At 58.9% G+C, this 56935-nt stretch carries 54 protein-coding genes and 1 pseudogene (2 of these 55 cut by a window edge); 24 read left to right on the forward strand and 31 right to left on the reverse strand.

Annotated features, from left to right (window positions below; translation table 11 throughout):
- Positions 1–172 (forward strand): annotated as a pseudogene (locus IFT84_RS07295) (methyl-accepting chemotaxis protein); its annotated part reaches 980 nt to the left of the window's first position; the annotation flags it as partial.
- A gap of 199 nt (positions 173–371) precedes the next feature.
- Here the strand turns inward: IFT84_RS07295 and IFT84_RS07300 are convergent.
- From IFT84_RS07300 to glgX, 6 genes are all read right to left on the reverse strand, one after another.
- Positions 372–818, reverse strand: a complete 447-nt coding sequence (locus IFT84_RS07300; protein WP_192117993.1) for a pseudoazurin — start codon at positions 816–818, stop codon at positions 372–374.
- A complete protein-coding gene (locus IFT84_RS07305) occupies positions 815–1609 on the reverse strand; it encodes an ABC transporter ATP-binding protein (protein WP_192117994.1) in 795 nt (264 codons plus the stop codon). The genes IFT84_RS07300 and IFT84_RS07305 overlap by 4 nt, the downstream gene beginning before the upstream one ends.
- The gene (locus tag IFT84_RS07310; RefSeq protein ID WP_192117995.1) at positions 1606–2655 is read right to left on the reverse strand and encodes a FecCD family ABC transporter permease; all 1050 of its coding nucleotides are present in this window, start codon (positions 2653–2655) and stop codon (positions 1606–1608) included. Before IFT84_RS07310 ends, IFT84_RS07305 begins: the two co-directional genes overlap by 4 nt.
- 205 nt (positions 2656–2860) lie before the next feature.
- Positions 2861–3958 (reverse strand): ABC transporter substrate-binding protein, encoded by a 1098-nt coding sequence (locus tag IFT84_RS07315; RefSeq protein WP_192117996.1) that lies wholly within the window; start codon positions 3956–3958, stop codon positions 2861–2863.
- Between the two features lie 196 nt (positions 3959–4154).
- Positions 4155–5936, reverse strand: a complete 1782-nt coding sequence (locus IFT84_RS07320) for a DEAD/DEAH box helicase (protein WP_192117997.1) — start codon at positions 5934–5936, stop codon at positions 4155–4157.
- A gap of 203 nt (positions 5937–6139) precedes the next feature.
- Positions 6140–8224, reverse strand: coding sequence for a glycogen debranching protein GlgX (gene glgX / locus IFT84_RS07325; protein WP_446737576.1), 2085 nt, complete (start codon positions 8222–8224; stop codon positions 6140–6142).
- 165 nt (positions 8225–8389) lie between these two features.
- Between glgX and IFT84_RS07330 the strand changes: the two genes are divergently transcribed.
- Positions 8390–8713, forward strand: a complete 324-nt coding sequence (locus IFT84_RS07330) for a DUF2934 domain-containing protein (RefSeq protein ID WP_192117999.1) — start codon at positions 8390–8392, stop codon at positions 8711–8713.
- An 11-nt stretch (positions 8714–8724) separates the two neighbouring features.
- Here the strand turns inward: IFT84_RS07330 and malQ are convergent, their stop codons facing one another.
- Positions 8725–10413 (reverse strand): 4-alpha-glucanotransferase, encoded by a 1689-nt coding sequence (gene malQ, locus IFT84_RS07335; protein WP_192118000.1) that lies wholly within the window; start codon positions 10411–10413, stop codon positions 8725–8727.
- Positions 10414–10587: 174 nt separating this feature from the next.
- Here malQ and IFT84_RS07340 point away from each other — a divergent pair, with 174 nt between their 5' ends.
- Together IFT84_RS07340 and IFT84_RS07345 are read left to right on the forward strand one after the other, a co-directional pair.
- Positions 10588–11643, forward strand: a complete 1056-nt coding sequence (locus IFT84_RS07340) for a Tim44 domain-containing protein (protein WP_192118001.1) — start codon at positions 10588–10590, stop codon at positions 11641–11643.
- Between the two features lie 188 nt (positions 11644–11831).
- Positions 11832–13052: an MFS transporter gene (locus IFT84_RS07345; protein ID WP_192118002.1), complete on the forward strand. Its 1221-nt coding sequence runs from the start codon at positions 11832–11834 to the stop codon at positions 13050–13052.
- A 102-nt stretch (positions 13053–13154) separates the two neighbouring features.
- Here IFT84_RS07345 and IFT84_RS07350 read toward each other — a convergent pair whose 3' ends face one another.
- Positions 13155–13469: a DUF6074 family protein gene (locus IFT84_RS07350; RefSeq protein ID WP_192118003.1), complete on the reverse strand. Its 315-nt coding sequence runs from the start codon at positions 13467–13469 to the stop codon at positions 13155–13157.
- A gap of 78 nt (positions 13470–13547) precedes the next feature.
- Positions 13548–14207: a DUF2161 domain-containing phosphodiesterase gene (locus IFT84_RS07355; protein ID WP_192118004.1), complete on the reverse strand. Its 660-nt coding sequence runs from the start codon at positions 14205–14207 to the stop codon at positions 13548–13550.
- A 135-nt stretch (positions 14208–14342) separates the two neighbouring features.
- Between IFT84_RS07355 and IFT84_RS07360 the strand changes: the two genes are divergently transcribed.
- Positions 14343–15320, forward strand: coding sequence for a substrate-binding domain-containing protein (locus tag IFT84_RS07360; RefSeq protein ID WP_192118005.1), 978 nt, complete (start codon positions 14343–14345; stop codon positions 15318–15320).
- A 5-nt stretch (positions 15321–15325) separates the two neighbouring features.
- On the opposite strand, the gene IFT84_RS07365 is transcribed toward IFT84_RS07360, so the two are convergent.
- The 7 genes from IFT84_RS07365 to IFT84_RS07395 all read right to left on the reverse strand — a co-directional run bounded on the left by IFT84_RS07365 (position 15326) and on the right by IFT84_RS07395 (position 21477).
- A complete protein-coding gene (locus tag IFT84_RS07365) occupies positions 15326–16591 on the reverse strand; it encodes an ABC transporter substrate-binding protein (RefSeq protein ID WP_192118006.1) in 1266 nt (421 codons plus the stop codon).
- A 42-nt stretch (positions 16592–16633) separates the two neighbouring features.
- Positions 16634–17467, reverse strand: a complete 834-nt coding sequence (locus IFT84_RS07370) for a carbohydrate ABC transporter permease (protein WP_192118007.1) — start codon at positions 17465–17467, stop codon at positions 16634–16636.
- Positions 17464–18390, reverse strand: coding sequence for a carbohydrate ABC transporter permease (locus tag IFT84_RS07375; RefSeq protein ID WP_192118008.1), 927 nt, complete (start codon positions 18388–18390; stop codon positions 17464–17466). The genes IFT84_RS07370 and IFT84_RS07375 overlap by 4 nt, the downstream gene beginning before the upstream one ends.
- Positions 18383–19549 carry an ATP-binding cassette domain-containing protein gene (locus tag IFT84_RS07380; protein ID WP_192118351.1) on the reverse strand — a complete coding sequence of 389 codons (1167 nt, stop codon included), beginning with the start codon at positions 19547–19549 and terminating at the stop codon, positions 18383–18385. The genes IFT84_RS07375 and IFT84_RS07380 overlap by 8 nt, the downstream gene beginning before the upstream one ends.
- On the reverse strand, positions 19546–20382 hold the full coding sequence (locus IFT84_RS07385; RefSeq protein ID WP_192118009.1) for a metallophosphoesterase: 837 nt from the start codon (positions 20380–20382) through the stop codon (positions 19546–19548). The genes IFT84_RS07380 and IFT84_RS07385 overlap by 4 nt, the downstream gene beginning before the upstream one ends.
- Positions 20383–20508: 126 nt before the next feature.
- Complete coding sequence (locus IFT84_RS07390; RefSeq protein WP_192118010.1) at positions 20509–20985, reverse strand: DUF3833 family protein; 477 nt, start codon at positions 20983–20985, stop codon at positions 20509–20511.
- A 9-nt stretch (positions 20986–20994) separates the two neighbouring features.
- Entirely contained in the window at positions 20995–21477 is a 483-nt protein-coding gene (locus IFT84_RS07395) for a pyridoxamine 5'-phosphate oxidase family protein (RefSeq protein WP_192118011.1), read from the reverse strand.
- A gap of 138 nt (positions 21478–21615) precedes the next feature.
- Between IFT84_RS07395 and IFT84_RS07400 the strand changes: the two genes are divergently transcribed.
- Positions 21616–22464 (forward strand): oxidoreductase, encoded by an 849-nt coding sequence (locus IFT84_RS07400; RefSeq protein ID WP_192118012.1) that lies wholly within the window; start codon positions 21616–21618, stop codon positions 22462–22464.
- 37 nt (positions 22465–22501) lie between these two features.
- Here IFT84_RS07400 and IFT84_RS07405 read toward each other — a convergent pair whose 3' ends face one another.
- On the reverse strand, positions 22502–23065 hold the full coding sequence (locus tag IFT84_RS07405) for an acyloxyacyl hydrolase (protein WP_192118013.1): 564 nt from the start codon (positions 23063–23065) through the stop codon (positions 22502–22504).
- Between the two features lie 162 nt (positions 23066–23227).
- On the opposite strand from IFT84_RS07405, the gene IFT84_RS07410 reads away from it, so the two are divergent.
- The 3 genes from IFT84_RS07410 to IFT84_RS07420 all read left to right on the forward strand — a co-directional run bounded on the left by IFT84_RS07410 (position 23228) and on the right by IFT84_RS07420 (position 26296).
- Positions 23228–23815 (forward strand): histidine phosphatase family protein, encoded by a 588-nt coding sequence (locus tag IFT84_RS07410; protein ID WP_192118014.1) that lies wholly within the window; start codon positions 23228–23230, stop codon positions 23813–23815.
- A gap of 18 nt (positions 23816–23833) precedes the next feature.
- Positions 23834–24844, forward strand: coding sequence for a phosphogluconate dehydrogenase (NAD(+)-dependent, decarboxylating) (gnd, locus tag IFT84_RS07415; RefSeq protein WP_192118015.1), 1011 nt, complete (start codon positions 23834–23836; stop codon positions 24842–24844).
- A gap of 138 nt (positions 24845–24982) precedes the next feature.
- On the forward strand, positions 24983–26296 hold the full coding sequence (locus tag IFT84_RS07420) for an MFS transporter (protein WP_192118016.1): 1314 nt from the start codon (positions 24983–24985) through the stop codon (positions 26294–26296).
- A 1-nt stretch (position 26297) separates the two neighbouring features.
- Here IFT84_RS07420 and IFT84_RS07425 read toward each other — a convergent pair whose 3' ends face one another.
- Both IFT84_RS07425 and IFT84_RS07430 read right to left on the reverse strand, forming a co-directional pair.
- Positions 26298–26456 (reverse strand): hypothetical protein, encoded by a 159-nt coding sequence (locus tag IFT84_RS07425; RefSeq protein ID WP_192118017.1) that lies wholly within the window; start codon positions 26454–26456, stop codon positions 26298–26300.
- Positions 26457–26551: 95 nt separating this feature from the next.
- On the reverse strand, positions 26552–27121 hold the full coding sequence (locus IFT84_RS07430) for a hypothetical protein (protein WP_192118018.1): 570 nt from the start codon (positions 27119–27121) through the stop codon (positions 26552–26554).
- Between the two features lie 47 nt (positions 27122–27168).
- Between IFT84_RS07430 and IFT84_RS07435 the strand changes: the two genes are divergently transcribed.
- Positions 27169–28122 (forward strand): hypothetical protein, encoded by a 954-nt coding sequence (locus IFT84_RS07435; protein ID WP_192118019.1) that lies wholly within the window; start codon positions 27169–27171, stop codon positions 28120–28122.
- On the opposite strand, the gene IFT84_RS07440 is transcribed toward IFT84_RS07435, so the two are convergent.
- The gene (locus tag IFT84_RS07440) at positions 28100–29284 is read right to left on the reverse strand and encodes a glycosyltransferase family 4 protein (protein ID WP_192118020.1); all 1185 of its coding nucleotides are present in this window, start codon (positions 29282–29284) and stop codon (positions 28100–28102) included. The two genes, IFT84_RS07435 and IFT84_RS07440, sit on opposite strands and share 23 nt — an antisense overlap.
- 2 nt (positions 29285–29286) lie before the next feature.
- Positions 29287–30333, reverse strand: a complete 1047-nt coding sequence (locus IFT84_RS07445) for a glycosyltransferase family 4 protein (RefSeq protein WP_192118021.1) — start codon at positions 30331–30333, stop codon at positions 29287–29289.
- A gap of 53 nt (positions 30334–30386) precedes the next feature.
- Here IFT84_RS07445 and IFT84_RS07450 point away from each other — a divergent pair, with 53 nt between their 5' ends.
- The 5 genes from IFT84_RS07450 (at position 30387) to IFT84_RS07470 (ending at position 37460) form a co-directional block, all read left to right on the forward strand.
- On the forward strand, positions 30387–32465 hold the full coding sequence (locus IFT84_RS07450) for an HAD-IIB family hydrolase (protein WP_192118022.1): 2079 nt from the start codon (positions 30387–30389) through the stop codon (positions 32463–32465).
- Positions 32447–33310 carry a glycosyltransferase family 2 protein gene (locus tag IFT84_RS07455; RefSeq protein ID WP_192118023.1) on the forward strand — a complete coding sequence of 288 codons (864 nt, stop codon included), beginning with the start codon at positions 32447–32449 and terminating at the stop codon, positions 33308–33310. Before IFT84_RS07450 ends, IFT84_RS07455 begins: the two co-directional genes overlap by 19 nt.
- A 15-nt stretch (positions 33311–33325) precedes the next feature.
- Positions 33326–34459, forward strand: coding sequence for a glycosyltransferase (locus tag IFT84_RS07460; protein ID WP_192118024.1), 1134 nt, complete (start codon positions 33326–33328; stop codon positions 34457–34459).
- A 3-nt stretch (positions 34460–34462) separates the two neighbouring features.
- Complete coding sequence (locus tag IFT84_RS07465; protein WP_192118025.1) at positions 34463–35110, forward strand: hypothetical protein; 648 nt, start codon at positions 34463–34465, stop codon at positions 35108–35110.
- Positions 35111–35381: 271 nt separating this feature from the next.
- Positions 35382–37460 (forward strand): TonB-dependent siderophore receptor, encoded by a 2079-nt coding sequence (locus tag IFT84_RS07470; protein WP_244651128.1) that lies wholly within the window; start codon positions 35382–35384, stop codon positions 37458–37460.
- Positions 37461–37494: 34 nt separating this feature from the next.
- Here IFT84_RS07470 and IFT84_RS07475 read toward each other — a convergent pair whose 3' ends face one another.
- Positions 37495–38484 carry an AraC family transcriptional regulator gene (locus IFT84_RS07475; RefSeq protein WP_192118027.1) on the reverse strand — a complete coding sequence of 330 codons (990 nt, stop codon included), beginning with the start codon at positions 38482–38484 and terminating at the stop codon, positions 37495–37497.
- Between the two features lie 119 nt (positions 38485–38603).
- Here IFT84_RS07475 and IFT84_RS07480 point away from each other — a divergent pair, with 119 nt between their 5' ends.
- The gene (locus IFT84_RS07480; protein ID WP_446737577.1) at positions 38604–39794 is read left to right on the forward strand and encodes an MFS transporter; all 1191 of its coding nucleotides are present in this window, start codon (positions 38604–38606) and stop codon (positions 39792–39794) included.
- Between the two features lie 118 nt (positions 39795–39912).
- Here IFT84_RS07480 and IFT84_RS07485 read toward each other — a convergent pair whose 3' ends face one another.
- The 3 genes from IFT84_RS07485 to IFT84_RS07495 are packed head-to-tail and all read right to left on the reverse strand — an operon-like array spanning position 39913 to position 43059.
- The gene (locus tag IFT84_RS07485) at positions 39913–41052 is read right to left on the reverse strand and encodes a fumarylacetoacetate hydrolase family protein (protein ID WP_192118028.1); all 1140 of its coding nucleotides are present in this window, start codon (positions 41050–41052) and stop codon (positions 39913–39915) included.
- A gap of 40 nt (positions 41053–41092) precedes the next feature.
- Positions 41093–41863, reverse strand: a complete 771-nt coding sequence (locus IFT84_RS07490; protein WP_192118029.1) for an enoyl-CoA hydratase/isomerase family protein — start codon at positions 41861–41863, stop codon at positions 41093–41095.
- A gap of 2 nt (positions 41864–41865) precedes the next feature.
- Complete coding sequence (locus IFT84_RS07495; protein WP_192118030.1) at positions 41866–43059, reverse strand: CaiB/BaiF CoA transferase family protein; 1194 nt, start codon at positions 43057–43059, stop codon at positions 41866–41868.
- A gap of 158 nt (positions 43060–43217) precedes the next feature.
- On the opposite strand from IFT84_RS07495, the gene IFT84_RS07500 reads away from it, so the two are divergent.
- The 6 genes from IFT84_RS07500 to IFT84_RS07525 all read left to right on the forward strand — a co-directional run bounded on the left by IFT84_RS07500 (position 43218) and on the right by IFT84_RS07525 (position 49128).
- Complete coding sequence (locus IFT84_RS07500; RefSeq protein WP_192118031.1) at positions 43218–44414, forward strand: substrate-binding domain-containing protein; 1197 nt, start codon at positions 43218–43220, stop codon at positions 44412–44414.
- An 80-nt stretch (positions 44415–44494) separates the two neighbouring features.
- Positions 44495–45310: an ATP-binding cassette domain-containing protein gene (locus IFT84_RS07505; RefSeq protein ID WP_192118032.1), complete on the forward strand. Its 816-nt coding sequence runs from the start codon at positions 44495–44497 to the stop codon at positions 45308–45310.
- Complete coding sequence (locus IFT84_RS07510; protein ID WP_192118033.1) at positions 45300–46061, forward strand: ATP-binding cassette domain-containing protein; 762 nt, start codon at positions 45300–45302, stop codon at positions 46059–46061. The genes IFT84_RS07505 and IFT84_RS07510 overlap by 11 nt, the downstream gene beginning before the upstream one ends.
- Positions 46058–47050 (forward strand): ABC transporter permease, encoded by a 993-nt coding sequence (locus IFT84_RS07515; RefSeq protein WP_192118034.1) that lies wholly within the window; start codon positions 46058–46060, stop codon positions 47048–47050. Before IFT84_RS07510 ends, IFT84_RS07515 begins: the two co-directional genes overlap by 4 nt.
- Positions 47047–48003, forward strand: coding sequence for an ABC transporter permease (locus IFT84_RS07520; protein ID WP_192118035.1), 957 nt, complete (start codon positions 47047–47049; stop codon positions 48001–48003). Before IFT84_RS07515 ends, IFT84_RS07520 begins: the two co-directional genes overlap by 4 nt.
- 9 nt (positions 48004–48012) lie before the next feature.
- Positions 48013–49128: a M24 family metallopeptidase gene (locus IFT84_RS07525; RefSeq protein ID WP_192118036.1), complete on the forward strand. Its 1116-nt coding sequence runs from the start codon at positions 48013–48015 to the stop codon at positions 49126–49128.
- 65 nt (positions 49129–49193) lie between these two features.
- Here the strand turns inward: IFT84_RS07525 and IFT84_RS07530 are convergent, their stop codons facing one another.
- The 6 genes from IFT84_RS07530 to IFT84_RS07555 form a co-directional block, all read right to left on the reverse strand.
- Positions 49194–50243, reverse strand: a complete 1050-nt coding sequence (locus IFT84_RS07530) for a LacI family DNA-binding transcriptional regulator (RefSeq protein ID WP_342212842.1) — start codon at positions 50241–50243, stop codon at positions 49194–49196.
- Complete coding sequence (locus IFT84_RS07535) at positions 50240–51331, reverse strand: lactonase family protein (RefSeq protein WP_192118037.1); 1092 nt, start codon at positions 51329–51331, stop codon at positions 50240–50242. The genes IFT84_RS07530 and IFT84_RS07535 overlap by 4 nt, the downstream gene beginning before the upstream one ends.
- An 85-nt stretch (positions 51332–51416) precedes the next feature.
- Complete coding sequence (locus IFT84_RS07540) at positions 51417–52169, reverse strand: SDR family NAD(P)-dependent oxidoreductase (protein WP_192118038.1); 753 nt, start codon at positions 52167–52169, stop codon at positions 51417–51419.
- Positions 52170–52172: 3 nt separating this feature from the next.
- A complete protein-coding gene (locus IFT84_RS07545; RefSeq protein WP_192118039.1) occupies positions 52173–53366 on the reverse strand; it encodes an aldose 1-epimerase family protein in 1194 nt (397 codons plus the stop codon).
- A 9-nt stretch (positions 53367–53375) separates the two neighbouring features.
- Positions 53376–54290 carry a sugar phosphate isomerase/epimerase family protein gene (locus tag IFT84_RS07550; RefSeq protein ID WP_192118040.1) on the reverse strand — a complete coding sequence of 305 codons (915 nt, stop codon included), beginning with the start codon at positions 54288–54290 and terminating at the stop codon, positions 53376–53378.
- Complete coding sequence (locus IFT84_RS07555) at positions 54287–55405, reverse strand: Gfo/Idh/MocA family protein (RefSeq protein ID WP_192118041.1); 1119 nt, start codon at positions 55403–55405, stop codon at positions 54287–54289. Before IFT84_RS07555 ends, IFT84_RS07550 begins: the two co-directional genes overlap by 4 nt.
- 213 nt (positions 55406–55618) lie before the next feature.
- Between IFT84_RS07555 and IFT84_RS07560 the strand changes: the two genes are divergently transcribed.
- Both IFT84_RS07560 and nspC read left to right on the forward strand, forming a co-directional pair.
- Positions 55619–56635, forward strand: a complete 1017-nt coding sequence (locus IFT84_RS07560; protein ID WP_192118042.1) for a substrate-binding domain-containing protein — start codon at positions 55619–55621, stop codon at positions 56633–56635.
- Between the two features lie 118 nt (positions 56636–56753).
- Positions 56754–56935 carry the 5' end (the start) of a carboxynorspermidine decarboxylase gene (nspC, locus tag IFT84_RS07565; protein ID WP_192118043.1) on the forward strand. 916 nt of this gene lie beyond the right edge of the window, so the window shows 182 of its 1098 coding nt (coding positions 1–182); its start codon is at positions 56754–56756; its stop codon lies off the right edge, out of view.

Genomic DNA, 56935 nt, shown 5'->3' on the forward strand with positions numbered 1-56935 from the left:
GATTTCTGGCTCGGCATCCGAGCAGGCGGTTGGCCTCAAAGAAATCAATTCGGCCGTGAACCAGATGGATCAGGTCACGCAGCAAAATGCGGCGATGGTGGAAGAGACCACTGCGGCCGGACAGACGCTTGCGGACGAGGCCGCCCGTCTGAGCCAGTTGGTCAGCCGCTTCCGTTTGGCTAAAAACAGGCAGATTGCGGCAACATCTGTTCCACAACGCCATCGACTTGTGGCCGGAAATACTCAGAGCCGCCATGCTGCAATACAAGACACGTCGTGGAGTGAGTTCTGATGAGAATGCCACCCTCACCAAATGGCGGGGGTGGCGTAAGATGGACGAAAGGTCGTTGTATCAGTGGATAATATTGACGCTATTTCGCGATCTTCCCTAGATAGGCGTCCAGTCTTTCACCCTTCATCACCAGCTTCGGCTTCAACTTGGCCGCCTTGGCGGTTACCGCTTCCATATTGGTGGCATTGCCAGCCTGAATGACCCCGATCATCGACATCATCAAGTGTGGCGGGCAATAGTACATATACACGCCTTCCTTATCGATTGTTACAGTGAACGGCTCGTCCAGCTTGCTCTTCCAGGGGGTCACGCCTTCCGGTGTTACATAGGATTGCACGTAATGGCTGGTGTTCTTTGGCTGGAATGTGACGGTGTCCCCCACCTCCACCTTGACGAAGGCAGGTTCGAACACCATTCCGCCGTCTGCACCGTAGTTCAGCATATTAATGGTATGATCGGCAGCCAGTGCCGGAGCAGCCAAGGCGAAGGTTGCGCAAATGATGGTTGCGAGGCGGACATGTTTCATGATGCTTCCCTATGAAAACTGATGGTGCGTGGACGAACGGGTTGGATGACCGGGTGACCGGCGCTGTCGTGGAGAATTTCAACAGGAACGCCGTAGGTTTTGGACACCAGTTCCGGCGTCAGGACGTCTGCAGGTGCGCCAAACGCCTGACACCGACCACCTCCCAACACCAGCAGCCGGTCGGCGTACTGGGCGGCGAGATTGAGATCGTGCAGGACAACGACAGAGGTCCAGTTGTTGCGTCGGGTTTCCTGCACCAGCAATTCCAGCAAGCTCATCTGGTGCTTCATATCCAGTGCGCTGCAGGGCTCGTCCAGAAGCATGGCTTTGGGTTCACGCATCAACACCTGCGCAAACAGCGCCATTTGCCGCTGTCCACCGCTCAGCGAGGCGATATAGCGGTCTGCCAGATGGAGAATGCCCGTTTCCTGAAGCTTTTCGAGTGCAAGTGTCAAAATTTCATCATCGATATGAAGCTGCAGCTTTCCAAGACGGCCAAGGACCACCACTTCCAGAACCGTCAATGCGACATCTGCATTGTTATCCTGAGACATGTAGGAAAAGTGATCACGCCAGTGCGACGGTGGACGCTCGGCCATGACCAAATCACCCAGCCGTATACGGCCGGACGAAATCGGTAACTCGCCGAACAAAGCACGCAGCAGCGTTGTTTTGCCCGTGCCGTTTGGCCCCAGAATTGCGTGGACGTGGCCGGGCTGCAAATGCGCGGAGAGATCGCTGACGATGACCTGACCGCCCCTGCGAATTTCAACCGAGTCAAGATGGATCATAGGGACCTCTTGCGCGCAAAAATGAGCCACAATAAAAATGGCACGCCGACAATGGCCGTGATGATGCCAACCGGGAACAGCGCGCCGGGAACAATCGACTTCGACAAAACTGAAGCCGCTGACAACATGACGGCGCCCGCCAGAAGCGACATGGGCAGATAGAAGCGCTGGTCCTCGCCGACGACCATGCGGGCAATGTGTGGAGCGACAAGACCGATAAAACCAATGACGCCGACAAAGCTTGTCGCGGTGGCCGTCATGATCGCCACGACGGCCAGAACCTCGATGCGCAAACGACTGACATTGACGCCGAGGCTTGCGGCACGGGCTTCGCCCATGCGCAACGCTGCCAGCTTCCAGGAATAACCGAGCAGGATCAGGCAACTAACGAATGTGACACCAGCGGTAATGGCGAGCGTGGGCCAGGTGGTTTTGGTCAGACTGCCAAACAGCCAGAACAGAATTTGTTGCGCAAGCTCCGGCGAGGATAAAAACTGGAGCAACGACAACAACGATTGAAACAGAAAGAGCAGCGCGATGCCGCCTAGAATAATGGTTTCGCCGCTTACCCGGCGCATGGCCGACAGCGCAAACAGGAATGCTGCTGCCAGCATGGAAAAAATGAAGGCACCGAGGGGGACCGAAATCATCGGCTCCAGCCCAAACCCGCCGAAGTAGAGGCTGAGCGCGGCACCGAAACCGGCGGCAGCCGCCATACCAAGCGTGTAGGGGCTAGCCATCGGGTTGTTCAGCAGCGTCTGCATCTGCGCACCACCCGCGCCCAGTGCGGCACCAACCACCAGAGCCATCAGCGCCATCGGTAGACGCAACGACATGACGATGGCATCCGTCATTGCATCACTGTCGCCGATGCGAAATATCGAAGACACCACCGCAGCAGGGCTGAGCATGGACGGCCCGGTTGCAACATCCAGTACGAAAGACACAAGCGCGATTAAGAGGAACAGAAAGATGGCATGCCAGCGCCGCCTCTCGCGTATGCGGTGGGCGGCAATCGCGGTGCCGATTGCGGAGGGTGTCAGCATTGGGTCTCTGTACCGTTGCGCGTTCTGGAGCAGTTGTGTTTACACATTGTCCAGCCGTAACAGCGATACCGCATTTACGGCTGGACAGTGCTCTGGGCATCAGCTTTAGAGGCGCAACCTCGAGCGAAGTATTGAAAGTGAGCGCCAGCAAACCGTGCGAAATCGACCTCGCCCCGCACGCCTAACATGCGGGGCGGCTAATCGATCAGGGATTAAGCCCGATCATGAAAGTGCCCTTTGGTGTAACCGGAAGGTACTTTTTGTAGTAGTCAATGTAGTTCGCATTCGGATCAACATCGCTGAACTGCTCAGGATACAGTTGCTTGGCCATGAACTGCACGAGTGCGAAATCCGAAAGTGTGCGCGATGCGCCCTGATAGACCGCATAGACCTTGTTGTTCTTGACTGCTGGCAGTTCGCTCCAGCCGTCGCGGGCCAGAAACCCCTTCAGACGATCACTGGCTTCACCTTCTTCAATACCCTGACCCATCAGGATCGACGATGGGATTTTGCGGCGCTCATTGCCGGAAAGGAAGATGGCTTCAGGTTTTGAGGTCAGCACCTGCTCAGGGTTGATGGGCCCAAACCACTCGACAAAGGGTGCCGCGATATTATCGCCACCGGCTGCGGTCGCCATCGCGCCCCACATGTTCTTGCCATAGGTAAAGGAGTATTCACCCGGGCCCTTGTTGCCAAACTCGGTGTAGACGCGGGGCTTGGCAGCGTTGGCCTTGGCAACCCGCGCGGCGACGTCATCGAGCGAGCCCTTGTAGAAATCAGCGATTTCCTTGGCGCGGGCTTCTTCACCAACGATCTCACCAAGAACGAGCGTCGAGGCTACGTGGCGCTCCACCGTCTGCGCATTGTAATCGACAACGACCACGGGAATGCCAGCTTCTTCAATGCGATCGGCATCAAGGCCAAGCGCCTTGTACTGCCAGTCAGCCAGAATAACGACATCAGGCTTGAGGCTCAGTACCTTTTCAACCGAGAAGTTCTGGACTTCAACTTCACCAACGTCTGGAATGTCTTTCAGCGACGGGCGGTGCTTGATGTGCATGTCCCAGTTTGCAGGAATCCAGCCTTCCCAGGCTTCGCGCGAGATGCCAACAACCTTGTCGAACGCTTTTTCGCCGCCAATGGCCATGTAGTCTTCAAAATAGAAGCCAAGCAGCACGCGCTTGGCAGGCAGATCAACCTTGACCTCACGACCGATGACGTCGGTGATGGTCTTGACCTCTGCGAGCGCTGCCGATGACATCAAGCTGACACCGAGACCGAAGGCAATCGCTGCCCGTTTCATCCAATTTCCAGAACGCACTTTGTATCTCCATAAGAATACTCTTATGGAGCCTTTACATATCTTGACATACGACTGCAAGTTTAAAGTTGAATATAAGGAACGATTTGGTTCGTTGCACGCAGATAAGAACACAAAAAAGCCGCCCGTAGGCGGCTTAGGGGTATCATATGCTCTCAAACGCACGAACGCGAGAAAACTAGTTGGGCCGCCGACTTCGTGGCTTACCATCGCCTTTGGCAAAAGCGGGCTTGCCCGGCTTCTTGGCCCATGGCTTGGCATCGCCAGCTTCCGCGCGCTTGGGACGCTCACCCCGGTCGTTGGACTTCGGCGCGCTGTAAGACTTTTTCGGTCCGGCCTTTGCGTAGTTGCGCGCAGACAGGTCCGGCGGGCTGGAAAGCTGCATAATCTTGATGCCGTTATCGAGCATCCGGTTCGGACCAACAGCCTTTACGAACGCGTCGGCGCTCCCGGCGGCCAGTTCCACATAGGTCTCGTCCTGCTGCATCTTGATCTGGCCAATGTCGCGCTTGGTGATCTTGCCCACGCGGCACAGCATGGGGATCAGCCAGCGCGGCTCGGCATTTTCGGCGCGGCCAACAGACACGGTGAACCACACGCTTTCGCCAAACTCTTCGCGTGGGCTGCGACGCTCTTCCGTGACGGGTCCGGTATCGAGCAGGTCTTCCGGAGCAGAACGACCAACACGGTACAGGCGCACGAATGCGGCAGCAACCTGCTCGGCACTGTGGCGCGACAAAAGCTGCTGAACGAAATCCTTTTCCTCATCCTGAATCGCATCGTTCAGGTTCGGGTCTGCCAGCAGGCGCTCGTCGTCACGGGCGGTCACGTCGTCTGCCGATGGCGGACGGGCCCATTCGGCGCGAATGTCGGCGGACTGCAACAGACGCTCGGCCTTGCGGCGGGCGCTGCCGGGAACGATCAGCGCGCTGACACCCTTGCGACCGGCGCGGCCTGTACGGCCACTGCGATGCAGCAGTGTTTCAGGGTTGGTTGGCAGGTCTGCGTGAATGACGAGTTCCAGACCCGGCAAGTCAATGCCGCGAGCGGCAACGTCGGTGGCAATGCAGACGCGAGCGCGGCCGTCGCGCATAGCCTGAAGCGCATGGGTGCGCTCGTTCTGGCTGAGCTCGCCAGACAGCGCGACAACCGAAAAGCCGCGATTGTTAAACCGGGCCATCAAATGGTTGACGGTGGCGCGGGTGTTGCAAAACACCAGCGCATTCTTGGCTTCATAATAGCGCAGAACGTTGATAATTGCGTTTTCCCGGTCCTGCGGGGTAACGGTAAGAGCACGATATTCGATATCGACGTGCTGCACCTGCTCGGTGGAGGCGCTGATGCGGACGGCATCGCGCTGATAGCTTTTCGCAAGCGTCGCGATAGGGCGTGAAACCGTCGCCGAAAACATCAGGGTGCGGCGCTCGGCAGGTGCTGATTCGAGGATAAATTCCAGATCCTCGCGGAAGCCAAGGTCCAGCATTTCATCGGCTTCGTCCAGAACTGCTGCTTTCAGCTTGGACATATCCAGCGATTTGCGGGTGATATGGTCACGCAGGCGACCGGGCGTACCGACCACAATGTGCGCGCCGCGCTCCAGCGTGCGACGCTCGGTGCGCATATCCATGCCGCCAACGCAGGAAGCAACGGTGGCACCGGTCAACTCGTAGAGCCATTCCAGTTCGCGCTTGACCTGCAATGCCAGTTCACGGGTGGGGGCAACCACCAGCGCCAGTGGCGCACCAGGTGCTCCAAATTTTTCAGCGCCATCCAGCAGTTGCGGTGCCAGCGCCAAACCGAAGGCCACGGTCTTGCCGGAGCCGGTCTGCGCTGAAACGAGCGCGTCCGCATCTCCCAGTTCGTGGCCCAAAACCGCCTTTTGTACGGGGGTCAGGGTGCTGTAGCCGCGCTTGGTGAGCGCCTGGGCAATCGCCGGAACGATGCCTTCAAACTCTGTCATATCTCGTCTTTCGGAATGTCGGTGTCTCGCGCCCAATACCGGATTTTCGTTTCGGAACAGGCACAGTCGCCACGGCCCACACATTGCGGGCCAGTTCTATACCCTTTCATACCGTCGTTTGCTGAAATTGTACAGGGCGGTTTGCCGCTCATCCCCATCTGCTAAAAAGAAACCCTCCGGCGCCGCCGGAAGGTTCGTCGTGTTTAAGCCGGATGGAGAACCGCAAGGCTGCGTGGGCCCATCGTATAACTGTCCTTCAAGGCCTCACCCTCACCATCCACATAAGTGGGATCTGAGGTCGTAAGGTTCAGACGCCAGCCGGATGTGCTTTCCGGTAGTTTGAAATCGATATCGCCGTCATACGGATTGAACAGCACGAGGGCCTCCGACCAGACATCCTCGACATCAGCCAGATCGGCGCGGGAGAGATGAACGCCGATGGTGGTGCCGCCCTCTTCCCAATGCTCCTGCTGCTGGTTGCCGCCGCCGGGATTGATCCAATTGATCTCCATTCCATCACGGAAACTTTCACGCCGGAACAGCGGCTGCGCTGCACGAAGTGCCGTCAGGCGGCTGGCGAAAGCGCTGAGCGATTCATCCGCCTCAGACAGTTCCTCCCAACGAACCCAACTGATTTCATTATCCTGGCAATAACCGTTGTTGTTGCCGTCCTGCGTGCGACCGAATTCGTCACCGGCCAGCAGCATGGGCGTGCCGTGGGACAGAAACAGCGTGGCCAGCATATTGCGTTTCTGGCGCTCGCGCACCTCTAGGATACCGGCATCATCCGTCTTGCCTTCGGCACCGTAGTTGAAGCTGCGGTTATGGTCGTGGCCATCCTTGTTATCCTCGCCATTGGCCTCGTTGTGCTTTTCATTGTAGGACACGAGGTCGTTGAGCGTGAAGCCATCGTGCGCCGCCAGAAAGTTGACGCTGGACCACGGGCGACGCCCACGAATATCATAGATATCGCCGGAGCCGAGAATACGCGCTGCAAAACCCGGTGCGGTGTGCTCCGTATTCAGCCAGTATTCACGGACATTGTCACGGTAGCGGTCGTTCCACTCGGCCCAGCCGGGTGGGAAGCCGCCAAGCTGGTAGCCGCCGGGGCCAATATCCCATGGCTCACCAATCAGCTTGACCTTGGCCAGAACCGGATCCTGCGTCATCACATCGAAGAAGCCACCGCGTTGATCGAACCCCTCCGGCTCACGGCCCAGAATGGTGCCGAGATCGAAGCGGAAGCCATCCACATGCATGTGCTCCACCCAATAGCGCAGCGAGTCCGTCACCATTTGCAACACGCGCGGATGGGATGTGTTGACGGTGTTTCCCGTGCCAGTATCGTTGATGTAATAGCGGTGGTTATCCGGCAGCGTGCGGTAGTAGGAGAAATTGTCGATGCCCTTGAACGACAGCGTTGGGCCAAGCTCGTTACCCTCGGCGGTGTGGTTGTACACCACGTCGAGAATAACCTCGATACCCGCATCGTGGAAGGTGCGCACCATATCCCGAAAACCGACGAGACCGCGAGGGCCGTAATAGCGGGACGCAGGCGCGAAGAAGCTAAGCGTGTTGTAGCCCCAGAAGTTCTTCAAGCCACGGTCCAGCAAATGCTGATCATCAGGGAACTCATGCACCGGCAAAAGTTCCACCGACGTAATGCCAAGTGCCTTGATGTAGTCAACAATGGCCTTGTGCTCCAAGCCCTCAAACGTGCCGCGCAGTTCCGGCGGCAAAGCTGGATGAAGCTGGGTAAAACCCTTCACATGGGTTTCGTACAAGGTAGTATTGGACCATGGGATATTCGGGCGGCGGTCATCGTGCCAGTCATAGGCACGCGGGTCGACCACGCGGCACTTGACCATTTCGGCCGCATTGTCGCGCGTGTCGAATGTCAGGTCTTTGTCTTCGGAATAGATATCGTAGGCAAAATGCGCGTCCGACCATTTCAAAGCGCCGGAAAGTTCGCGGGCATAGGGGTCGATCAGCAATTTGTTGGCGTTGAACCGATGGCCAGCGCCCGGATCGTACGCGCCATGGACGCGAAAGCCGTAGAGGGCACCGGGCTTCAAACCAGGCACGTAACCATGCCAGACTTCGTTGGTATATTCCGGCAGCGTCAGCCGGGCAACTTCGTGTTCGCCGCTGTCATCGAACAGGCAGAGTTCCACCCGTTCTGCATGGGCGGAAAACAGCGCGAAATTAACGCCACGTCCATCCCAATTTGCCCCCAACTCTTCAAAATTACCAGATTCGATAGAATACAGACTGTCAGTCATGCCCATGCGTGTGCTGCCCCTATAAACAATGTCTAATAAGCTTTTCGCCGGTCATTTGTTCCATGCTAACCTTTCACTTTGTTGACAACCATCTGGTCAGGAACAAAACCTGTGCTACTTTGTTGGTCGTATGACCTCAAGCTTGTAGAGGCATACTCAAGGAGGAAGTTCATGTCCGACGAAAAAGAATCCCGCATCAGAGACCGCGCCTACGATAAGTGGGTTAGCGAAGGCCGCCCGGATGGCCATCATGATCGCCATTGGCAGGAAGCAGCGACGGAACTGGCGGGCGAATTGCCCGATAGCGAAACTTCACTTTCCTCGTCCGAGGACAGCCCCATTCTCCAGTCCCAGAACGGAGTTGATGACGCTGGTGGGCCGGCAGAACCCGGCACCCTCTCGCCAGAAAAGATTACAGCCGAAAGTCTGGCTGCGGAGGCCGGTACGGCCCCAACAAATATCGCCAGTGCACGCGGCAAGCGTTCGCGGAGTTAAACCTGTAACCGTCATCCCCGCCGTGCGGCGGGGGTGGCGGTTTTGCCTCTTGGCCGTTCCGTAGCCAGTGCAGACGTGATGCTGCCAAACAACGGTAAATCCGCAATCTCCTCTACCGTATAGGCCAGTTTGGGCCGCCAGTTGGGATAGCCTTCCGCAAAGCCCGGAACGTTGGTTGCCTTGTGCTCACCCGTTAGGTCCGCAAGTCTGGCAGCAGCCAGCATGGACGGGGTTCTGGCAATGAAGCGATGCGCGGCGATCAACACCGCATCCGGCAGCGGGCCGTGACGGCGCTTTTGCAGCACGGCATCCACGTCCTTCTGGCTGAGCAGATCTTCCGCAAGCAGCGCTGCCAGCAAGGCCTTTCGCTCCCGCACGCGCAGGCGTTTTTGCCGTGCCGTATCGCGCTCGGACATGCCCAGCCTGTTGCGAAGGACGATATCGTTGCCGTCCCACCAGCCTTTCAGGGTTGGCAGATCGTGCGTGGCAAGACATGCGAGTGCGACAGGTGGATAGTCATTGCTGGGCAGGAATGCAGCCCTTTTGCGCTCAAAATACAGCAGGCGATAGGAGAGTATATTGTGCTCTTCCATCTGCTCGCGAAACCCGTCCGGCACATCGCCAAGGTCTTCGCCGATGACCACGCAACCGTGGTCATGCGATGCGCGCGCCAGTGCACGGATCATCACATCCGTGGGGTAGGACATGTACTCACCGCTTCGCTTCTCCGCATTACCCTGAAGAAAATACAACCGCCACAGCATCAACGCATGGTCAATGCGCAGCACCTCACCATAGCGCATGGCCGCGGTTACAGCGGCGGTGAAGGCTTCACCATCGGTATCCATAAGCACATCCGGGGCCAGTGGCGTTAACCCCCAGGACTGGCCGTGCTCGGTGAAATTATCCGGCGGTGTACCAATTGTCGCATGGCTGACAAATGCTTCGCGCGCGCTCCAGGTCGCTGACCCGTCGGGAACCTCTCCGACAGCGAGATCAATGTACAATCCCAACCGCAGGCCGCTTTGCCGGGCGTCATTGCGCGTTTGCGTTAGTTGCATGTCACAAAGATATTGCAGCCAAAGATGAAACTGAATGTCATCGGCATGATGTTGCGCAAAGGTCTGGACCGCTTTGCCATCAGGGTTTCCGTAGGCTTTGGGCCAACCCGACCATCCCTTATCCCTGCCTTCGGCTACCATTTGAAACGACAGAGCTTCAAAAAGCGCATGGCGGGCTGCCACCGGATTGGCGTTTTTGAAACCGCCAAACGCCGCATCCGGCGCCATCTTCCAGCTTTCGTACAAACGCCTGAGAGCGCGCAGTTTAAGCGCAGCAACGCCTTCGTAATCCACCAGTTCGCCAGCACGAAGCTTTTCGGCCTCGGCGAGTTCGCCAGCGTCCGGGGTATAAGATGGCAGTTCGTCAATGGCGAGATACAACGGGTTCAGGCATTGCCGGTTGGAGGGTGAATAGGGGCTGCAATGGGCCGCATCCACCAAAAACAGGGCGTGCACAGGATTGATGCCGACAAAATCCCCGCCTGCCTTAGCAACAATGGCGCATATGGCCCGCAAATCAGCAAAATCGCCGATGCCCCAGTTGCGTGACGAGCGCAGCTCATAGATTTGCAGGGACACGCCCCATGCGGGCGATTGCGTCAGCCATTCCGGTATCAGGCAAAGGGCGGTTTCGGGCATGCGGCGGGCACTCCAATCGTGTTTTGCCAAATGTGCAAGCGGGAAGTTTGTTGCACACGACCCGGCGAGAAGCAAAAGATTGGTGATGGCGACGCAAGAAAGTCCTTGGGCCATTGGTATTTCATTCAACCTCTCCCTATATTAGGCTCAAACCGATGAATTCAGGAGACACACATGTTTGGTGCCACCTCACGCTTGACCCAGATAACCGCAGTTCTTGCCATGGGACTGGCTTTCTCTTTGGCAACGATTGACACGGCTGATGCGCGCCGGGGCGGTGGCGGCTTCGGCAGCCGTGGCACACGCACCTATTCCGCGCCAGCGCCCACACGCACTGCGCCTGCTGCCCCCGCTCCCATTGATCGCTCCATGACGCCGCGCACACAGACCAATCAGGCAAACCAGCCAACAGCGGCACAGCCACAGGTTGGCCAGCAGCGCCCCGGTGGCCTGTTTGGCGGCTTTGGCGGTTCCATGCTCGGCGGTCTGGTCGCCGGTGGCCTGCTTGGCATGTTGCTGGGCCAAGGCTTTGGCGGCGGCGCAGGCTTTCTTGCCATGCTGGTACAGATCGCGCTGTTTGCCGGTATCGCTTTCCTCGCCATGCGCTTTTTTGCAAGCCGTCGCCAGACGCCAGCCGCTGCTGGTGGGCCTGTCTCGCGCAGCGCTTACGAGGATCGCCCTGCGGGCGGCTCGTCCTTCCGCATTCCCGATATTGGTGGCGGAGCCAAACAGCAGGCAGATCGCCCTAATTCGGCGCAGCCGGGATTTGGCGCGCAAGCACAGAGCCAGTCACAGGCAGCCCCCCAGCGCCAGCCCGTTATTGGTGATGTAAAGATCGAGCAGGCGGATTTTGAGCAGTTCGAACGCATGTTGGCTGACGTTCAGGCCGCCTACGGCCGTGAAGATTACGCGGCGCTGCGCAAGCTGACGACGCCGGAAGCCATGTCATATTTGTCACAGGAACTGGGCGAGATCGCTACAAAGGGACAGCGCAACCGCGTGTCCGATGTCGTTCTTCATCAAGGCGACCTGTCGGAAAGCTGGAGCGAAGATGGCGTTGAGTACGCAACCGTTGCCATGGCTTACTCCAGCATCGACGTGATGGTGGATCGCGCGACCGGCGACGTGATCGAAGGCGATGCCAGCAAGCCGACTGAAACGACGGAAGTCTGGACCTTCGTACGTGAGCCGGGTGAAGACTGGAAACTGTCTGCCATCCAGTCTGCCTAAGTTTATAAACACAGCCGCCCGTTTGCGAAAACGGGCGGCTTTCGTTCAAGCCCCTGCTACAACAGCAAATCAGTTTCACAATTCGCTTTTCCCGCCATCCGCCGCCTGATAGCTACTGCCTCGCGACGTGCTCAATTGCAGTTTCGTCGCTGGTATCTGCCACAGCGGCAGTGAGCAGGACAATCAGCATGGATCAGCCATTACCCGTTCGCGAGAGCGTTCTCCGCCATCCGGGCTATCTCAACTTTGCCGCATCGCGCGTGTTTTCGTCACTGGGTTTCCAATCCATCGCCATCGCCATGGGCTGGATGGTATATGACCAGACCAAAAGCGCCTTTGCGCTGGGTCTTGTGGGCCTGTTCCAGTTTTTGCCCATGGTGTTTCTTACCTTCATCGTTGGCGATGTGGCAGACCGGTTTGATCGCAGACGCATTGGCCTTGCTTGCCAACTGGTTGAAGCAGTGACGGTTTTGGTGCTGGGGATCGCCGTCTGGTACAATGTGCTCCACCCGGTCGGCATCTTCTGCGCGGTTGCTGTTCTGGGTGCAGCGCAGGCGTTTGAGCGACCGACAATGGCCTCTCTTCTGCCCAATATCGTGCCACCCAGCTTGCTGCAGCAGGCCATCGCCACCTCCACCTCCATGATGCAGACGGCACTGATCGTCGGTCCCTCGCTCGGCGGCCTGCTCTACGGTATAGGCCCGGTCGTGCCCTTCATGGTTTCCACGGTGCTGTTTGCCATTGCAAGCATCAACGTCATTTCCATCCGCATGGAACGTAAGGTTGCCTCCCGTGAGCCGGTGACACTGGCATCCGTGTTTGCCGGTGTGTCCTTCATCCGCAGCCCCGTAATGCTCGGCACGATCTCGCTGGATCTGTTCGCCGTGCTTCTGGGCGGTGCCACCGCGTTGTTGCCGATTTTCGCAAGCGATATTCTGCAGGCCGGCCCATGGGGCCTTGGTCTTCTGCGGGCCGCACCCGCTGTCGGCGCGCTTGGCATGTCCATCGTGCTGGCCCGCTGGCCCATTCAGGACAATGTCGGGCGCAAGATGTTTCTATCCGTTGGCGTATTTGGACTGGCAACAATCGTGTTTGCCATTTCCACCAGCATCGCGCTTTCTGTGTTGGCGTTGCTGATCGTCGGCGCGTCCGATGCGGTGAGTGTGGTGATCCGCAGCTCTCTGGTGCAACTGCTGACGCCCGACGCCATGCGGGGCCGCGTGAATGCGGTAAACTCGCTGTTTATCGGCACGTCCAACCAGTTGGGGGAATTTGAGTCCGGCATGCTCGCCGGTTTCGTCGGCCCCGTAACGACGGGCGTCATCGGCGGCCTTGGAACGATTACGGTCGTGCTGTTGTGGATGCGGCTGTTTCCCGACCTGACGAAGGTCAAGACCCTGTCCGGTTAGAGCATAATCCGACCGGTGCGAAGGGGAGTTGTTTCACGTCCGGACAATGCGACAAACAAGGAGATCGAGCGCCGATCTGATTCAATCAGATCAAATAGCGCTCTAATCCGTCGTTTCACGCATCTGCATCGGATAATCTCGAGCATCAGCTTCCCAGTGACGACGCATCAGTTCCGCCTGCACCTCGTTCTGGAAATTGAACACCTGCTCGCGCATGTCATCCTCTGAACAGCCGAGCGCCAGAAGTTCATCGGCCAGTGAGCGGCACTGCGCGCGCCAGAACACAAGCGCTGCCTCACCATGCGTGGTGTCCAGGATTTCAGCACTCTGGCGCACGGTTGCCGCGCGGTTTTTCAGCGGAAATGGCACAATCCGGCAATCCCGGCTCTCTGCCTGTTTTGCTGTGTCCGTTGCCATCGATTCGCTCTCCTATACTGCTTGTCCTCCAGTCATAGGGAGCCTATGGTTAACGCTTGGTATCGAGAGACGCTAAAATTATGCGCTGCACGTTTTCAAATAGGCCTGCACTGCAGCAAGTCCAACGTCTGTCAGCGCGTAAACACCTCGTTCCACTCGTTGGAACCAGCCATAGACGTTGTTGTGCAAAATTTTTGCCGCATCCGGTGCCACCTCCCGCAAGTCTCGTGGGCGCTTATGCCCGCTGTAAAGCGCTTGCGCACAAACAAGCGCCTGCTGGCGATAGGCTGTCATAATCGGCGCGCGCGTGCTGCCACCCAGCGCCGGGTCTCCCTTTCGGCGGCGATGTTCATCCACGAGGCGCGAGCGTTTGCGCAGGTTCTTGCGTGGCGCGGGACCGGCGGGGCTGACCAGAATATCCACTTGCCCACTGTCCGCGACGGTCAACATGCCGAACCCCAGCTTGCGGCAAAGATCGCGAAAGCGCCGGTCACTCTCCCGGCCCTTGCCCCTGGCAGACAGCCGCGCCGCAATCCAGATTTCGTCACCCGCTGCTGCGCGGTCCACCGCTTGCAGCACGAGTTCCAGATTGAACGTCAGTTTCAGCTCGCAGATCACCACCAGCGGCGGCTCACCATCGCTGAGTGCGACCAGATCACATCCGCCAATCTCGCCCTTGACCTGATAACCGCCCGCTTCCAGAAACGTCTTTATCGGCAGGTACAGTGCTGTTTCCAAGCGTTATCCTCTATTCTCCCTGCCCATTACGTGGATTGGCAGGCAACAGCCAGAGCCGACAGCATCAAACTGTCATGAAACTCCCATGCTTTGTTCGTATAGCCGGTCTTTTACTTACGTGCGTAAAGGAAGACGATGACGACATTGCAGGATGTTGCCGCTCGTGCGGGCTGCTCTGCGGCAACGGTGTGCCGCGTGCTGAACGAGCAGGGACAGGTGAGCGCCGCCATGGTGCGCAAGGTGCGCAAAGCTGTGACCGAGCTTGGCTATGAAATGACGCCGGAGCGTGGTGGCGTGCGCCGCAGGCCCGCCATCGGCGTGCTGATTCCGTCCATCAACAATCCCGTATTTGCAGCCTCGCTGGCGAATATTCAAAACCGAATGCTGGTGGCGGGATACGGGGTGCTGATCGCGCAATCCAACTACGATCCTTCCCGCGAGGCCGATGCCGTCGCCATGCTGACCGCAGAACGCCCTCGTGGTTTGATCCTGACCGTTTGCAACCCCAAATCCAGCCCGGCGCTAAGGGGAGACCTACCGCCTACCGTTATGCTGCACAATGCACCGACAGACCGCTATTCCTCCACCGTGCGGCTGGACAATGTGGCAGCGGGGCGCATGCTCACGTCCCACATTCTGGAGCATGGTCACCGGCGCATTCTGTTCGTGACCGGGGAGTTTCGCGCGTCCGACCGCGCGCGCCAACGGTTCGAGGGATATCGCGCCGCCATGCAGGACCATGGGCTTGAGGCGCTGGACCCGCTGGAAATCTCCTTCATCGACGACTACGATCAGCTCGATCTGTCTATGCTGATCGAGCGGCATAAACCCACAGCCATGATTGCTTCAAATGATCTGATTGCACTGGGCGTCATGGGTGCCGTGCGTCGGCAAGGGCTTTCGGTTCCCGGCGATGTCTCCGTTGCCGGGTTCGACGGTATCTCCATCGGCACGCTGGTCAATCCGGTGCTGACGACTGTCACCATACCCAATGCCAGCATGGGCTCGGCGGCGGCGTCCATGCTGCTGGATATCACTATGAACGGGGCGGCAGGGCGTGATCTTTTCGTCGATTACGCCCTGCGCCCCGGTGGTACTGTCAGGCAGATATAGGCCGTTTACTTGCGCGGCAGCAGCTTCTGCACTTCGTCAGCAGCATCGTTCAGCGCTTCGACCGGATCGGCCTTCTGCTCGACGATCCGCGACAGGTTTTCAACGATGGTGTTGGTGACCTTCACGCCGTTGGTGCCGGGGAACGCGTACCATGGCTGCATCAGCGGCATCTGGTTCAGGCCAGCGTTGAATAGCGGGTTTTCCTTGTAGAAGTTGCCGAGATAGTCGGGCGACTTTGCGGCCAGCTCGTTGTTGGGCACGTAGCCCGTGCCGGGAACCACAACGGATGCGCCGTAGGGGCCAGCAGCAAACTTGGCGAACTTCCAGGCGGCGTCCTGCTTGGCAGGATCACGGGTCAACATGACGACGGCGTTACCACCGGTCGGCAGCTTGCCATTGGCAGGGTCGATCAACGGAATGGGGGCCGTGCGCATGTCGAACTTGTCGCCGACATTCTTGATGGTGTTGCGCAGCGCGCCGGTTGTCTGGAATGCAAAACCAACCTTGCCAGCCACGAATGCCTGTTCACCGGCAGCCTTTGTAAAGACCGGAAGGCCGCCTTCCTTGACCATGCGATCCAGCAGCGTCACAGCCTTCTGGCCTGCTTCACCGTTGAACGCCACCTTCTTTTCATCCGGTGTCAGCATGGTGCCACCAGCGCCGAACAGAAGGGCGGAGAACATCCAGTCGTCCGCCTGCCAGCGGAAATCGATACCATCAGCGCCGGTGTTGAGCGCCTTGATCTTACCGCCTAGGTCGATGACCTCATCCCAGGTCTTCGGCGCTACATCCGGGTTGCCACCGGCCGCGCGGACGAGATCGGCATTGTAATACATGATGGGGTTGGACGTTGCAAAAGCCAGACCGACCTGCTTGCCGTTAACCTGCGCCAGTTTCAGGATCGTATCGGAAAAGCCGAGCTTGTCCATGTCGCCTTCCTTGGCGATGAACGGGCCGAGATCGACCGGGATATCGCGCTCATCCACCATGCGAAGACGGTTGAGGCCGATAAAGGTGATATCGGGCATTTCCGCCGTGCCGGCCTGGCGCATGATGGTCTGAATGCCCTGCTCGTAGTTTTCCGACGGGCTGGCGAAGGTGATCTTGATATCGGGATTTTCCTCCATGAACTTCTTGGAGATCGTGTCCATCACGTCCTTGAAGAAGCCGGGCATGGGGTAGTGGACGGTCAGCATCGTTTCGGCAAAGGCCGGAGCGGCGATGGACGCAGATAAAGCAGCGGCGGCGAGCGCCTTGGTGATACGCTTCATAGCTCTATTCTCTCTGTTTTCAGGCGGGTTAAGAACGACCGGTCAGCCTTTGAGACCGGTCATGGCAATGCCCTCGACGAAGCGTTTCTGCGCCATGAGAAAGGCCAGCACGAGGGGAAGGGTAATGATGAGGGTCGCCGCCATCAGCGCGCCATAGTCATCTCCGGCTTCGGCAGCGCGGAAAAACAACAGGCCTAGCGGCGGCGTGGCATAATCGGAATTCGTCACCACGATCAGCGGCCAGAACAGGTCGTTCCAGTGCGCCACCACCGAGAAGATGGCAAAAGCTGTAACAGCAGGCCATGCATTGGGCAGAATGACGCGGGCAACAACGCCAAGCTCCGACATGCCATCCAGCCGGGCGGCATGGATGAGATCATCCGGCAGCGCGCGGAAAAATTGCAGGAACAGGAAGATGGCAAACACCGAGATGGAGAACGGAGCGACGAGAGCGGCATAGCTGTTGAGCATCGACAGCGTGTCAAACGCAACATACAGCGGCAGCGCGGTGGCATGGATTGGCACCAGCAGGCCCAGCATGACGAGTGCCATCATGAAGCGCGAGCCGCGAAATTGCAGCTTGGCCATGGCATAGGCACAGGGTACGGCTACCATAACCTGAATAATCAGGATGATGCCGCAGACCACCACGCCGTTCCATAATAGCGTGGGGATATCGACTCGCGACATGGCCTTCTGGATATTCTCGACATAATACCACTGCTGTGGAACGAGCGACAACGAGGACGCGAAGATATCCGCCTGCGCCTTGCCCGCTGCCGAAATCATGAAAATATACGGGGCCAGAAAGACGAGCGCCCCGAAGGACAGAAGCGACAGGCGGACGATGCGGCCTAAGTTCAGTGTCTGGGTCATGCGTAATGCACCTTCCGGTCAAGAACGCGGTACTGGATCATCATCAGCACAATAAGGATGGCGAGAAACACGACCGTCATGGCCGAGGCATAACCGATGCGCAGGTAGACGAAGCCTTCCTGATAGATGGTGAACAGCAGCACTTCGGACGCTTTGTTCGGCCCACCTTCGGTGAGCGTCTTGACGGTTTCGAAGACCTTGACCGAACTGATGACGCTGATGGTGGCGACAAACAAAGTGGTGGGTCCAAGCATCGGCCATGTGACGAGGCGGAACCGCTCAAACGCCGATTTTGCGCCATCCACTTCCGCAGCGGCATACAAATCACGCGGAATGGCGGTCAGGCCAGCCAGAAACAGCACCATATTAAAGCCGACCGTCTGCCAGACGCCGATGATAGACAGGCCGTAGAGGACGGTGGAAGACGAACCGAGCCAGTTTGGCCCTTCGATGCCGACCAGCGCCAGCATGGCATTCAGCGGGCCAATGGTCGGGTGAAACAGATACTGCCACGCCGTTGCCATGGCGACCAGAAGCGAGGCGACAGGCAGAAAGTACACAGTGCGGAAAAAGGCTTTGCCGCGCGTTTCACTCTCGATCAACAGCGCCACGCCGAGACCGAGCGCGATGGAGACCGGAGTGACAATCAGCGTATACACCGTGGTGTTCCACAGGGATTGGCGGAACGTGCGGTCCCCGAACAATTCCACGTAGTTTTCCAGACCCACGAACTGGAAGCCATCATAGCCAAGCTCGTAATCGGTGAACCCGAGAATGATGACGGCGAGTGTCGGCACGATGATAAACAGCATCATCAGTGCGATGGCTGGCGATGCCAGCCACCAGGCGGTGCGGGCCTCGCTGCGGCGCGCGGCCTCGCCATTGCTGATGGCGCCGGGGTTAGCAAGTGCGATATCAGCCATGAAGCGTCGCCTTCATATGGGCGGGGGCTTCGACCACATCGGCTTTCAGCCGTGCGCCGGTCTTGCCATCAAACAGCATGATGTGCGCGGGATCGACGCTGAGATTGACCGATGCACCGGCTGTCAGCGTGCGGGCCTCGGCAGGCGCTAGTTTCACGACAATCGTCTCGCCCATGCCATGCAGGCGCGCAAACAGGATGATTTCGGAGCCCAGAAATTCCAGCCGCTCCACCTGCGCGGATAGGCCCGCACCGGGTGCCGCCAACCGGACAAATTCCGGGCGGAAACCGAGTGTCACTGTATCATTCTCGCCCGCTGCAGGCGCGACAAGCTCAACGGAGCCAAAGCGGACGAGGCGGTTGGCATTCAGGCGGCTTTCCAGCAGATTGATGCGCGGCTGGCCGATGAACCGGGCAACCTCCACATGGGTGGGATTTTCGTAGATGGTCTGCGGCGTATCGAGTTGCAGCATCTTGCCGCCGATCATCACCGCCACCCGGTCTGCCATGGACAGCGCTTCCGATTGATCGTGCGTAACGTAAAGTGTCGGCACTCCGGCCTTGCGGTGCAGGTCTACGATTTCGCCGCGCGCATGAACACGCAAGTTCGCATCGAGATTGGACAGTGGTTCGTCCATCAAAAACACGGCCGGACGGCGCACCATCGCGCGCGCCAGTGCCACACGCTGGCGTTGACCGCCCGACATCTGGCCGGGCTTGCGGTCAAGAAGGTGATCGATCTTGAGCGACACGCCCATATCCTTCACCCGCTCCTGAATATTGCTGCGAATGGCGGCGCTGCCACCCATAAAGCGACCGATGATCGGCAGGCGCTGGGCCGTGCTCAACTCGCGCATGGCGAGTGGAACGGCAATATTCTGGCCTGCCGTCAAATGCGGATACAGAGCGTAGGACTGGAACACCATAGCCACATTGCGGTCCGATGCCGACAGGCCGGTTACCGGCTTGCCAGCCAGCAAGATTTCGCCACTGTCGCAATGATCAAGCCCGGCAGCGATGCGCAACAGGGTGGACTTGCCGCAGCCGGAGGGGCCGACCAAGGCAATGAACTCACCGGCTTCGGCCTCGACCGTTACCGATTGCAGAATTGCGTTTGACCCAAAGGATTTGACGATGTTTCTGAGTGCGAACATGATTATTCCGCCGCCTCCGAGGATTCCGCTGCGAACTTCTCACGCGGATAGACTTCGTCAATAACGTCATCAATGACGTGGGCAGACATGCCCGAGACGCGCATGATGGTGCTGCTGACGGTCTTACCAAGTTCATGAACCACCGCGCCAACCCAGCGTTCGCCCGGCATATCGCGCTCCAACGTATCGATGATGAAGGCCGAGGATGGCCCCCAGACCAGAGCGGTCTTCTCATGCGTGCCAGTCCATGCGCGGTGCAAATGCCCGTTGGCATAGAGTTTGACATTGTGAGCGGCAATCAAATCAAACAATGTGCGGCGCGGTGCAGGCTTGATGCCCCAGTACCCGCTGTCACCCTCATCGGCGCCATCCACAAACAGCGGCTGGTGGGCAAACATGGCAATCTGCCGGTCACCGGCGGTTGCCAGTGTTTCTTCCAGCCAAGCCAGTTGCTTGGCTTCTTCTTGGGGGTGCACCCCGAAGACAAGGCTGTTCAACCCGATCAAGCGCCAGCCATCACGATCATGCGACCAGCAGTCCGGGCCAACAATCGTGCGCCAGCGCTCGAGGCGCTCGGCATTCACCGGCTGCGGGCCACCGTCGTGGCCCACATCATGGTTGCCCGGCACAACCAGCACAGGCATGGTCAATTCACTCAGCAGATCCTTGGCAAATGTCAGATCATCGACTGTATCGGCACCGTCCAGCGACAGATCACCGGTATGGACAACGAGATCTGGCTTCTCGGACTCGATGAAATGAGCAAGTGGTGCCCAGTTGTCGTTGAAGTGGGTTTTGGTCGGGCTGAGGTGGGTATCGGTTATCTGAATGATTTTCACAGGCGCTCTCACTGGTCATCCGCGCCGCGCACAGCGGCTTTGTCGTTACCAGTGGATTAACAGGGGGCCATGTCATTCATATAACATGACAGAACCGCGCGTTGCAGTTCTGTCATGTTATTGTCATTAAAGCTTGCGGTGGAACACGTTCATCGTCGCAATTTCCACGCCGAGTTTCGTCAGCGAGGCGTGAGCGACCAGAACGTCGGGCTGCTGCAGCCAGAACCAGTCATCAAAGCCGAGTTTGGAGGTTTGTCCATCCGCGTCCGGCACGTCGCGGCTATATTGCCAGCGAAAGGCGTTGCCCGCCTGCTCACCGGCGGCAATGCCTTCAATGCGCGTTTCGCGCCCTTCATAGGTGCCGCCGTCCCGCTTGATGATCGTCCATGTCAACGTATCGGTATGGCCATCATCGAACGTGTAGATTTCCTTGAGCGCCAGTGTATTCGCCGCAGCATCCCAGCGCCCTTCGGCAGAAATCTTGAACTGGTTCTGAAACGCGCCGAAGCGGCTGAGGGTCACACCCCAGCCCTCAAGCTGGCCCTGAAAGAACTCTTCCAGCACCAGCTTTGGCGTCTTATTGTCAAAATCGCTGATTTTCATAAGCGTTTCCTACAGGTCGACCTTGGCGTTGCGGCCCATATCGGGCTTGCTGTCCGACACGGCGGCCGCAAACATTTTGATGTAGCTGACGACTGTGCCCGGGCTATCCCAATACTCTGCCGACTGCGGCTCAACCTTCAGCACGCGGATCGATGGGTCTTCGGCACTATCCCACCAGGCCTTGGATGGCGTGGAAAACAGTTCACGAATTTTTTCGCGGTCGTTGGATACGCTGGCAGTGCCGCTAACGGACACGTATTTCTGACCCTTGGAGTCAGCAAATGCCAGACAAACCTGCGGGTTCTGTTCGATTTCTTCATCCTTGTGGCTGTCCACATCAGTGAGGAAATAGACCATATTTTCGTCTCGCTCCACATGAGCAGCCATCGGGCGGGCACGCAGTTCACCATCGTTCACGGTGGTCAGCATGCAAAACATGATCTTTTCCATAAGATCATAGGCGCGTGTCGTATCGTCGATCTGTTCGGCCATATTGTCTCTCCAGCTAATGAATGAACGTCAACTCACCAGAGCCTGCAAGGTTCCGTTTTATGCCGGTGGAAATCGAACGATTGCGTGTGCTCCGCGTTAAACGCTGAAACGCTTTCTCTGTCACTGTGAGGATCAAACATGACATCTCCCACCCTGCCCGTCTGGTTTATTACCGGATGCTCCACCGGCTTTGGCCAGTCCCTTGCCAGGCGCGTCATCGAGCGCGGCTGGCCGACAGTCGTGACTGCCCGTGACGTTTCCCGCGTGGCCGATCTCGCCAAAGGCCATGAGGATACCGTGCTGGCGCTGGCGCTCGACGTGACGGACCCGGCAGATATTGAAGCTTCCGCCAAGGCGGCCCTGTCGAAGTTCGGGCGTATCGACGTTCTCGTCAACAATGCGGGCTATGGCTATCAGGCTCCGATTGAAGAGGGCGATGATGCCGAAATTCGCGATCAGTTCGACACCAATGTGTTCGGACTGTTTGCCATGACACGCGCGGTGCTGCCCGCCATGCGCCAGCAGCGCCACGGGCATATCATCAACATCACATCCGTCGCAGGCTTTATCGGCTATCCCGGCTCCGGCTATTATGCGGCCAGCAAGCACGCCGTTGAAGGCTTCTCCGATGCGCTGGCGGCAGAAGGCGCGCCGCTCGGCATTAAGGTTACATGTGTTGAGCCTGGGCCGTTCCGCACCGACTGGGCTGGCCGCTCGCTACGCCAGACGAAGAGCACAATCGATGAATACGCCGAGACCGCCAGCGCCCGCATGGCCTTTACGCAAAGTGTCAGCGGCAAACAGGCCGGAGACCCGGACCGGGCGGCGGACGCGATGATCCACATTACCGAAATCGACACCCCGCCGCGCCATCTCGTGCTGGGCAAATGGGGCGTGGATGCCGTGACGAGCAAGCTGGAAGAACGGTTGGCCGAGGTGAAAGCCTGGACGAAGGTTGGCGTGGAAACCGATTTTCCGGCCAGTTGATCAAATGAGGGCGGCACGTCCGCCCTTATCTCCATGCTTAGAATCGATAGCCGACCTGCACGCCCGCCCGCGTCATGCCATCATTGGGTCCATCACAAAGTTTGGCATGAGATGCGTGCGCCACTTGCGCCAGAATATTCCAGTGGGCATCAATCCTGTAGCCTGCGCCCACGTATTCACGAAAAAGTGCGTGACACCCGAGTTCCGGCCCATCGTCATTGGTCGTGAGCGCGCCATCGTGCCAGACACCGCCAAACCCGACTTCCGCAAACACCCGCTCGGTGAGATCGGCCGTCCAGGATAGGCCCGCGAAAACCTGTGTTGCCTGCCCTGATGTGCCCACAGACGTACCAACGGCGATACGAGGGCGCAGCAGCTTTTCGCCCCACTCCGTTGCCAGATGCTGACCAAACGGGTCAAAAAACACCGAAGCTTCCGGAAAAACCGCATCTTCGCGCTCTGATCCGCTTTGAACGGACGTAGAAACACCGAATCTCAGCTCATCGAACACCGTTTCGCCCGCCTGCGCACGGCACAGCAATGCCCCCTGCGCAACGACGGCAACTGCCGCAGCGCATATTAAATATTTACAATATAACATAGAGTTAGCCCCCGAATCACCATAGAGTAAATCGGCGAATCCGGGGCTGTAAAGCGGCCTTGCCGCGCTATCTTGAACTGTATCGAACAGTGTTTTTTCCGAAACGTTTTTCTGTTACAGCACGACGCAGTTCAAGATTGGCCGCACGGTGAAAGGCGCCTCATGACCAGTGCATTTCCGTTGATCCATCTGGTTCGCCATGGCGAAACCGAATGGAGCCGGTCCGGCAAGCACACCGGCAGAACCGATGTGGCACTGACGCAAGCGGGTGAGCAGGCCGCACGCGCGCTGTCTGCGCATCTTCACAGCCAGTCATTCTCCGCCGTCTGGTCCAGCCCGTCGCAGCGCGCGCGCCAGACCTGTGAACTGGCCGGTTTTGTACCGCCAGAGATCAAGCCCGATCTGGCAGAATGGGATTATGGTGTCTATGAGGGTATCACCACGCCGGACATTCTGAAGCAACGGCCCGGCTGGCAGGTGTTTCGCGATGGCTGCCCGCAAGGCGAAAGTGCTGATGACGTCGGCGCGCGGGCAGACCGTATCATTCAGAGCATACGAGACCTGAATGCGCCGGTTCTGATCTTTTCGAGTGCGCATTTCCTGCGCGTTCTGGCGGCGCGGTGGCTGCGCCTGCCGCCGGAACAGGGAGCCAACTTCTATCTGGATACGGCCAGTATCAGTGTTCTGGGCTACGAGCACTGTCTGGACGAGCCGATCATCCGTCGGTGGAACCAGCAATCATACGTGTAACAAACCAAGGAATATCACATGCAAATCGGAATGATGGGACTCGGCCGGATGGGCGCCAACATGGTGCGGCGTCTTTTGCGCGCAGGGCATGAATGCGTTGTGTACGACATCAACCCCGCCAACGTTGCCGCTCTCGTGTCCGAAGGCGCGATCGGCTCCACCTCGCTCGAAGAATTTACCGCCAAGTTGAAAAAGCCTGCCTGCGCGTGGCTGATGCTGCCCGCCGCCATTACCGGTGGCAATGTGGATGCGCTGGCAAAGCTTCTGGATGCTGGCGATATCATCATCGATGGCGGCAACTCCAACTACCACGACGACGTGGACCGCGCTGAAGTTTTGAAAGCGCAGGGTTTGCACTATGTTGACGTTGGCACCAGCGGTGGCGTGTGGGGTCTGGAGCGCGGCTATTGCCTGATGATCGGCGGTCCGGATGAAGCCGTTCGCCACCTCGATCCAATTTTCGCCAGCCTGTCGCCAAGCGGCGGCCAGGGTGGGGATGTTGTTGGCGGCACGACGGCATCGCTCGGCTACCTGCATTGCGGCCCAAGCGGCTCCGGCCACTTCGTCAAGATGGTTCACAACGGCATTGAATATGGCATGATGGCCGCCTATGCCGAAGGCTTGAACCTGATGAAAGCCGCCAATGCCGGCAATGCCGTGCGCGCACTGGATGCGGAAACCAGCCCGCTGCAGACACCGCAATACTACAAGTTCGATATCGATCTGGCCGCTGTCACAGAAGTATGGAAGCATGGCAGCGTCATCAGTTCCTGGCTTCTGGACCTGACCGCCGATGTGCTGGCGGACGATGCCGCGCTGACCAATTTCGGTGGTCGCGTTTCGGATTCCGGCGAAGGTCGCTGGACGCTGAAGGCGGCTATCGACACCGGCGTTCCGGTTCCGGTTTTGTCGGCGGCGCTGTTCCAGCGGTTTAGTTCACAGGGCAATTCCGAGTATGCCGACAAGCTTCTATCCGCCATGCGCTTTGCCTTTGGTGGCCACCACGAAAAGCCGAAGGACAGCGTATAGGTCTCGGTCAAGATACGGGGCTAAATATTCGCCCCGTATCTCTTATAACCTGAGGGTTATGCAAGCCCGAGCAAATCTCATTTTACATGGTTGTCTGATCGTCGCAGTATCGTTGTTGAGGATTGGGAGGAGACAGACATGGATGACCAGAGCAGCCATTCGGCGCGCGTGCGCGCCTTGTGTTGGACGGCCGTGGTACTGGATGGGTTCGATCTTGTCGTGCTTGGCGCGCTGATCCCGACGCTAACCGGCGGTGATGCGCCGTGGATGACGGCGCAGCAGGCAACGTTCGTTTCCACTATCAGTCTGGTTGGCATGACGCTTGGGGCGTTGATGATCGGCTTTGCGACCGACCGCATCGGGCGGCGCAAGGCGCTGATCTGGGCGGTTCTTGCCTTTTCACTCATGACGTTGGCCTGTGGTCTGGCGCAGAATTATTGGCAACTGGGGCTATTCCGGTTTCTGGCCGGTTTTGGTCTCGGCGGGTGTCTTCCAACTGCCATTGCCATGGTCACCGAGTTTTCGCGCGGCAAACCCGGACGATCCTCCACCATGGTCATGACCGGCTATCATGTCGGCGCGGTTGCCACCGCGCTTCTGGGGCTGATCTTCCTGCCCTTGTTTGGCTGGCGCTCCATGTTTTTTGCAGGTGCCCTGCCCGGATTTGCGCTGGTCCCGCTGTTGATGCGCTATCTACCGGAATCGCCCGCATTCCTGGTTGCTGTCGGTCGTCAGGCGGAGGCCCAGGCGATTGCCGATCAGCACGGTCTGCCGCTGGAAGCATCAACCGATCCCGGTCCGGTTGGCAAGCAGAAGGGCGATCTGGGCTCCCTCTTCCGCCCGCCTCTGCTGCGCAACAGTCTGGCGATCTGGGTTACATCCTTCATGGGCCTGCTGCTGGTTTACGCGCTGAATACATGGCTGCCCGCGCTGATGGTTGCTGCGGATTACGGTCTGCAACGGGGCCTGTGGCTGCTGCTGCTTCTGAATGCCGGGGCAGTGTGCGGTCTGCTGGTTGCCGGACAGGTGGGAGACCGCATCGGGCTGAAAGCGGCTGCAGTGCTGTGGTTCTTCTGCGGCGCGGTTCTGTTGGCCGCACTATCGGTCAAGGTGCCGGTTGCACTGCTGTATCCCATGGTGTTTGTCACCGGGTGCTTCGTCTTTTCAGCGCAGGTTCTGGTCTATGCGTTCACCGCCGCCAACCATCCACCAGCCATTCGCGCAACGGCGCTGGGCATGGCTGCGGGCGTGGGCCGCATCGGTGCGATTGCCGGGCCTTTGGTCGGTGGAACGCTGGTATCGATGGGCATTGGCCATCCATGGGGCTTTTACGCCTTCGCAGCGGTGGGATTGATCGGCGCGATCTCCATGGCGGCGACCATGACAGTGGCCGCAAAGCCGGAGAAAGCATCCGTGCGAAACGAACATTCGCGCCGACAGACCGCTTCCTGACTTAATTGTACTGGCGCGGTTTCTGCGCTTCGCGCTGCTTGCGCGCCACGTCCTGCAAAAGCGCCTGCATGTCGCTCAGCGACACGCGGTCTGCCTGCATCACCTGCCGGATGAGCGGATCGCTCAAGACCTCATCAATGGACATTGCCGTGCACATCATCTGACTCTCCCTTTTCCTGCGGGCAGTGTATAAAACTTGCGTAACAACCGAATGTCAGAACACGGGCAAAATCAAGGCTAACGCATTTTGTGGTATCACCGAAGTTTCAATCGTCGCGCGGCGTTGGCGTCCTCGAACCAGCGACGTTCCGCCTCCCAGCAATGACCGTCCCAACCTTGAAAGCCGAAACCAAAGATTTCTGGCACGGAATTGTTCCGTGCCAGAAGATCGAATGTCAAAAGGTAGCCGGAACTCGGTGCATGGTGAGGCATCGCCCCGTAACTTTGCAGCATCTGTCGGGCTTTTTCCTGCGTCTCTTCATCCAGACAGTGGACCGGCGCGCCCGTCGGTGCGAGCTTGGCCTTCAACTGTTCGGTCCAGCAAATATCGGGATGGGTTGGCAGCGGCGGAAAGGTCAGCACAAATTCGCGCGCGGCCTGCACGGCGGGGCGGTGCGCAAAGCCCTCGTCCGCCACCCATTCCGCCGGTTGTCCGCCACGGTTGACCAGCACAAGATGCGTGATGCGCGCTCCACTGGCCTCCGCAAAACCGGCTGCATTGTTGAAGCGGTAGACACGCTCGAACGCGTTCAGAACACCACCAAAATCACAGAAGGCCGGGTCATTTCCAACGATTGCTACTGATCCTGCCTGCACAATTTTCATCCCAAGCCTATGTCATCCACGTCACGTATATAAAGAGGACATAGACAATGGAAAGACGCTGCCCGCTATGCAAGGGACGGTCGCTGAGCGAGACGGAGCGCGGCTTGTTCTATCACGGGGTTTACAAGCGCTTTTCCATGGCCTGTGAGTTCTGCGGAGTGCTGCTGAATGACGACACAGATTTTGCAGGCATTCTCACATTGCGTTTGCAAGCAGACCATTTTGTGTCAAACCCTGAGGACGGTTTCGGCTTCGATATTTACACCCTGCGCTCCGCCGCCACCCGGTTTTGCCGCTCCGTAGTGCCGGACAGTGAAGCACAGGAGACGGCCTTGCAGAACCCACACAGTGATCTGGCGGCAAGTGCGTATCTGCGCAACATCAGCGGCGTCACTGGCGATGCGATTACGCTGGCTGTCATGTGTCGCGAGAGTGATCTTACATCCGTCATAGCGCAGAACACTGTCCATCTCGACTGGGCACGCGAACTGGTGGTTCTTGTGAACACAGATGATCAAAAGCCCGAGCAACAGGTGCAAGACCGAACCCGCATCGTCACGCGCCCATTCACTGGTGATTTTGCAAGGCAGCGCAACCATCTACAAAATATTTGCGCCACGCCATGGGTGTTGCAACTGGACGCGGATGAAACCCTGTCTGTTGAGACAGCGGCACTGCTTCCGTCCTTAGCGGCGGTTGCGCGGGGAGATGGCGTAGTATCCATTGGTCTTGCGCGCCGCAATTTGGTTGATGGCGTCTTGTCCGATCTTTACCCCGATTTTCAATACCGGCTGAACCGGTCATCCCTGCGCTATGCGGGCAAAGTGCACGAGCGGCCTGAGCGGCCCTGGCAGGCCAGCATGATCGCCCTTCACGGCGCAATCGATCATCACCTTACCCTCGCCCATGTGCAAAGCAGGTCTGCGCGGTATGAAGCGCTCGACCCCGGTCGCGGGCGATTGGACGAGGCGGGCGAGCTTATGCGCCCGTTTTGCGGGTAAGAACCTTGTCGTAAAGCGCTAGAGTTTCACGCCCCAGCGTCTCCCGCGTGAACCGGGAGGCAGCTTTTAAAGCGGCCGCGCGATAGGCCAATCGCGTATCATGAGAAGCCAGCAAGGGCCGCAACGCATCGGCAAAATCAGGTCCCGTCGCATCCGCCGCCAGCGTTCCGGCCTTTGTCGCGCCGATGAACTCCCGCGCGCTGGCATCCAGCGCACAGGCCACAACCGGACGGCCATAGGCCAGTGCTTCCTGATAGACCAGCCCGAAACTTTCATAGCGGGAAGGTGCTGCGACGATATGGGCGCTGGCATATTCGCGGGCCAGCACATCCTCCGGCTGGCGACCCATGGCCCGCACGCGGCGGCGCAGGCTCAAGGGCATATCCGCGCTCAAATCGTCCTCGCCAACGCCAACCAGAACCAGCTCGAAATCGCCGTTCGCTCCGGCTTCAACCTCACTGGCAAGACGTGCTGCACCATCCATCAGAAAGTCAAAACCCTTACGTTTCTCCGCTCGGCCAACAAACAGAATACGGATCGGCGTTTGTGCCTCCGGGTAGTCGGCTGCCTCCGCCCGCGCCAACACCTCCGGCGCCAGTGAAAGACCGATGACGGCATGGGGGGTGGTGCTATCCACGCCATACAAGGCGCTGATGCGGTTGCCGTGATCGGCTGTGTTGGAAATCAGTCCGGCGCTGTGGCGAGCCTGATATTTTTCCAGCGCATTGGCTGCGCGGTTGTCGAGAGTATCACGAAGAGTTTTAGCCGGACCTTGTGAAAACGCAGCCGGTGTTGAATTGCGCGTCACCAGCGCAAGACGTGCCGACCCTGCCAGAAGCACGGCCGGCGCGTACCAGTTCGTCGCTTCAAGAATATCGAGCGGTGCGCGCGCGTGGATACGCTGCACAGCCGCACGAAAGGCCCATGGCCCCGCAAGATGGCCAATTGCACCGCGTTTTCTGAGCCAGCCCAAGGCATCGCTTTCTTGCACCTTGCAGCCGATAATCCGCACGCCGCCCACCTGCTCCTCGCCCATGCGGTCCTGCGTAAATACGGTGACATCGCAGCCTTGCCCCGCAAGGCTTTCGGCGATTTCGCGGGCAGCGGTGGACAGGCCGCTTGGTGCCGGGGGATAGTCCCAGGTTAACAATCCCACGCGCATGTTCATCGTCCCAGCAGTTTCAGGTAGAGCGCGAAATAGTCCTGCGCCATGCGGTCTGCGATAAAGCGCTCGTCAAAGCGCGCACGCACACGGTGGCGATCCAGCGTGCCGATCCTGGCAACCGCCTCCATGGCCTGCACCTCGTTTTCCACCACAAAACCGGTGACGCCGTCTTCTACGATTTCCGACACCGAGCCACGGTTCCACGCGATGACCGGTGTGCCGCACGCCATGGCCTCGATCATCACAAGGCCGAATGGCTCCGGCCAATCCACCGGAAACAGCAGGGCCTCCGCCTGTGCCAGAAAACCGGCTTTGCCCGCATCGTTCAGCGGCCCGACATAGACAGCGCTGTCGGACAGATAGGGTTCAACCATGGTTTGGAAGTACAGCGGATTTCCAACATCCACCGTTCCGGCCAGCCGGATGGATTTGCCGCAGTCGCGGGCAACCTTGATGGCGACATCCGGCCGCTTCTGGTCTGTCATGCGGCCGATAAAGGCCAGATACTGGCCTTCGTCCGGCGAAAAGGTAAACCGCGCCGGGTCTATCCCATGATACACAACGCTGGTGCGGTTGGCCTGTGGCAGCGCTTCCTGCTGCGCGCGCGAGATGGCCGCCACCGGCAGATCGGAGAAAGCCTTGAAGAACAGCTCCCGGTCCAGCTCGTCCACCCGCCAGTGAATGGTGGTCAGCGAGCGCGAGCGTGCCTCACCGAGCAAGGCCGCATGAAAAAACTCGCCATGACAGTGGATGATATCGAATTCGTTCAGCCGCAGCCGCAACTCTTCCATGCGCACCGCTTCCAGCACCGCCGGAATGGAGGGCGGCAAGGACCCATGGAGTGCTTCCAGCGCCTGAAGGCTGGGCATGGAACCGATGCGCGGAACGTCGATCACGCTGTCGGAAGGCGCAAACAGGGTAACGTCCACACCCATTTTCCGCAGGCCGATGGAAAGATCGTAGATGACGCGTTCTGTGCCGCCATGGTCCTTCGGCGGCACCGGGAAAATATTCGGTGCAACCTGTGCAACCTTTAAGGGCTTCATGAGTTCGAACTTCCGATCAGTTTAGCGTTTTGTTGAGTTCCGGGGGTGTGTCAGTGTTTGTCCTTCATATCGCGTTGCAAGGGTGTCTGAAAGGACAAGATGTTGAGTACGGAATAACCTCCGATACGGGCGGACATATTCGCTATCTTCTCGATCTTGTCCATGCCCATTGCGAGGCTTCGCCACACGATCGCATCGTAATTGCAACACGCGCCTTTACCGGCCACGGCCCTCTGTACGAACAACCACATGAGCGGGTTTCCGACCAGATCGAAATCATCCGGCTTGAAACGCAATCCGGCGATTACCTCACGAAGGAAGAGCTTCACACGCAAGTTGAAAGTTTTGCAGACGCGCTGTGCACCCATATCGAAGCAAACGGGCGGCCAGATATCATCCACGCGCATTACGCCATTGCCGCCAGTGCGGCGGCTATCATCAAGGACAGGCTCGGCATTCCCTTCGTTTTCACGGGTCATTCATTGGGTCTGGTCAAACAGTCGGTGATGGGCAGCACGGTTACAGTTTCCGAAGGCTTTCAGGAACGGATCGCCGGCGAAGAAATTGCCCTGAAGGAAGCGAGCCTCGTTGTTGCATCGTCGCGCGATGAGGCAGAACTGCAATATGCAGGCTACCGTAATTACGATCCCGGCAGCATCCGGGTTATTCCTCCGGGAAGCGATCTTGCGGCTTTCAAAGACGCCACCGTGAACGAAACGGTTGAAACCGAACTGGCTCGATTTCTGACGGACCCACAGAAGCCTGTCATTCTGGCCATTGCCCGCCCCGTCCGCCGCAAGAACCTCTCGGCGCTCGTGGAGGCATTCGGCAAAAGCAAGGCATTGCAGGCGCAGGCAAACCTTGTTCTGGTCGCAGGCACTCGCACCGTGATCGATGATCTGGATGGCGATATGGCAGGGTCCATGCACGAATTGCTGGCACTGATTGATCAATATGATCTCTACGGCAAAATAGCCTATCCCAAATCCCATACCCCGGCGGATATTCCGGCCTACTACGCCTATGCGCGCGATCGCGGCGGCCTGTTCGCCAATCCGGCACTCAACGAACCGTTTGGCCTGACTTTGCTTGAGGCATCGGCTGCCGGGCTTCCCATTGTCGCAACTGATAGCGGCGGTCCGAACGATATCGTCGAGACCTGCGGCAATGGCCTGCTGGTGGACCCGAACGATCCAAGTGCGATTGCCGAGGCCGCGCTGCGCATCCTGTCCGATAGCACCATTTACCAGCAATTTGCCGAGGGTGGCGAACGTGCAGTGGCGCATTACGACTGGAAAGGCCATGTCCAGCGCTATCGCGGTTTGCTGCGCGATCTGATTGAGCCTGCTGTCACACGTCCCGCAGACACAAGCGGAACCGGGCAACTGTTGATCAGCGATATCGATAATACGCTGGTTGGCTCTGTGCCACACCTGCACGCCTTTGGCGCATGGCGGCGGTTGCAGCCCCATCTGGCTTTCGGCGTTGCCACCGGCCGCTCGTTCCACAGCGCCATGGCCGTGCTGGAGCAGGAAGACGTGCCGCGCCCGGAGGTTATGATCACCTCCGTCGGCTCTGAAATATACCATCTCGATGAAAATGGCGTGACCTACAGTCTGGACCGCGACTGGCTGGCGCAGATTACCGAGGATTGGGACCGTGAGCCTGTCCGCCGTGTAGTGGAGTCCGTCACCGGCATTACGCCGCAGGCAGCACTCGAACAGCGGGCCTTCAAGCTCAGCTATTTCAGTGATGGATCGGCAACCGTAGTCAAGCGGGTGCAAGCGGCGCTGGAGCGCGTGGGCCTGATGGCCTCGGTGATCCACAGCCACCGGCGCTACCTGGATATTCTGCCCTACAAGGCCTCCAAGGGAACGGCGGTTGAGTTCGTCCGCCAACGCTATGGCCTCAGCATGGACTCGGTGTTTGTGGCGGGTGATTCCGGCAACGATATTGAAATGCTGCGCGCTGTTCCGCAGTCCATCATTGTTGCCAACTATTCTGACGGGCTGGCCCATCTGCCGGACCTGAAGCACTCCTATCTCAGCCGCGAGTCCCATGCGCGCGGAATCATGGAAGGAGTCGATTACTTCCGGCGGAAGGCGAGTGCGTCATGCCACCCAGTATCCTGACGCTGGTTCGCGGACGCGAACAACACCTGCGCAACCTGATGGAAAGCCTGGCACACCAGACCGTCCAGCCGCTGGAACTGGTCATTGCGTGGATGCAGGATGAGCCGTTTGCCAATCTGCCAAAGCTGGATTGTCCTGTGCGCCACATTTTCGTGGCCGGTGAGCCGATGCCGCTTGCAAAAGCCCGCAACGCTGCGGCGGTGGCGGCGCTTGGCGACACACTGATATTTCTGGACGTTGACTGCATTGCCAGTCCTACACTTGTGGAAGCCTTTACAAACGCGGCGGCGCGAGAGGATGGCGTGTTTCTGGGTGAGGTCCTCTATCTGCCCGCTGGTGTGGCGAACACTGGCGTCGATTACGCGTTGTTCGACCAACAGGGCGTGCGCCACCCTGCCAAACCGGCTCCGCCGGAAACGGGCATTTGCGCCGAGCCCGACCACGGAGAACTGTGGGGCCTGTCCTTTGCCATTCGTGCCGCAACATGGCGCGCGCTCGGCGGCATGGATGAAGCCTATGTCGGTTATGGTGGAGAAGAAACCGATTTTGCCGCCAAGCTGAAAGAAAACGGCATTCCCCTCTACTGGACGGGACACGCCCGCGCCTACCACCAGCATCATGCGGTGCTCTCACCGCCTGTGCATCAGTTCGATCATATCATTCGCAACGCTGAACTGTTTCACGCGCGCCATGGTCGCTGGTGCATGGATTACTGGCTGGGCCAGTTTCAGGCTCTCGACCTCATCGACTGGACCAAGGACACGGCCAGAATAGAGGTCAAACGCCGCCCGACTGCACACGATATCGAGGCTGCTCGCCAGCCTGACACAGCCCTTTTCTCTTGAGCGAAACAGTAAACCATGTCTCAGAAACCCATATCCTTCTTTGTCCACCATCAGGGTCGCGGCCATGCCAACCGCACCATGGCGCTTGCCGAGCATTTCTCCCGTGATCGTGCCGTTTCGGTTTTGACAGCCGGACCGGAGTTGTTCGACAAGCGCTCGCGGGATATTGAAGTCATTGCCCTGCCCAACATGATCGGCGCTGCCGTGCCCACGCAGGCACTGTTTGCCCAGCCGACACCGCAGGTCATGCATTGCGTTCCGCTTGGCGTAAGTGAGATGCGCCGTACGATGCGCACGATCCTTGACCATCTGGACGACCGGGACGTGGGACTGTTCGTTGTGGATGTATCCTCCGAAATCGCGCTGATGTCGCGCATCGCCAGTGTGCCCTCGGTACAGATCCGCATGCACGGTGAGCGTTCCGATATCGGCCATATCGGCTCCTACGAATCCAGCGTTGGTATGCTGGCCCCCTTTGACGAGCGGCTGGAGCAGGACGATTACCCCGCCTATCTGCGCGCCAAAACCTTTTATACGGGCGGCCTGTGCACCACGCGTGATGCCGTGGTTGATAAACAGGAGGCACGCCAGCGTCTGGGCCTCAACTCGGATCAGGAAATCATCGTAACGCTGACCGGGGGCGGCGGCAGCGGTACGCCTTACGCCCCGCTGACAGTTGCGGCGCGCGCCGCGCCCAATGCGCTGTGGCTGGTTCTGGGCCCCACGCACCGGGAGGGACACGAAACGGACTTTGCCAACCTACGCGAACTTGGCTGGGTCCCGAATGTCACCGATTACCTTGCCGCTGCCGATATCGTGATTGCGTCCGCGGGCGATAACACCATTCACGAAGTTGCCCGCACCAAAGCCAGGCTGATCGTAATGCCGGAATGGCGGTATTTTGCCGAGCAGCATCGCAAGGCCGATGCGCTGGTGCAAATCGGTGCCGCTGTCAGCGCGCCCGCTTGGCCCGGTGACTTCAGCCAATGGCATGCTTTGCTGGATTCCGCCCGCGCCCTGGATGGCGCCGTAATCGGCACCCTGCACGACCCGAACGCTGCCGCCAAGGGTGCCGGTTGGCTGGAAACCCTGACTGACAGCTTATGGGCAGACGCCAAAACGGTCACCCCAGCGCTGCGCGTCGTGTAACCCGTGGCAACGCTCCTGACAGTGTTGAAGGGCGGCGGCCGCTACACGCCGCTCTGGGTCGAGTATCTGAAAAACGGCGCTATGCGTCACGCTCGCGGTTTTGAGAGGATCGTTTGCCTGACCGATCTGGATTTCCAGATTGACGGGGTGGAGACCATACCCCTGAAACACGACTGGCCGATCTGGTGGTCCAAATTCGAGGCATTCCGCCCCGATATTGGCGGTGGCGTGAAAGTTCTCTGCGATCTGGATACCGTATTTGCAGCCAATGCGAGCGCGCTGATTGCCAACGACATGGCGGCAATGGAAGATTATTTTCTGAAGGGCCGCCTTTCCACCGCGTTGATGCGCTGGAAGGATGACGAATTGTGCTTCCTCTACGACACCTTCCGGGCGGACCCGCACCACTGGATGCAAGAAGGCTCCTGCGGTCCGGTTCCCAATTCAGTGCATGGCGATCAGGTGGTCGTTGACCATCTGCTGCGTCGTGACGGCAAACTGCCGCCGTTCTTTCAGCAACGCCATCCCGATCTTCTTGATTTCTACGACGAAGAGCATACCGAATTTGGCCCCGTGCTGATCTTCATCGGCAAGTCCAAGCCGGACACGGCCAACGAGATGGTCCGCGCTCTTTGGCAAGGCCGATCATAAACCCATTCGGATCATATGCCGTACCGTTACAGTTCCGCCACAGTTTTCTCTGAATTGCGGCGGAATCTTGTTTTGCAATTGACTCATGTACGCCAACGGACAATACCGGACTTGAACACTCATCTTTCCATAAAAAATGAGTGGAATTGTCTGGCATGCTCGGTTTGGCATGCCCTTTATAAAGGGTACACTTGTGGCGCGTAACGCAAACGATACAACAACTCTGTCCTTTGAGCCTGCACGCGTAGTGTCAGTGCGCAATAGAGCATTCTTGGGCCTTCTGCTTTCAACAACGGTTTTCGTTGCGGGTCCTGCCTTTGCCCAGTCCACCGAAGGTGAAGCAGCGACACTCGATACGATTTCCGTATCGGGTGAAAAGCCCTCGCCCGTTGGCCCGGACGCCACCATCGTTGCCAAGAACTCACTGACCAGCAGCAAGACCGATACGCCGCTGCTGGACGCACCCGCGTCAGTCTCCGTCGTGACCGAAAAAGAGCTGCGCCAGCGTGCAGTCACCAATCTTGACGAGGCGCTGTCCTACACGCCCGGTGTCGCCACGGATACGTACGGGTCCGACGACCGCTACGACCATTATCTGATCCGTGGTTTCTACCAGACCACGAACGGCACCTACCGGGACGGTTTGCCAAAGCGTATACCGGTGTTTACCGACGCGAAGATCGAACCCTTTGGCATGCAACGCATCGAGGTTCTGAAAGGCTCAAACTCAACCCTGTTCGGCCTGTCAGGTCCCGGCGGCATCGTCAACGCCATCACCAAGCAGCCGAAAGACCAGAAGTTTGGCGAGGTCTACACATCCTTTGGCGAGGACCATTTGGAAACCGGTGTGGATTTCGGAGGTCCGCTGGATGCGGAGGGATTGTGGTCTTACCGCCTGACCAGCAAATGGCAGAACGGCAATGCCGATATTGACCATACCAATGACGACCGGGTTTATATCGCACCGGCCATTACCTACAGCCCCAGCGACGATACATCCTTCACACTGCTGACCGACTTCAACAAGCGCGACGGGTCCACCTCAAACAGTATTCCCTTCCGCTCAACGGTTAGCCCGGATACCTATGTCGGCGAGCCGGACTTCGATAAATTCAATACCATCGAGCGCAATATCGGCTACCAGTTCCGGCACGATTTCAACAATGGCCTGCAATTCCGCCAGAACGCGCGCTACTCCACCACCGATCTGACCTATGAATCCGTTTATATCGGCAGCCCGGACCTCAGCGCAAACCGCAGCGCCTATGCTGTTTACGGCGATCTCAGCCGTTTCGCGATTGACAATCAACTTCAATACGATGTCAATTTTGGCCGGTTCGACAGCCGTACCCTGTTTGGCTTTGACTACACCAGCGACCGCAACAACGAGACGTTGGCGGTGGGATCGGCAGGCCCGATCAATGTCTACAACCCGGTTTATTGCGGGCGCGCTTGCGTCATTCTCGGTGCACCGTCTGCATCGGAAACCAACCTGACCACGCGTGGCGTGTACCTCCAAGAGGAACTGACGCTGGATGAGCGCTGGATCCTGACCCTTGGCGGACGCTACGATCATGCCGAGTCCGAATCGATCAGCAGCGCAGGGACCTATCGGGCAACCGATACGGACTTTACCAAGCGTGCCGGCGTAACGTTCAAGGCAACGGAAGAGGTTTCGCTCTACGCAAACTACTCGGAGTCTTTCCTTCCCGTCGCTGCCAATCGCACCACATTTGTCGGCACGCCAAAACCGCAAACGGGCGAGCAGTATGAAATCGGTGCCAAGTACCAGCCCATCGGTATCGATGCGCTGTTCACCGTAGCGCTGTTCGATCTGACCCAGTCCAATGTAACCCAGTGGAATGCCAGCTATACCCAGCAGTATCAGGTTGGTGAGATCAACAATCGCGGTATCGAGTTCGAGAGCAAGGTAGCCTTGAACGACAGTCTGAACGTAACCGCCGCCTATTCCTACTGGGATGCACAGATCAAGGACAATGTTACCGCCAGCCTGATCGGCAAGCGCCCTGCCCGTGTTCCGCACCATCTGGCGCAATTGTGGGTGGATTACACCATCCCCGGTGAAGGCAAGATCGGTGATTTGACCTTGGGCGCGGGCGCACGCTTCTTTGGCGGCACGTTTGCCGATGATGCCAACAGCATCAAACTGCCATCCCGCACGGTCTTTGATGCTGTCGTCAACTACAAGGTTACCGACAACGTGGCGCTGGCGGTCAACGCGACCAACCTGTTCGACCGCAAATATGTCAGTCATGTCGATACGTTCGGCAACACCGCCTACTACGGCGACCGCCGCACCGTGAAAGGTACGCTTCGCTATACCTGGTAAAATCAAAACGCCTGCGGCTGTGTGAACACGTCACTCAGCCGCAGAAATTTGTTGCCAGGTCCCCCGTAGCCGGCTTCGTTTTGTCGCGAAACTGGCTCGGTGGCGCACCCATGATCCGCTTGAAAGCACGGCTGAAAGAGGCATCGGACTCGTAGCCAAGCTGCTCAGCGACAACCGACACCCGTGCGCCCTCGCGCAGCCATTGGTGGGCGCGCGTCATGCGGGTGCGTGCCACATATCGCGCAGGCGTTTCGCCCACAAGTGCCGCGAAACGCTGGGCGAAACCGGAACGGGACGCGCCCATCCGTTCGGCCAGTTCGTCCACGGTCCAGTCCCGCTCCGGTTCCAGATGGATGGCCGCCAGAACACGTCCGATTTGCGGATTGCGCACCGCCGCAAGCCAACCGCTCGAATCACCGCACCCATGCTCCACCCATGTGCGGATCAGCGTGGCTGTCAGCACATCCGCAAGCCGCGTCAGAATGCCTCCTGCGCCCACACGGTCCATCTCCACCTCGCGCGCCATCGCATCCAGCAGGTGGGGAATAGCAGGTTCGTTGACTGCCAGATCGCTGGTGCGCAGAACCTCCGGCATCATTTGCAGCAGCGGATGCATCCGGTCGACATTGAAGGACATGGAGCCGAAGAACAGCAAGGTTTTGCCGTTGGTCTCAGCGCATTCCAGATCGAATATCCCGTCACAAACAGATTTTCGGCCATACTGCTCGAATGGAAGAGGCGGCACGCCGGGTCGGCTGGCCAGCACATGCGCATCCCCACGTGGCAGCAGCAGCGCATCACCGGTTCGCAACTCCATCCATTCGCCGGAAGGCGTCTGCAACCAGCACTGCCCTGCCGCCACGAAGTGAAACCGCGCCTGCTCATGGGCCGCAAAGGCCGTTGCCCATGGGTCGCAAGGCTGGCATCGGCCATACTCGATACCGTCGAGCCTCAGCCCGCGCAGCATTTCGCTAAGTGGATCAGCGACAGAGCGCGGGAGCGTTTTGGACGAATCGTCAAGCATTCTGGATTTATTAGCATAGAAACGCCAATCCGTCACGCTTAAGTTACGGCTGAAGATAAACTCTGCAGTATCCGAAGTCTCCCAATTCGGACCAATGCGGGGACCCCAAGGAGATGGGCATGACAGATAGTGTAATGAATGAACCTCAGGTGTTTGAGGACGTGATAGAAAGCAAGGCCGCGTGGGGCGCAGTCGTCTCGCTGTCGCTCGGTGTTTTTGGTCTGGTAACGGCTGAGTTTTTGCCCATTAGCCTGTTGACCCCCATGTCGCAGGATCTTGGCATCAGCACCGGTATCGCCGGACAATCCGTAACCATGACCGCCGTGGTGGCTGCATTCGCTGGGCCCGGCGTGGTGATCGGCACGCGCAACATTGACCGGCGCTGGACACTGCTGGCATTGACGACGATGCTGATCATATCCAGCCTGCTGGCCAGCTTTGCCCACAGTCTCACGCCCCTGTTAATTTCGCGCGTGCTGCTGGGCATCGGTCTCGGCGGGTTCTGGGCCATGTCGGCGGCGTTGGCGATGCGGTTGGTGCCACCACGCCTCATGCCTCGTGCCATGGCGGTGATACTCACCGGCGTATCGGTCGCCACCGTCAGCGCGGCACCGGTTGGCGCATGGATTGGCGCAACGCTCGGCTGGCGTGCTGCTTTCACCATATCCGCTGGTCTTGGCGTTCTGGCGCTCGCGGTACAGGCCGCAACCATGCCCGCACTGGCACCCAAAGGGTCTGCCGGACTGAGCACTTTTGCGGTGCTGCTACGGCGGCCCAAAATCCAGTTGGCGCTTCTCACGACCCTGCTCGTCGTTGCAGGGCATTTCGCCGGTTTTACCTACATTCGGCCGTTTCTGGAGCAGGTTCCAAAACTGGGTGTTGAGGCTATCTCGCTCGTTCTTCTGGCTTTCGGCATCGGTGGCTTTTTTGGCAATCTTGCCGGTGGCATTGTATCGGAGCGCAGCACCACGTTGTCGCTTAGCCTCGGCGCGTTGTTGATCAGCGTCACAGCCTTTGCACTGGTTCTGGGCGGCGCAACACTGTTTATTGCGGCCTTGGCTGTGACAGTTTGGGGCTTTGGTTTTGGTGCCGTGCCTGTCAGTGCGCAAAGCCTGATTACCCGCGCTGCACCCGATGAGGCCGAAAGCGCCGGTGCCCTGCTGCTGACAACCTTTCAGATCGCGATTTCCAGCGGTGCTGTTCTCGGCGGCATGTTGATCGAGTTTCAGGGGCCGGTCGGCGTCTTCGTCTTTTCCGGTATCACAGCGGCTTCGGGTGCGCTGCTCATTGCCAGTTCAAAAAACGCCTGACACCCCTGCATAATTCTTTAAATCGGCGCCGATCTAAAGATAAAATTATGCAGAATTTTGAAGTGCTACAGCGTCCTTTGCGCGTCATGTTTGACGCGTGGCGCTGTAGTGGCGCGGGCTATAGCAGTCCGCGCCCTGCCAGATTGCGCATCAGCTGCGTCACGCCAAACGTCCATGGTGCGCACTCAGTCGACAACAAAACCCGGTTGGACAGCGCGCCGAGTTGCGCGTTGGAAATTGTCACCCGGTCGCCAATCTTGTGGGTAAAGCCCTGCCCCGGCACGTCTCGGTCCTCCGTCGGGGCAAACAGCGTGCCCATGAACAGCATGAAACCATCAGGATACTGATGGTGCCGGCCAATGGTCTGCGCGACGAGATCTAGCGGATCCCTGCTGATTTCGCGCATGGAGCTTTTGCCGTTCAGTACATAGCCGTCCTCGCCGGCAATCGTCAGGTCGAGTTCCGCAGTGCGCACATCGTCAATCGTGTAGCTGTCGTCAAACAGACGAATGAACGGCCCGATGGCGCAGGACGCATTGTTGTCCTTCGCCTTGCCGAGTAGCAGCGCGGAGCGACCCTCGACATCGCGCAGGTTCACATCGTTGCCAAGCGTTGCACCCTTGACCGTGCCTTTGCTGTCCACAGCCAGCACCACCTCCGGCTCGGGATTGTTCCAGCGGGATACCGGATGCAGACCTACATCATCTCCATGCCCGACCGATGACAGCACAGGGGCCTTCGTGAACACTTCCGCATCCGGCCCGATGCCCACTTCCAGATATTGCGACCAAACTCCGACATCGATCAAGGCTGTCTTGACCTTTTCCGCTTCCGGCGATCCCGCTTTGAGGTCGCGCAGGCTATCACCGATAATGGCGGTAACCTTACCGCGGATATCGCGGGCAAGATCCGGATTGCCTGCCGCCCGCTCCTCAATGACGCGCTCGATCATGGAGCGGGCAAAGGTTACGCCGCAGGCTTTCACGGCTTGAAGATCATTGGGCGCAAGCAGCCGCAGCGGCGCCTCGGCACCCGCCGCCAGAAGCGATTGCAGCGATCCCAACGTTGTGCCGGGCGCATTGCGGGCATAGTCCACCGCATCGTCGCGCTCGATCAGGTCGCTCATCGTGGCTGTCTGACTGGCGGTGATATCGACCACATTGCCATGGCGCAGCGCGACCAGCACCGGGCCAATGCCCGCCTGCCATACCCTTCCCACGAAGGTTCCCGTTGCAAAGACTGCTTGATCAATCGTCATGGTGCTGTTCTCCCTCTCTGCCCCGTCTTGTAACCATGTTTCAGCGTCGCTGAAACACTGGTGGCCTTTTTTCTTTGAACGCCGCCCGCCCCTCGGCCGCGTCCGCCGTTGCAAAGCAGATGGTTTGTAAATCCCGCTCATAGGCAATGGCTTTTTCCAATGGCATGGATAGGGCAGCTTGCAGGTTCAGCTTTGCCGTTTCGGCGGCGATGGGCGCACGCGACGCAATGATGGTGGCCAGTTCCCGCGCCCGGGTCAAAAGCGCTTCCGGCGCGACGATTTCGCTGATCAGGCCCCAGTCCAGGGCTTTGCGGGCGGGTATGGCATCCCCAGTCATCAACATCAGCGCGGCATTGGACGCGCCGATGGAGTGGCAGAGATGGGCTGCCATGCCGCCGCCGCCAATCCAGCCAAGTTTGATTTCCGGTGCAGCAAATTGCGCTGTTTCCGCCGCAATGCGGATATCGCAGGACATGGCCGTTTCCAGCCCGCCACCCAGCGCATAGCCGTTGACAGCGCAAATGGTTGGCTTCAACAGCGCGCGAAACGCATCGCAATAATCGGGCCGATTGCGAAACTCCCAAGGGGTGCGATAGGTGTCAAGTTCGGCAATATCGGAGCCCGCACAAAAGGCACGCTCGCCAGCGCCAGTCAGGATGACACACCGTATGCTGTCGCTGTCGTTACAGGTCTGAACTGCCGCAACAATGGCCTTCGCCATGTCCGGCGTCACGGCATTCAGCTTCTGGGGACGGTTGAGTGTGATGGTGGCAATGGCACCATCGATTTCAAACAGAATGTCGTCGGTCATGGTTATACGGACCCTGCAAGAACGGCACCGCTATTTTCCAGTTCGGCGATGCGCGCTTCATCATATCCCGCTTCCGCCAGTACCTCGCGGGTGTGCTGGCCTGTGACCGGCGCACCGCGCTCCACTTCTGACGGAGTCTTGGAAAAGCGAATGGGAAAACCGGGGGTCTTGACCCGCCCTTCGGTCGGGTGGTCATACTCCACAAAGGTTTTGTTGTGCAAAATCTGCTCATCTTCGACCAGATCGGCATAGCCATAGACGGGACCGCACCAGATATCGGCAGCGCGCATGGCGTCCAGCCATTCCTGTGATGTTTTAGTCTTCAGCCGCTCGCGGGTTCTGGCAAAAATAGCGTCGCGGTGCGTCCACGTATCCACATCGTCCTGCATGGTCAGAAAACTGTCTTCCCCGATGACCTCACCCAGCGTTTTCAACTTTGGAAACGCCACGATGATGAAGCCGTCGCTGGTTGCAAATGCGCCATAGGGCGAACGGATATAGACATGGGCATGAGGTTCGGCAGACCGGATCTGTGGCTTGTGGCCAACGGTAAACACCGACAGTTCCTGCATCTGAATGGCGGTGATGGAATCCAGCATATTGACCTGCACCAGTTGCCCCTCGCCCGTGCGCTCACGATGCAGCAGGGCAGCCAGAGCCCCTTCGAACGCGGTGTAGGCGGTAATGGCGTCCACCAGATATTGCCCGGCAGCCGTTGGGGCCTCGCCCTCCCGCCCGGCGGACAGCATGGCACCGGACATGCCCTGCAACACCAGGTCCTGCCCCGGACGGTTGACGTAAGGCCCATCTTCGCCATAGCCGGAAATGGACACATATATCAGCCGGGGATTGATGGCCGACAGCGTTTCGTAATCAACACCCAGCCGCTTTGCCACGCCGGGGCGGTAGTTCTGCAGAAACACATCGGCGGTTTTGACCAATTCTACCAAAACTTCCTTGCCATCGGGTGCTTTCAGGTCGATGGCCAGCGAACGCTTGTTGCGGTTGAGCGACAGGAACGACACATTGACTTTGTTGCCCTCCGCGCCGCCAGCCGCCACATGGCGCTGCCACTCGCCCGTCACCGGCTCCACTTTCACCACATCGGCACCCAGATCGCCAAGCCGCTGCGCTGCGAAGGGTCCTGCCATGGCGATGGAGCAGTCCAGCACCCGAAAGCCCGATAAAATTCCCATAGCAAATGCCTCCCGCCGGTTCGTGATTGGCCGGACGTTACAACAAGTTTGTCGAATGTCCAGAGTGAGCGCTAACATTTTATTTGACGACAGCATTCTTTTATGAATAGTTATTTCACCAGTGAGGTTGGCGGGAGGTCGCCATGGGAGGAATGAACATGTCGCAGTCACGCGTAAGGTTAACCCTGTCTGCCGTGTCGCTCAGTGTGGTCGCAATCGCAGCCACGGGCGTACAGGCACAGGATCGGGCAGACGCACTTTCAAAATTGCCGCAAAATCTGCAGGCACTCTACACGGATGCGGTGGAGGTTGGCCCATCGCTCTACGCCGATTTCAAGGCGCCGGCCAAGCCTTGGAAATGGTGTCATTCGGAGTCCTATATGGGCAACCCATGGCGTGTAACCTTCAACGGCGAACTCGCCAGACTGGTTGAAGGGGCGAAGGCCTCCGGCGACGTGTCGGAATTCATTGTGTCTGATTCCAACAATGACATCACCCAGCAGATTTCGCAGATACGTGCTTTTATCGAGCAGGGCTGCTCCGTAATCACCACCATTGCCGGGTCCTCAACCGCGCTGAACGCGGTCATCGAGGATGCACACAAGGCGGGTATTCCGGTGATCACGTCGGCGGGCGCGGTCACCACCCCCCACTCCATCAACGTCATGCACAACCAGAACCTCTGGGGCTACCAGATGGGCAAGGGCATAGCGCAGGCTCTGCCGAATGGCGGAACTATCTTGCAGGTGGAAGGCATTTCCGGCCACCCGCTGGTCCAGCAGGAAAATGCCGGACTGGACAAGGCCGTGTCCGAGGCGAAAGGGTTGACCATCGCCCGCAAGGTCAGCGGCGAGTGGACCGGCACGACTACGAAATCCGCCGTTCTGCAAGCACTGGCTACCACGCCCCAAAACATTGATGCCGTCTGGTCGACCGGCAGCGAAGCCCGGTTTATTGCCGAAGCCTTTCAGCAGGCCGGGCGTCCCCTTCCGCTGATTGCGGCTTCCATTTCCGGTGATGCGCTGGGCTTCTGGAATGCCAATCAGGCGGATTTCAAGTTCTACGGCGGTGAGGTTTCACCCCATGTCGCCGCACAGAATGCGTTCCGCGTGGCCCTGCGGGTGGTGGAAGGGCAAACGCCCATCGTCAATACGATCATCGCACCCATGCCGCTGATCACGCAGGCCGATCTGCCCACCTGGTACAAGGACTGCATGAAGCCGGACTCGACTTCCATCTTCCCGGTCCCGCCCGCCGACCCATTCCCGGAAGATGTGCTGAACGGCTATTTCACCAATGGGGCAGCCACACCGCTCTACGATTTCGCCAAGACACCGGCGTCCTGCACACCGTAACGAGCCGGAGCGCCGCGCGCCTTTGCACGCACGGCGCTCTCACGCGTTGCATTCCCATGATACGCAGAGGCAATACCCGCATGCCGGACACCCCTTCCCCCTCCCGAATGGAAGCGCTGATGGCGTCCCATCTCGGGGCGGCCAGAACCACCTTGCCTGTCAGCACTCTTCAAATCCGGGGGCTGGGTAAACGCTACGGCCAGACCGTGGCGCTGAGCGATGCGACCGTTGCATTCCAGCCGGGCGCCATCCACACCATTCTGGGAGAAAACGGCTCCGGCAAAAGCACGATGCTGAAAATCCTCTCCGGTGTTGTCGCTCCCAGCGAAGGCCGCGTGGTGATGAACGGACAGGACATTCACGCCAGATCGCCCTTTGACATGCAAAGGCTTGGCCTTGCCACCGTGTTTCAGGAGGTGTTGATTGCGCCGCACCGCTCGGTAACGGACAATATTTTTCTTGGCTGCGATGGCTTCATCCGCCGCGCGCATGACCGGCGCAAACGTCTGGAAACCGCACGGGCGTTGATGGCGGCTCTGGCCCGCTTTCCCATTGATGTCGCTGGCAACGCCGGAAGCCTGCCTCTGGCAGCCCTGCAACTGGTGGTGATTGCCCGTGCATTCGTGCGCCTACCATCCATTCTGCTGCTGGACGAGGCGACGGCGGCGCTCGACTACGCGGACCGCGACCTCGTGTTTGACGCCGTTGAAGACTATGCGCGTGCTGGGAATATCGTCGTGTTTATCTCCCACCGCATGGAAGAGGTTCGCCGCCTCTCGGACCGGGTTACGGTGTTGCGCAGTGGCCGCGTCATCGAAACACTGGAGCGTGCCGAGATCAGCAGCCAGCGCCTGCTGGACCTCATGGCACCGGAGGCGCATCTTCATGCCCAATAGACCCACCTTGCTGCGCTACGACGACATTGTGCTAAAGCCCGGACGCCAGCCTGTTTCTGGCACCATCCGCGCGGGCGAAATCATTGGACTTGCCGGGCTGGAAGGCCACGGGCAGGAACAGTTCCTGACAACGCTGGCCGGGCTTGGCGCCATGCAATCCTGCCATGTGGCAGTGCAGACACGGGCGGGCGGCGGTATCCGGCTGGTCAATCATCGGCAAGCGGCTCAACAGGGCGTAGTGTATCTGCCGAGAGACCGGCGCGCGTCCGGTATTTTTCCCGCACTATCGGTGCTGGACAATTTTGGCATTCCTTCCATGCCGCAGTTTTCGTTTGCCGGTTTTCTGAACCGGAAGAAGCAGAAACAACGCCTTGCCGGTTACACGGAGTTCCTCTCGATCAAATATCCTGCCATGTCGGCACCCATCACGGCACTCAGTGGCGGCAACCAGCAGAAAGTCCTGCTGGCACGGCTTCTGGCCCTGTCTCCCCGCGTTATGCTGTTAAACGATCCGACACGTGGTGTAGACCTCAACACGCGACTGAAATTCTACGATGCGTTTCGCACTTTGGCGCGTGACGAACAGATCGCTTTGGTCATTCTGTCCAGCGAGATCGAGGAAATCCTGCAAATCTGCGACAGCGTGTCGATCTTCCGGGACTTCCAGCGCACAGAGGTAATTGCGCGCGAGGACATGAGCATGAGCCGTGTGATGGCAGCCATGTTCGGCCAGAAGGAAGTTGCCCTATGACCCCCACGGAAACAACCCCGCGTGCGGGCGGCGCATGGCGCACGATATTGGCCGCGCGGGCCGATACCCGGCTGGCCGCGCTGCTGTTCGTCGTTCTGCTTGTCATCAATATCGTGCTCAACCCCGCCCGCTTTTCCCCGACCAACTGGCTTTCGGTGCTGGGTCTGGCCGCGCCGCTTTTGCTCGCCTCGCTGGCGGTCACTATTCCGTTTCTGGCGGGTCGCGGCTCCATCGATGTGTCGGTGGGGCCACTGATGGGGCTGATCAATGTGATTATCGTGCAGGTTCTCATCACGTCTGCGGGTATTGGTTCGCCCGTCGTTCTCGTCGCTGCAGCGCTGGTGCTCGGTCTGGCATCGGGCGTGCTCAACGGCTTTCTGGCTGCAATCCTGCGCATCCAGCCGATCGTCGCCACGCTCAGCACCTATTTGATCTATGCGGGCCTTACGCTGGTCATCCTGCCATCTCCGGCGGGCACCGTTCCGGCCTGGCTGTCCGCCTTCTCCGGCTGGCTCTCGTTTATTCCGGTGGGCGCAGCCGTGGTGATCTGGCTTATTATCCGCCGGCTGCCCTATTACGATCTGTTGATGGCGGTGGGCAGCGATGATCGCGCAGCCTATACGTCCGGGGTCAACGTGCCTGCGGTGCGGTTCACCGCCTACGTGCTGGCCGGATTGTTTGCCGGGCTGGCGGCACTCTCGCTCACCGGCCTGATTGGGTCCGGAGATCCCAATATCGGCCCCGGCTATACATTGATTGCCATTGCCGCCGTGGCGCTGGGTGGTGTCAGCCTTGCGGGCGGCGTGGGTGGAATGACGGCGGCGTTTCTCGGGGCTGCAGATATCTTTCTGCTGCAAAGCATGTTGACCGCGTTCAACGTGTCCACCTTCGTCCTGCAGATGACCTACGGCATCGTGCTGGTGCTGGCAGTCTGCCTGAACTCTGAAAAGCTGAAACTTTATTTGCGCAACCGGATGAGGCCGCAATGACCAGAACCCTTGTCAGCAATCGGGCACTGGTTGCCTTCGTTGGCGTCGTCTTGATTTTCGCCATCGGCGCAATGCTCATTCCGGGCTTTTCCAGCCTATTTTCGGTGCGCGCCATGCTGGTGCTGGGCTGCCTGCTGGCCGTGGCGGCGCTGGGACAGACGCTCGTGATGATTCTGGGGGGTATCGATCTTTCCATTCCGTTCGTCATCGGCTTTGCGAATGTCGTTTTCGCTAGCCTCTACGGCAGCGGCGTTCCGGTGCTTTTGATCTTTGCCATCGTGCTGGGCGCGGCTGCTCTCATCGGTGCCTTTTCCGGTGCCATTTCAGCCGCCCTTTCGGTGCATCCATTGATCGTGACGCTGGGCGTCGGCACCATCGTGCAAGCGGGCGTGCAAATCTGGACAAAAGGCTTGCCGACAGGATCGGCCCCGCCATTCATCAACACGTTTGTGTCGCTGGGCGGCTCCGTTGGCCCGCTGCCCTTTCCGTGGCTGGTGCCGTTCACGGTGGTTTTAACCGTCGCCGTCCTGTTCGTCTTGCGCCGCACGATCTATGGCCGAAAGCTGTATGCCCTGGGCTCCAACCCCAAGGCTGCCGAACTGGCGCTGATCCGCCCGGTGGTTCTCTGGGCCATGACCTTTGCGTTGAGCGCCGTGTTTGCCGCCCTTGCAGGCATTTTCCTGCTGGGCTTTACCGGCTCGTCCAGCGCCAATGTGGGTGCGCCCTACCTGTTTCAAACGGTATCGGCAGTGGTTATTGGCGGTACGGCGCTGATTGGTGGGCGCGGCGGCTTCGTCGGCACGCTTGCAGGCGCACTGGTGCTGATAGAACTGCGCACGCTTCTCATCGGCATGGGCCTTTCGGAAGCCATGGTGCAGGCTGCCCTCGGTGTTTTGATCCTGCTGCTGGTGGCTGCCTATGGTCGAGACCAACACATTCGCACGCTGATTTGAGGACCCACCATGGACGAGCGCCTTGCAAAGACCATCGCCGCCATCAAGGCGTCCGGCGCGGACTGGGGCCTGTTCACCAGTCCCGATGGCGTCGCCTACGCCTGCGGCCACATCGTGCCGATTGAAACGGGGCCCTCCCCCTTTGCGGGCGGGCCTGCCGTTGCGATTGTCGGCGTCAACGGCGAATGCGGGTTGGTCATCACCAATCTGGAGGCGGGCACGGAAAGCTGGGCCAACCCCATTGTGACCTATGAGGGGTTCTCCTTTAGGGAGCCGACCGATATTGCAGCCAACTATATCCGCTCGGTCAACGATCTCCTGGTGCGCTTCAACGTTGGCGGCACCCTTGCGCTGGAGCCGCAGAGCTTTCCCTTAAGCCTGGCGGACTCCATCGCCGCGTTCAAACAGGTTTCGGTCACCGCCGCTTTCCAGCAGGTGCGCGCCATCAAAACCACGCGGGAGGTTGAACTGTTGCGAGAGGCGGCGCTCACGGCATCCGCAGGGCAACAGGCTTTCGTCAACGCGGCGCGGGCCGGGCGCACGGAGCTGGACATCTTTGCCGATATCCGCATTGCCATGGAGACACGCGCGGGCGGGCGGGTGCCCCTGACCGGCGATTTCATCTCCGGCAAAGAAAAAACCTCCGCCTTCATGGGTTGGCCGGATACGCGCATTCTGCAAACGGGCGATCCGGTGATCTGCGATCTGGCACCGCGCGTCGGCGGCTACTGGGGCGATAGTTGCGCGTCCGCTATGGTGGGTGAGGCAACGGACGGCTATCGCAACCTGTTTTCCGCTGCGAAATCCGCACTGGAACTGGCTGTCGAGACCGTGCGGCCCGGTCTGATCGTCGGTGATCTGGATCAGGCGCTGGAAGCCCATATTGCCCGCCACGGCTACACCACGGCCCACCACTCCGGCCATTCTATCGGCACCGGCGTGCATGAATGGCCGCGGCTGGTGGCCTATGAACGGAAAGCACTGGAAGCAGGAATGGTCATCATGGTCGAGCCTACAGCTTTCGACCCGGATGTCGGGGGCGTCCGGCTGGAATGGATGCTGCATGTAACCCCGACCGGATGCGACATTCTTACCAACTTCGAGCACCACTGCACAATTTCTTGAATCGGAATCGGTTTAGGATGAAATTACTTTGCGTTTTGGTGGCGCTGTAGTGCGCGCTGCCCTGATTATCCACTCTCGCGTATCATCAGGGTAAAGCCCACATCAATGCGCGTTTGCAATGGCGGATCGCCCTCAATACCGGCCAGCAGCAAACGGCCAGCCTCCCGGCCAATATCAGCGGCGGGCACCGCCACGGTCGTTAACGACGGGATCAGGTGGCGCGCCATTTCAAAGTCACCGAAGCCGGTGATGGCAAGGGTTTGTGGCACCGGTATCGCACGCCGCTGGCTTTCCAGCAGCGCACCGGACGCCAGAATATCGCTTGAAAACATGATGGCGTCAGCGTCGGCAAACGCGTCACGAACCCGTGCCAGCAACAGCGCTCCCGACGCCATATCCAAAGGCAGGTCCGATGCAAGGCAGAGGCGCGGCTCCTCCTGCGGAAAGAGCGTGCGCATGGCGTCCACAAACCCGTTGCGACGCTCGGCAGCGCGGCTGTCGCCCTTGCGCAGCACACCGGCAAACACGATGCGGCGGCGGCCCCGTAATACCAGATGCCGGGCCATCTCGATCATCGCCGCGTTGTTGGAAAATCCCACAAGCCGGTCAATGGGCTTCTCCGTCATATCCCAACCTTCCACAACCGGAATGGCCGCGCGTTTCAAAAGCATAATGCTGTTGCGCGAGTGGTGAGTGCCTATCAGAAAAATGCCATCCGGGCGGCGGCCCAGCAGGCTGCGCAGCACCGCTTCCTCTCTGGCTGCATCGTAATCGGTATTGCCCAGCAAAATCTGATAGTTGGCCGCGTGCAGCACCTCGGAAAAATGCTGAATGGTTTCCGCAAACACCGAGGTTGAGAGCGTCGGGATAATCGCCGCCACCGTATTACTTTTGCTGGATGCCAGATGACTGGCCGCCAGATTATGCACATAGTGGGTTTTGTCGATGGCGGTCTGGATCAGCTTGCGCGTGTCGGGCGTCACTGTTTCTGGAAATCGCAGCGCCCGTGATACCGTCTGCATGGACACACCGGCAGCGCGTGCCACATCCGCCATGGTCACGCCCGCGCCCTTGCGGCGGGACTTTCGCCCAGGCTGGTCGCGCTCCCCTGTCACAAAACAAACAGCCGGATGCAGACCGGCGTGCCCGTCTCGATACGTTTGCCGGTATCGCTGAGCGCGCCGGTCTCGCTGTTGCAGGCAAACAAGGCGATATGGTCGCTGTTCTGGTTTGCGACCAGCACATGCCGCCCGCTAGGGGTGATGGCAAAATTGCGGGGCGTTCTGCCGCCACAGGGCGTGTACCCGATGAATGTCAGCAGTCCCGTCTGGGGATCCACTCGAAAAGCCGCAAGGGAATCATGCCCGCGATTGGACGCGTAGAGATAGCGCCCGTCCGGCGAAAGGTGAATGTCAGCCCCGTGGGTGTCGAATCCGTGTGGCGCTGTCGGCACGGTTTGCAGCAGTGTCAGCGTGTGACCGTCCCACGACAGGGCCGAGACGGTGGAGGTCAACTCGTTGCTGACATAGACCAGTTGGCCGTTTCCTTGCTGGGTAATGTGGCGCGGCCCAGAGCCTTCCGGCAGGTTGACCGCTCCGGTGCGTGCGAGTGCGCCCGTTTCATCCAGCGTATAGATCAAAATCTGGTCCAGCCCGAGATCGGCGCAAAGCCATGCCGTCCGGTCCACGGTCTGGACGATGCAATGCGCATGGCTGCGCTCCTGCCGTTCCGGGTCATGGAGTGCTGCACCCGAATGCGCCGCACCGCCGCTGACGGGTCCAAGACCGCCATCCTCACGGATCGGCAGCGCCACGACGGACTGATCCGGCCCACCCCGCCCGGCGGCATAATTGGCTGCAAGCAAAAACCGGCCGTCCGCCGAGATCGCGTTATAGGCGGTGATACTGCCCTGCGAAACCTGCTTGTTGATATAGGTCAGCGAGGACGCATCTGCGTTAAAACGGTACGCGCTGATGGTGCCTTCTACCCAACCGAAGACTTCAGAGTTGACGTACAAGGTGGCGGTAGCCGCATCCACGCTTAGAAACGTCGGGTTGTCCACCCCTTGTGCGCTGGCCAGCAGTGTCGTCTCAAGCGTATCCTCGTTGAGCAACAGCATCTGAATGCCCGTACCATGCGCATTTTGATAGTACGGGGTTTCCCGCGTTACCGAACCTACGGCCATATAGACAGGTTTGCTCATTTCTCACCCCCGCATGTTAACCAATGATATGCCCTGTGGTCGCGACCAGTGTCAAATCTTGAAGCCAAATCGGGAGGGCAAAGATTCAGGTCATCACCCATCCGCCATCGACATTCAGCGTCTGCCCGCTGATGAACGACGCTGCATCGGACGCCAAAAACAACAGCGCATTGGCAATATCGGCAGGCGTGCCGCGCCGCTTGACCGACTGGTGCTCCAGCACAAACCGCGTATAGCCTTCGGGGTCCGGATGGATTTTCTCCGCATCGGTTGGAAAAGCACCGGGAGAAACCGCGTTGGCCGTAATACCATCGCCGCCAAATTCGCGCGCCCATGCCCGCGCCAGCGCAATCAGCGCGCCCTTGGATTGCACATAGGGTGCAATATTGGCCCAGCCGCCGGAAAACGTAATGCTGGCGATATTGATGATCCGGCCCCATTGCTGCGCGCGCATATGGCCAAGGGCTGCCTGTACGCACACAATGCCCGCATCCACATTGATGCGCTGCACCAGTTGCATCTCTTCCAGAGTGTACTCATCGAACGGGCGTGAGGGGTAGATGGCCGCATTGTTGATAACGATATCGAAACCGCCAACCTCCTGCGACAGGCCATTGAGCGTCTGACGCAGACCGGCCAGATCGGACAGATCGACAGAGCGAAGCGTCAGGCCATTCAAGCCTTCGTTGCTCGCCTGCGCTTGCAGTCGCACAATCTTGTCGGGATTGTTGTCCAGCGCCACAACATGTGCGCCCGCCCGTAAAAATGCCAGCGTGGTTTCGGTGCCCAGACCGCCAGCGGCCCCGGTGTAAAGAATGGTTCTGTTGGCAACTGACATATTTTAACTTCCTGTTCTGTCACGTCCCTCGATCGGCCGGTGATTGCCGGAGGGCGTCGGAAAATCCGCATCCGGTTGCTGGCAGATAGTCGTTATGCGCGCCTCACACGCGGCAATCGCCTGTTTATCCGGCAGAATGCGCAGGGTCGTATCGTAACGGCGTTCCTCACCATGGTCGAGCCAGATCAGTTCACCCCGTTCGCGCGCAGCCCCATGGCCCTGCACATGGTTGGTGGAGGGCTCTATGCCCAGCGCATACTGCCCGGCCTGAAAATTCTGCCATTCGAACATGCAGGGAAACTGGTCCTTGCGCGTTACCACTTCAAACCCGATGGCCAAACGGTCATTGACAAGCGCCACCGCCACCGCACCCTTGTCATCGGCTGCCATGTCATGCTGCCAGACCTGTTCGTGGAAATGCGGCTGCGGGCCGGGCATGGTGCGATACCCCACCCGCTGGCGCGCATAATTGTCACCCGCATGGGCCGCCCACACCACATCGCGCACCGGCGCAAGGTATCGCGACCCGCTGGCGAGGATGGGGTGACCGACATTGATGTGGTAGCAGAACATATGCGGCGTGCGATAAAAGCCGCGATTGACCACCCTGTCCGTGATCGAGATATCATGGCTGCCAACGCGGATTTCGATCCGCCGCGTCAGTTCCAGATGCTCGCCAAAAACAGTGCCCTGTGTCACCACGCCCTCGCACCAGAGGAAGCATTCGTCCCCCTCCCAGCGTTCCCCATAGCCGGACAGCCGCGCCGGTATGGTGCCGATACGCCCGTGAATGGAGTGGCTCACCTTCTTTCGGGGCGTATAGTTATAATGATCGGCAGGCTCGTCATACATGAACAGGATATGATCCAGACCACAGGTCACCATCAGGCCGGAGAAGGACCGCATCCATCCAAGCCCTCCCTCGCCCTCATACTCGTTGAGACCCGGATGCTTGAAACCTGCCGGAGAATGCCAGCCGATGGACACGCCATTGTACTCGCAATCAGCGATATCCATGGCGCGGTCCACCAGCACGGTAAACCGCAAACCATTGCCGCTGCGAAATTCCAGCAGCCGAATACCGCGCTCCACCCCGTCGCCCAGCGTCATCAGCCGCACGCCTGCAAATTGTGACAGACATCCGGCACTGGCCGCCAGATCGCGGCGCGACCGGACCTCTCCGTAAAGTTCAACCATCGTTGCTCCCTAAAGCCCCTGCGCGCGCAGCTTGCCATCCAGGAACGTCTTGGCCCGTGGCACATCGCTCTCGTCCAGATGCTCGATGATGATGGGGATGTTGGGATGTTTTTGCGCCAGCCGTTTGAGATAGAGATCGTAATTCAGCGACCCCAAACCCGGCGCGGGCAGTTCGATCTCGCCAACGCCTCGAAAGGTGTGGCTTTCCAGCGCGTCCTCATCGCCAATGTCAGCGTGCTTTTCCGCCTTGTCATCGCCGGAGCGCTTTACATCCTTGGCGTGGCCAATCCGGATCTTGTCCGACAGGGTATCGAACACCTGATTGAGAATCTCATCCATGCGGTCGATATTGTGCGCCTCGAAATAGTTGGTCGGGTCCATCAACAGGCCAAGACCGGGATGATCGACCTGCGCAAACATCCTGACTGTTTCCTCCACCGACCCCACGACATTGTTCACGTAGGTTTCCAGCAGAAACACGGCACCGTGGTCATAGGCATGCTGCGCGAGATCGGCTATGACCTTGCGGCATTCTTCAAAACCTTCCTCGGTCTTGTTTTTCGGGTGGTGCACCCAGTCGGACTCGGTGTTGTACGTCCCCGTTTCGGAAATGACATAGGGTGTGCCAAGATACTGCGCGTGGGCAATGATTTCCTTGAGGTAGCCAACGCGCTTCTGGCGCTCCGCTGGGTCCGGGTGGATGATGTTGGTGTAGCCGGAAATACACGAAATCGGCAGGTGATGATCGCGGAAGGTGCCCGCAATCTGGCGGCATTTGTCCGGCGTGATCTGGCCAGCGGACACGTCGATATCCTTGAAGTGCATATCCAGTTGCACGGTGTTGAAGTTCAGCGCCCGGATCTTTTGCGCGGTTTCCGTCAGGCCATATGGAAAATAGCCTGTAAATATGCCGGTCTGCATCATGATGATGTCCTCCCTTGGACGTCAGAGCTGGTCGAAATTTCCGAAAGAAAAACCGTGCGCTTTTCGGCAATCGAACGATACGCCGCCTCCACAAGCGCCACGGTCTTGACGTTATCGGCAACGGACAGCGCGGGCGGTTCGCCCGATTTCAGCGCGTACTGCAACTGCTCCATCACGCCGATAAAAGCGTGGGGAAACCACATCGTGTCCCATTGCGGATGGACCCAGTGCCCATTGGTCGTCGTTTGCGACATGTAGGACAGGGTCGAAGGCGACCCGTCCGGCCAGCCGATCGTGCCCTGGGCCACGCCGTCCGTGCCTTCCACGCGCCATTTGATGTAATGATCACTGTCGATGCCCTCGCCCCTCGGGCCTGCCCAGACATCCTCCATCGACACCGCCAGCAGGCCGCCGGGAAAGGTCAGGGTCGATATGGTGATTCCGTCCGTGTGCTCGAATGTGGTGCGCGGATCGCGTCGGGTCACCGTCGAAATCGCCTCCGGCTCACCAAACAGAAACCGCAGCGCATCCAGATGGTGAACGCTCATATTGGCCAGCGTCAGCCGGTCATAGGCCTCCAGAAAGCCCTGCCAGTGCGGCACAGCCCGCATCTCGATGGTTGCCAGCACCGGCTGTCCGAGATCGCCCCGCTCCAGCACCTGTTTCAGCGCCCGCATGGATTGGTCGTAGCGCATATTCTGGTTAACCGACAGGATCTTTCCCGCCGCCTCTGCCTCGTCACGCAGCAGCACGGCCTCTTCCAGCGTCAGCGCAAGCGGCTTTTGGGCCAGCACCCCCTTGATATGCGGTTGCGCCAGCGCCAGCCGGATAAGCTGCGGCTGCTGGTCGGGCGGATAGGCGATATCGACAATGTCGATATCAGCGTCCGCCAAAAGGTCTTCCGGTGTATCGTAGACCCTCTTGATCTCCCAGCGAGCCGCCACGGCTTCCGCCTTCTCGCGGGTGCGCGATGCGATGGCTTTGACGGGAAAACCGGCCTGCCGGTAGGCGGCCAGATGGCATTCCGCCATGATCATGCCCGCGCCGATGCAGCCGATCTGATAATCGCGCACACGCACAATCGGGTCGGGCTGAAGCCCTTCCATTGGTTCCATGGTGATCTCCTCCCACGTGCGCGCCGACGCTGTCACCCGGCTGCACCGTTCTCCCTCCCGGAGAATTCGTGAATGGTGCGAAACATCATGATGTTTGTCAACATCAATTCCAATCATTATACATCAGTATTGGCCTCATTTCGGTTTAGAGCTTGAGCAAGCGAGCCGCAAATGATCAAGTTGTAGGAACCCGTCATAGACAAAGGGCGTAGAGTGCGTTCAACCCTGACTGACATAGCCCGCGAAGCTGGTGTTTCGACGGCCACCGTCGACCGTGTGCTAAACGACCGGCCAGGCGTAAAAGAGCGCACCCGCAACACCGTGCTGACGGTCGCCCGGCGCATTGGCTATTTCGACGGGCACACCACGGCCACCAACGGCAACCAGCGCGTGAAACTGGACTTTGTGGTGCCCGCTGGCACCAACAGTTTCATGAACGGACTGCATCGGCATCTGCTGGCGGAGGCGGCCCATCAGCCGTGGCTGGAGGTCACCATTCACGCCGTTGAAGGCTTCAACCCGGACCGGCTGGCGGCAACCCTGCATGGACTGGCCGGACACACGCAAGGCGTCGGCGTCATCGCGCTCGATCATCCCATCGTGCGCGAAGCCATGCGGGCACTGTCAGCGGCGACAATTCCTGTCATCACGCTGGTGTCGGACATTCTCCACGTTCCCCGCATCGGTTATGTCGGCATCGACAACCGCGCCGCCGGACGGCTGGCGGGCTACCTGCTGGCCCGCCTGTTGGGCAAGGGTGAAAGCCACAAAATTGCGCTGTTTGCCGGTTCGCTCTCCTATCGTGGGCATGAGGAGCGGGAAATGGGCTTTCGCCATATTGTGCGCGAGGATTTTCCGCATCTGGACATCGTCGAACTACGCGAAAGCGGCGATGACAGGGTGCGCGCTTATGAGGAAGCGCGAACGCTGTTGAGCCGCCACGCCGATCTTTCCGGGGTGTACAATATCGGCTCCGGAAACCAGGGCATTGCGCAGGCCATGTCCGAAACAGGCCGCGCCGACCAACTGGTTTTCCTTGGTCACGATCTCACAGATACTACGCGCAGCCTTCTGCTATCCGGCGTGATGGATGCCGTCATCGATCAAAGTCCACGGGTGGAGGCGCGAGAGGCAATTGCGATGCTGGTGCGCGCTATACAGGGTGATGCCGGGGACTATCACCCGCCCCGATTGCAGGTTGTCTTTCGTGAAAACATCCCGGAAATCTGAAGATTTGATCTGGTGTGTAACAAAATTTCCATGATATTGCGCTAATGTTCAAGAAAAATTTGCTCAAGCACTATGGGGAGTCTACATAACGCCTCATACATAAGCGTAGAGAATAAAGATGATTGAAACGCCGTACTATCTGATCGACAAAAACAAGCTTCTGCCTAACCTTGAGAAAATCCGTTACGTGCAGGAAAAGTCTGGTGCCCATGCATTGCTGGCGCTGAAATGTTTTGCCAGTTGGGGCGTTTTCGATCTGATGAGCCAGTATATGGCGGGCACAACGTCGTCATCGCTGTA

It is taken from the genome of Rhizobium sp. CFBP 8762 (genome assembly GCF_014841565.1).
In the GTDB taxonomy this organism is placed as follows: Bacteria; Pseudomonadota; Alphaproteobacteria; order Rhizobiales; family Rhizobiaceae; genus CFBP-8762.

What these genes read in the sequence shown, in the direction of transcription:
- IFT84_RS07300 (WP_192117993.1), bottom strand. Translation starts at nt 818, where the DNA reads ATGAAACATGTCCGCCTCGCAACCATCATTTGCGCAACCTTCGCCTTG.
- IFT84_RS07305 (WP_192117994.1), bottom strand. Translation starts at nt 1,609, where the DNA reads ATGATCCATCTTGACTCGGTTGAAATTCGCAGGGGCGGTCAGGTCATC.
- IFT84_RS07310 (WP_192117995.1), bottom strand. Translation starts at nt 2,655, where the DNA reads ATGCTGACACCCTCCGCAATCGGCACCGCGATTGCCGCCCACCGCATA.
- IFT84_RS07315 (WP_192117996.1), bottom strand. Translation starts at nt 3,958, where the DNA reads ATGAAACGGGCAGCGATTGCCTTCGGTCTCGGTGTCAGCTTGATGTCA.
- IFT84_RS07320 (WP_192117997.1), bottom strand. Translation starts at nt 5,936, where the DNA reads ATGACAGAGTTTGAAGGCATCGTTCCGGCGATTGCCCAGGCGCTCACC.
- glgX (WP_446737576.1), bottom strand. Translation starts at nt 8,224, where the DNA reads ATGGGCATGACTGACAGTCTGTATTCTATCGAATCTGGTAATTTTGAA.
- IFT84_RS07330 (WP_192117999.1), top strand. Translation starts at nt 8,390, where the DNA reads ATGTCCGACGAAAAAGAATCCCGCATCAGAGACCGCGCCTACGATAAG.
- malQ (WP_192118000.1), bottom strand. Translation starts at nt 10,413, where the DNA reads ATGCCCGAAACCGCCCTTTGCCTGATACCGGAATGGCTGACGCAATCG.
- IFT84_RS07340 (WP_192118001.1), top strand. Translation starts at nt 10,588, where the DNA reads ATGTTTGGTGCCACCTCACGCTTGACCCAGATAACCGCAGTTCTTGCC.
- IFT84_RS07345 (WP_192118002.1), top strand. Translation starts at nt 11,832, where the DNA reads ATGGATCAGCCATTACCCGTTCGCGAGAGCGTTCTCCGCCATCCGGGC.
- IFT84_RS07350 (WP_192118003.1), bottom strand. Translation starts at nt 13,469, where the DNA reads ATGGCAACGGACACAGCAAAACAGGCAGAGAGCCGGGATTGCCGGATT.
- IFT84_RS07360 (WP_192118005.1), top strand. Translation starts at nt 14,343, where the DNA reads ATGACGACATTGCAGGATGTTGCCGCTCGTGCGGGCTGCTCTGCGGCA.
- IFT84_RS07365 (WP_192118006.1), bottom strand. Translation starts at nt 16,591, where the DNA reads ATGAAGCGTATCACCAAGGCGCTCGCCGCCGCTGCTTTATCTGCGTCC.
- IFT84_RS07370 (WP_192118007.1), bottom strand. Translation starts at nt 17,467, where the DNA reads ATGACCCAGACACTGAACTTAGGCCGCATCGTCCGCCTGTCGCTTCTG.
- IFT84_RS07375 (WP_192118008.1), bottom strand. Translation starts at nt 18,390, where the DNA reads ATGGCTGATATCGCACTTGCTAACCCCGGCGCCATCAGCAATGGCGAG.
- IFT84_RS07390 (WP_192118010.1), bottom strand. Translation starts at nt 20,985, where the DNA reads ATGAAAATCAGCGATTTTGACAATAAGACGCCAAAGCTGGTGCTGGAA.
- IFT84_RS07395 (WP_192118011.1), bottom strand. Translation starts at nt 21,477, where the DNA reads ATGGCCGAACAGATCGACGATACGACACGCGCCTATGATCTTATGGAA.
- IFT84_RS07400 (WP_192118012.1), top strand. Translation starts at nt 21,616, where the DNA reads ATGACATCTCCCACCCTGCCCGTCTGGTTTATTACCGGATGCTCCACC.
- IFT84_RS07405 (WP_192118013.1), bottom strand. Translation starts at nt 23,065, where the DNA reads ATGTTATATTGTAAATATTTAATATGCGCTGCGGCAGTTGCCGTCGTT.
- IFT84_RS07410 (WP_192118014.1), top strand. Translation starts at nt 23,228, where the DNA reads ATGACCAGTGCATTTCCGTTGATCCATCTGGTTCGCCATGGCGAAACC.
- gnd (WP_192118015.1), top strand. Translation starts at nt 23,834, where the DNA reads ATGCAAATCGGAATGATGGGACTCGGCCGGATGGGCGCCAACATGGTG.
- IFT84_RS07420 (WP_192118016.1), top strand. Translation starts at nt 24,983, where the DNA reads ATGGATGACCAGAGCAGCCATTCGGCGCGCGTGCGCGCCTTGTGTTGG.
- IFT84_RS07425 (WP_192118017.1), bottom strand. Translation starts at nt 26,456, where the DNA reads ATGATGTGCACGGCAATGTCCATTGATGAGGTCTTGAGCGATCCGCTC.
- IFT84_RS07430 (WP_192118018.1), bottom strand. Translation starts at nt 27,121, where the DNA reads ATGAAAATTGTGCAGGCAGGATCAGTAGCAATCGTTGGAAATGACCCG.
- IFT84_RS07435 (WP_192118019.1), top strand. Translation starts at nt 27,169, where the DNA reads ATGGAAAGACGCTGCCCGCTATGCAAGGGACGGTCGCTGAGCGAGACG.
- IFT84_RS07440 (WP_192118020.1), bottom strand. Translation starts at nt 29,284, where the DNA reads ATGCGCGTGGGATTGTTAACCTGGGACTATCCCCCGGCACCAAGCGGC.
- IFT84_RS07445 (WP_192118021.1), bottom strand. Translation starts at nt 30,333, where the DNA reads ATGAAGCCCTTAAAGGTTGCACAGGTTGCACCGAATATTTTCCCGGTG.
- IFT84_RS07455 (WP_192118023.1), top strand. Translation starts at nt 32,447, where the DNA reads ATGCCACCCAGTATCCTGACGCTGGTTCGCGGACGCGAACAACACCTG.
- IFT84_RS07460 (WP_192118024.1), top strand. Translation starts at nt 33,326, where the DNA reads ATGTCTCAGAAACCCATATCCTTCTTTGTCCACCATCAGGGTCGCGGC.
- IFT84_RS07475 (WP_192118027.1), bottom strand. Translation starts at nt 38,484, where the DNA reads ATGCTTGACGATTCGTCCAAAACGCTCCCGCGCTCTGTCGCTGATCCA.
- IFT84_RS07480 (WP_446737577.1), top strand. Translation starts at nt 38,604, where the DNA reads ATGACAGATAGTGTAATGAATGAACCTCAGGTGTTTGAGGACGTGATA.
- IFT84_RS07485 (WP_192118028.1), bottom strand. Translation starts at nt 41,052, where the DNA reads ATGACGATTGATCAAGCAGTCTTTGCAACGGGAACCTTCGTGGGAAGG.
- IFT84_RS07490 (WP_192118029.1), bottom strand. Translation starts at nt 41,863, where the DNA reads ATGACCGACGACATTCTGTTTGAAATCGATGGTGCCATTGCCACCATC.
- IFT84_RS07495 (WP_192118030.1), bottom strand. Translation starts at nt 43,059, where the DNA reads ATGGGAATTTTATCGGGCTTTCGGGTGCTGGACTGCTCCATCGCCATG.
- IFT84_RS07500 (WP_192118031.1), top strand. Translation starts at nt 43,218, where the DNA reads ATGTCGCAGTCACGCGTAAGGTTAACCCTGTCTGCCGTGTCGCTCAGT.
- IFT84_RS07505 (WP_192118032.1), top strand. Translation starts at nt 44,495, where the DNA reads ATGCCGGACACCCCTTCCCCCTCCCGAATGGAAGCGCTGATGGCGTCC.
- IFT84_RS07510 (WP_192118033.1), top strand. Translation starts at nt 45,300, where the DNA reads ATGCCCAATAGACCCACCTTGCTGCGCTACGACGACATTGTGCTAAAG.
- IFT84_RS07515 (WP_192118034.1), top strand. Translation starts at nt 46,058, where the DNA reads ATGACCCCCACGGAAACAACCCCGCGTGCGGGCGGCGCATGGCGCACG.
- IFT84_RS07520 (WP_192118035.1), top strand. Translation starts at nt 47,047, where the DNA reads ATGACCAGAACCCTTGTCAGCAATCGGGCACTGGTTGCCTTCGTTGGC.
- IFT84_RS07525 (WP_192118036.1), top strand. Translation starts at nt 48,013, where the DNA reads ATGGACGAGCGCCTTGCAAAGACCATCGCCGCCATCAAGGCGTCCGGC.
- IFT84_RS07535 (WP_192118037.1), bottom strand. Translation starts at nt 51,331, where the DNA reads ATGAGCAAACCTGTCTATATGGCCGTAGGTTCGGTAACGCGGGAAACC.
- IFT84_RS07540 (WP_192118038.1), bottom strand. Translation starts at nt 52,169, where the DNA reads ATGTCAGTTGCCAACAGAACCATTCTTTACACCGGGGCCGCTGGCGGT.
- IFT84_RS07545 (WP_192118039.1), bottom strand. Translation starts at nt 53,366, where the DNA reads ATGGTTGAACTTTACGGAGAGGTCCGGTCGCGCCGCGATCTGGCGGCC.
- IFT84_RS07550 (WP_192118040.1), bottom strand. Translation starts at nt 54,290, where the DNA reads ATGATGCAGACCGGCATATTTACAGGCTATTTTCCATATGGCCTGACG.
- IFT84_RS07555 (WP_192118041.1), bottom strand. Translation starts at nt 55,405, where the DNA reads ATGGAACCAATGGAAGGGCTTCAGCCCGACCCGATTGTGCGTGTGCGC.